Here is a 57671-nt window from a genome sequence, read left to right on the forward strand (position 1 = left end):
CAATGAATTGAGGCCGCACTTGAGTTTAGGAATGAAAACACCAAACCAAGTGCATAAAAAAGACCAGGAGCAAAAGCTACTGGCCTTCAATTAAAACCGTCAACGTATTTTAGGACGGGACATTTTTATCTATTTTTACAACAAATAACATTTAATTTACCTAATGGCGAATTACTACACTCCCCCTCTTCTTTTTATTACGAGCTTTCTCACTTCACCCTAGACATAAAAGCTATTAAACGGCAGACTTCTCATATAATTATAATAACTTGTGAGTATTATCTTGATTAACGAAATCGTCGCTTTTATTAATAACATCCTCTGGGGTAATGGGCAGATCCTAATTTATATGTTGTTAGCGGCTGGGGTTTGGTTCTCAGTACGGTTGGGATTTATTCAAATCCGTCACTTTGGTCACATGTTTGCCGTCATGAAAGGCAGTAATAAAAGTGATAAGGCAGGTATCAGCTCCTTTCAAGCTTTGTGTACAAGTTTATCCGCTCGAGTAGGCACAGGAAATTTGGCGGGTGTAGCTGTCGCTATTTCCTTAGGGGGCTCTGGCGCAATATTTTGGATGTGGGTAATAGCCATACTTGGAATGGCCACTGGATTTGCAGAGAGTGTTTTAGGCCAGCTATATAAAGTAAAAGATACAAATGGCGAATTTCGAGGCGGGCCTGCATATTATATTCAGCAAGGTCTAAATAAGCGCTGGCTCGCGGTCATATTTTCATTGTTTTTATTCTTAGGTTACGGCTTTATTTTCAGTGCTGTGCAAGCTAATACCATTACAGATGCACTAAACCATGCATACGATATCCCTACCCTTTATTCAGGCCTAGTAATTATCATCATGGCTGGATTAATAGTTATTGGTGGTTTGCGCGCCATTGCAAGGTTTGCAGAGTGGGTGGTGCCATTTATGGCAGTTTCCTATGTGTTAGTTACCTTAATTATCACTATTTTGAATCTAGATTTAGTCCCCGCTATGTTATGGGACATTATATCTTCTGCATTTGGGCTACAGGAAGCCGGTGCTGGCGCCTTAGGGGCAGCATTTAAACATGGTGTACAAAGAGGGTTATATTCTAACGAAGCGGGCTCAGGCAGCGTACCCCATGCAGCAGCGAGTGCTAGCCCCAATCCTGATCACCCTGTATCACAAGGCTATGTACAAATGCTTGGTGTGTTTATTGATACTATGATCCTATGTACATGCTCTGCCATTGTTATCTTATTAGCAGGCGGTTCCTCTGGTGAAGGCATGGAAGGTATACGTTTGACTCAAAATGCCATGAGCACGCATTTAGGGGCCGGTGGGGGTGATTTTGTTGCGGCAGCTATAAGTTTATTTGCTTTTACATCTGTGGTGGCTAATTACGCCTATGGTGAGAGTAACTTACATATGTTTAAGCTTGATAATAAAATAGGACGTAGCGCCTACACAATTGGGTATTTGCTGATGATACTTTGGGGCTCGATGGCAGCATTGCCTGAGGTATGGGCGGCAGCCGATATGGCGCTGGGCTTAATGACGGTTATCAATATTACCGCAATTGTCTGGATGACACCTACCATAGTATCTATCAGTAAAGACTACTTTAAAAAGCGCGAGTCAGGAGAAGAAATTACCTATAAATCCGGTGATTGCGAAATCCAAGGTAAGTCTGAAAAAGGAATTTGGGACTAAAACAAGACTAAGTGTCGCTCTAGTCAAAACTAGGGCGACTATCTTCTAGTAGTTTATCTAACACTTTTTGCGCTTGATGTGGGTCGGCTACATCCTCAACCTCTAACATTTCACATTCGTCATTAATCATTTGTTTAACAGTCACCGGATAAAACCGGCAGTCTTCTGGTCTGTCATAGTAAATATCGCAGGTGTACATGACTTTCTGGGGTTGCTTCGGATTTTGAGTTTTGCGAAGAAATGGACACAAGCTTAGTTGTTTGCCTGTGTCTGGTGAAAACCAAATAAGCCCATTTTTTACATACTCGGCAATTTCTGGCTGAAACAAATTCCACATTTCTAAGTCGTCATCAGACGCAGACAGATCACCATCACTATATTTAATACAACACTTACCGCAGGAGTTACACTCTTGCACAGACCACTCCTATAAAGACCCTATATTGTTACAAACTATTGTTATTTTCTGCGGTTTTGCTTTTTCATTCGAGCAGACTGAGCAGCTCTGTCATTTTCTCGTTTTTCTTTACGATCTTTCTTATCAGGTGTGAGTGAGCCCGTTTTAAAACGCTCCTTGCGTTTTTCTTTGTCAGCTATTTTTTTAGCTTCTACTTCAGCCATTTGTTGCACTTCTTCGGTGATCATTTGTGGCGTTTCGAGGCTTATTCTGCCTATTTGTCCCGATCTCAATTCATTGATAAGTACTTCACAGATTTTATGGAAATTCACCCTAGCACCTTTTCGCAAGGCCCCTCTACTCGCAGCAGCCATCTCAAGAAATTCTATTTCCGTGTCTGGAATTTCTTCTAGTTTATAGCGCTCTTTAAGAAGCTCAGGGTAAGCTTTTATCAGATAATCAGCTGCAAAAAAGCCTACATCATCATATTCCATAGCTGTGTCTTTAATGGCACCAGTAGACGCTAAGCGGTAACCACTATTTGGATTTTCTAATTTAGGCCACAAAATTCCTGGGGTATCAAACAAAGTAATACCGTTTCCTAGGTTAATCCTTTGCTGGTTTTTAGTAACGGCCGCTTCATTGCCAGTTTTAGCAATGACTCTATCAGCTAAAATATTGATTAAAGTTGATTTACCAACATTTGGAATGCCCACTATCATAGTATTAATGGTTTTTATGCTGGCATCTTTTTCTGGCAACATTTTACGGCATAGCTCAATAATCTGTTTCATTTTCGCTGGCTCATCTGTCGTAGATGCAAAGGTTTTTACTGCCCTTTCTTTTTCTAGATGAACTTGCCAATCTGCTGTTACAGCTGGATCTGCCAAATCCGTTTTGCTGAGCACTTTAATACAGGGCTTATCCCCTCTTAACTCAGCAATCATTGGATTTTCGCTAGAATAAGGAATGCGTGCATCTAGCACCTCAATCAATACGTCTACTTGAGGTAAAACTTCTTTTATTTCTTTTTGGGCTTTATGCATATGCCCCGGATACCAATGAACTGCCATCAAATGTGCCTTTATAAAAATTTTTCTATTTAATTTGCGTAAAACATAATTAATTGAATTACGCCTAATACCACCAATAGGGGCAAGATCCAGCGGCCCCATTTTCCCATTGTTTCGTTACTCATGGTAAATCCAGAGCGCTCAATCAACGGAATAATTACCAATAAGGCAATAAATAAACACCCTAAAATGATTAAAACCGTCATAGCTCTCCCGCACAGTTATAAGTAGTGTCGATAGTCATAGAGTTTGCCTAATTTAGTCCCACTGCATACTTCATCGCTTGTTTTTTTAGTGGGCCCGAAGAGTTGGCTAGCTTTAAGCCTAAATTACGTAAAAATTTTAATGGTAAATGACTATTACTAAAGGTTGCATACAAAGCATCCATTGCACTCATCATCATGAGATTATCTTTGCGCCGCAATGTTTCATAGTCTTTAAGCCAAGTTGACGTATTCAAAAACAATTCATCTGATGTCATCTGAGTTAATTGTTTTTGTATTATCTCTAACAATACAGCGACATCTTTAAACCCTAAATTCACTCCCTGTCCAGCCAAAGGGTTTATTGTATGAGCCGCATCACCAATTAATACAGTATTACCTTTGTAGTAGTGATTAGCATGCATACGAGTTAGGCTAAAATTGGCCACTCCTAATATCTCAAAATCAACTAGGTCACTAGGAAAGTGTTCTTGTATTTGTTGCTTCAACTTAGCTTTCGATAAGCTCTTTAGAAAGGCAATTTGGTCTACACTTTGATACCAAACCAAGGACCCGTAGCCGTCAAATAAAGGTAGGTAAGCCATCGGACCATGGGGTGTAAACTGTTGCCATGTAATATCTTGTTGTGGCTCATTGGTCTTTATTTTTATGCCTAATGCTTGTTGAGTGTATTGCCAGCCTTGTACACCAATATTGGCTGCATCTCTGACTTTTGATTGCGCCCCATCTGCACCCACCAGCAATTTTGCCTCTAAACATTGTCCACCTGAAAGCTGAACTTTTGATATTGCACTAGACTGCTCAACACTTGCTTCTTGATTCGTAAATAGCTCAATATTGCTAAAATTACACATGGTTTGGTGCAAACCTAGTTGTACAATACGGTTCTCAATAATATGTCCTAAATAAGGCTGTCCTAAATCGGCGCTATTAAAATCAGTACGACATCTAGGACTATCCCAAACAGATAACCTAGCATAAGGGCACAAGCGCATGGCTTCGATATTAGTCCAAGCCCCTAAATCACTCATGAGTTTCCCAGAGGTGAGACTAATTGCTGAAACTCGCATATCAGGCTGTTGTGATGGGTTAAAAGCTTGAGGCATATTGGGTTCGATTACAGCAACCTTCAGACCTAACTGGCCCAAACCAATAGCGAGAGCAGAACCCACCATTCCGCCGCCTACAACACATATATCAAACAAAGCTTTATCCTTATTTATCATCAAAGTAATTTTAACAAACTTCGACCCTAGTTAATATTGATAGTGCTTAAACAAGATTAATTTAATGGTTATTGATGTAGCTTAGTTTTTGCGTGGTTCCCACTTGTAGATAGAAAAATTACATTCTAACCTTGCCTATACAAATCATTTTGTATGGACGCCTTAAATGAAAAAACTTGCGATACTAACCTCTGGCGGTGACGCACCGGGTATGAATGCCTGTATCCGTTCAATAGTATTAACTGCTGAACATTACCAGCTACAGATACTAGGGTATAAGCATGGATATAATGGCCTTGTTGAACAAGACTACAGACTTTTGGATGCAGAAGATGTGGTTAATATTATCCAAAGAGGTGGAACAATCCTTAAAAGTGGCCGTTGCTTGGAGTTTCACACAGAAACAACCGCTAGAGTTGCCGCAAACAACCTAAACGAACTTCAAATAGATGCCTTATTAGTTATAGGTGGCAATGGCTCATTCAAAGGTGCCCACCACTTATCTAAATTTTACAAAGGTCAAATACTAGGATTACCAGGCACTATAGATAACGACATCGGAGGTACAGATGCCACTATTGGCTATTACACAGCCATAGAAACAGCATTAGAGTCTATCGATAAAGTTCGTGATACTGCTGACGCATTTGAAAGAATATTTTTAGTAGAGGTCATGGGGCGACACGCTGGGTTTATTGCATTAAATGCAGCAATTGCCTCTGCAGCTGACAGAGTCTTACTACCAGAACTATGCGACAACATTCAAGACGAGATAGACAAAACCATCGCGCACTTACACCAGGTGTATAAGAAACGCGGGGTCTCTAGTTATATTATCGTCGCCTCAGAAAACTTAATAGCAGGGGGCGCTGTAACCTTAGCGAAGATGATCACAGAGCAAACTCAAATAGAATGCCGCCCAGTAATATTAGGGCATGTACAAAGAGGGGGCTCTCCTGTTAGCCAAGATAGAGTGCTTGCGACCAAGCTTGGCGCTTATGCAGTTGAGCAAGCTCTAAATGGAGAGACTGGCATTATGATTGGTGAGCAAAATAACCAAGCTATTAAGCATAAGCTTGCTGTTAGTTGGCAAGAGAAAAAGCCTGTTGATGATTATTTACTTAAAATCCAGCAACAACTGTTTAAATAATTAAAACTTGATCATCTCTTTGACTGAATCTCTGTGACTACGGCTCACCTTTAATTCATCACCAGAATTTAGAATAAGATGGTATTCACCGCTTATATGGCTCACGAGCTTTTCGACAAAGGTTATATTCACAATCGCTGAGCGGTGCACTCTAACGAATTTTTTCGGATCTAACTCATTTTGCAACTCTTTCATTGTCCGTCGCATAATATGAGTTTTATCACCTGTGTGTACACACATGTAATCACCCGCTGCATCTATCCATTGTATCTCTGAAATAGGTACCCTAGTTACCTCTGATCCATCTTTAATGGCTAATACCTCAGGGTAAGGAGTAGTAGCTATGCTTTCGCCATTTGCTAATCGCTTTAAAATAACTTCACAATCATCACCAGTGAAGTCAGCAACCAATTGAGCTAATTTTTGGTTATTGCCTCCCAACTGCTGTTGCTCTAGCGTCATAACTACTTTATCTATTGTCTCTTCAAGGCGTTTTTCATCTACTGGCTTTAACATATAATCCAGCGCATGTACCTCAAAAGCTTTGATTGCATATGAATCAAAAGCAGTGACAAACACTATTAGTGGAATGGTTTCCATCAATTCTTGTAACTTGTGGATCACTTGAAAGCCGTTTAAGCCTGGCATTTGAATGTCTAAAAATACAAGGTCTGGTAGCATCTGAGGGATCAAATCAACAGCCTCAAGGCCATTTTTACATTCGCCTAGCACATTAATATTTTCAAACTCACCAAGACGCATTGATAACCCTTTTCGAGCTAAAGGCTCGTCATCAATTATCATTGTATTAATTTTCATCTAAAGGACCATCCGACTTTTCATTTAACTCATAGGGGATACGAATATTAACTTTAACACCGGTGGGATAGTTATGTGAAATGGCAAAAGCATAATTGTCGGCGTATAACGCCTGCAGACGCTCCTGAATATTTTGTAAACCTACTCCACCACCCTCACTCGGGGGTAAATTCCCATCTTTAATTTCTGCACCAGGACCATTATCACTCACATTTAACATAAGATCTCGCCCAAAACTCTTAGCTGAAATACAAATCTGTCCTCCATCTGAAGCTTTAGATATGGCGTACTTGATTGAGTTTTCGATCAAGGGTTGCAAAATAAGACTTGGCACTAAGGCATCTTTAGTTTTTTCGTCAATATCCCAGACAACACTTAGCCTATCTTCAAACCGTACTTTCTCAATCTCTAGGTAGAGCTCTAAAACTTTCACCTCTTGAATCAGTGGAACTTTGCGTATCGGATCTTTATCCAAAGAGTACCTAAGGAAGTCACTTAATCGACTTACCATAGCATCCGCTGTTTTATTATCTTTCATTAAAATTAATGTGGAAATCGCATTTAATGTATTAAATAAAAAGTGTGGATTAAGTTGATACCTAAGCATTTTTATTTGTGCTTGGTGCGCCATAGTGGAGGCTCTTAAAACGTTTTGCTTTTCTTTTAAAAGCATTTGATAGTTTTTAATGCCAAAGTAGCCGCCAGTCCAACAACTCACCATAATCAATGAATTAATGGTATTGGTAAAATACATATACCACTCTTCAGGCCGATAGCCTTTTTTATAAATTTCCCAATAATTCAAGTTTTTAACCAATGCCCATATTAGCGCTGTCAGGTATAAACATACTCCCACCATGGCGACCATTTTAAGCGGGCTAAGGGTTAAGGCCTTTCGATAAATATATCTAAGCGGTATGGTTAACAACCAGCCAGCATAGGCGTTTAGCATGATAATCAGCAACCATATACTGCGCATATCGTGTAGAAATGACCCGATATAATAAATGATTGCAAAGCCCACCCAGCCACTTGTATGCAATGTCCAAAAAAGTCTTTCTCGACTGTCTACTAGCTTTTCCCAATTTGGCACAATCTTTTCCGAAAAATGAAATCACGAACAGTATACAAAAAGAAAGACCAAGTGTTTAAAGCTTGGTCTTAGTATTAGGATGTTTTATCGCAATGGGTATTAATAATTAATATTAAGACGTTTTAACCAGTGACCCCACCACCATGCTGGGCCCACCAATAAAAATTGTAAGTCTTTTATAAAACTCGGCTTTTTACCTTCAATATGGTGCCCAATAAACTGTAAAATCCACATTACAATGAAAAGCACTAAACTAAATTGCCAGACTACAATATCGGCCAACTCTAATAATTGGATCCCTAAAAATGACACTATGGACAATAAGGTCATCGCGGCCCCAATAGGCCCAGACAACTTAAAATAATAATACAAGGTAGGTAACAGTATAATGTGGGCCCAAGTTACACCAAAATAATCTAAAAGTTTGGGTGTAGATAATGACCACAATAACGCTATGGTTACAAAATAAATTGCCGGTACTGCTATTGCGTGTATGCCAATATTAATTCTATTAGTATGACTTTCACCATACTCGTTTAACAAGGATTCAATTTTACGCATGTAAATTCTCGAGAGTTTAACGTAACAACAATTTAACAACTTAGTTAAATACCATCAATTGAAAACTGTAAGGTTTAGCTTTTTATTACTGCGTTATTCCAGTGCTAGCATTAATCCTTTCAATAATTGCTCAACCACCTGCTCTTCTGTTTCAAATTTTATCCCACAATAAAAATTAACCTCGTCGTACTTGAAGTTCATTATCACTCCAACTAAGTCCACTTTTTTATTATCAGCATTGGTAAACTCTAAATTGATGCGCTCTCTTAATCTAAGTTTATTTGAAACAAATTTTTTGTCGACTTTGATACGACACCCATGAACAGAGATATCTATAACAATGACTTCACATATATTTTCTTTGGTCTCAACATCAGTAACTTTGGTTACAATACGGGTTTGAGCTCTTTTTTCAGAACGCAAATCATGACTTTGGATTGCAAGAGGGAAACTAGTAAATATCAAATGACTAGGCTTGGTTAATACCAGTACAACATTTACCTTAAAAGCAATAATTTCTCCCGTTTCGTCTTCAAGTATATAGCGCATAATTAAAGACTTATCTTTAAAAATGGCGTCACCTAAACTCCCCCATTTGGATTCGTCAGGATACCTTACGATTAGTGAACGAGTACCGTCTATACCAACAAATTCTGTTTTTACTCGTTTTGTCGTGCTTGCTGTTGTAACTTGTAAGTCAACCGGTTGGCCAGGGCGCATAGAACGGATCTTTCTTAGGTCTTCATTTGTAATTCCTATTTTTTCCGTCAATATAGCCATTTAATGCTAACTCCTTAAACCATGTGTTTTCGTTCATTTATAAGCATACACCTGTACTTACTAATAAATAAAGTAAATAAAAGCAATAACTTACTCGAGAGACTTCATGCAAACGTCACAATTTTTAATTCACTATCAAGTAAACCTCACTTCAACTACCGGGCACCTATTCAATGTTAGTTTGACGATAGACAAGCCTAACCCTCAAGGGCAAACATTGTCTCTCCCTGCTTGGATCCCAGGTAGTTATATGGTTCGTGATTTTGCAAAGAACATAATATGGCTTAAGGCGCTCGACGATAGCAGAAAAGAACTCACAGTTAAGAAACTTGATAAACAAAGCTGGCTGGTATCACCTAGTGATGGACCTATACACATAGAATATCAAATATACGCCTTTGACCTGTCAGTAAGAGGCGCTTACATAAATGATGAAATAGCATTTCTTAATGGAACTAACGCATTTTTAGCCGTAGCAGGGCAAACACAGCAGCCTATAAAAATAACATTAAAGAAACCAAGCGATACAAAACTAGCCCACTGGAAAGTTGCTACCACACTAACTACATCCCCTAACAATATTCATGAGTTTGGTGAATACTCAGCAAATAATTATGATGAACTTATCGACCATCCAGTATTAATGGGTGAATTTGATACCATTTCCTTTAAAGCTCAAGATGTCGAATTTGAGTTGGTTCTTGCTGGAGGGCACCAAGCTGACACAAAAAGAATAGCTAGCGATCTCACTAAAATATGTGACCATCAACTCAGCTTTTTTGATGGCCCTGCTCCCGTATCACGTTATCTTTTCATTACTCTTTTAACTGATAATGCCTTTGGTGGATTAGAGCATATTAGCTCAACTGCGCTCATGTATAGTAGAAAGGATCTTCCCAGTTTATCAGATAAACACTCCATGACAGATGGCTACCAAGTTTTCTTGAGTCTATGTAGCCATGAGCTTTTCCATACATGGCATATAAAACGAACTAAGCCAATTGAACTATTTAATGCTTCTTTGGACGCAGAAAAATACACAGAGCAACTATGGATTTATGAGGGATTTACTAGTTATTACGACGATTTAAGCCTATTAAAAACCGGCCTTATTACCCAAGAGGCCTACTTAAAAGTTATCGCTCAAAATCTAACAAGATTGCTAAGAAACAAAGGGCGATTTAAACAAAGTATCACTGACTCAAGCTTTGATGCTTGGATAAAATTTTATAAGCAAGATGAAGGCTCGATAAACCATATCGTAAGTTACTATAACAAAGGGGCTATAGTGGCCTTATGTTTAGATTTACTTATTAGAAGGGAAAGCAAATATACCTTGAGCCTAGATAATGTTTTACAAGAATTATGGACTCAATATGGTCAAGTAAACATACCAACAGCCCCTCAATGCGTGCATCAGATCATCGAACACAAATTAGGCCTAAACTTATCTGAGTTTCTTAATTTAGCTTTGTACTCAACACAAGAGTTGCCGACAATCGAATTGTTAAGCCAATTCGGCGTAACAGCTGATCAGTTTTCCAGAAGCAGTCTGCAAGATAAAGGAGGCGAGCGAAATACGACACCTTTTGCCATTGACTTTGGAGCAATGGCAAAACCTCTAGATATTGGTATTCAGTTAACTCAGGTCACAGAGCATAGCGCCGCATATCAAGCTGGCTTGCAGGTTGGAGACGTATTAATTGCCATAGGAAGGTGGCAGATATCAATGGATAACCTAAAAGCCCAATTGAATAATTTAGCGCTTGGTCAATCGGTTACACTAACTATTTTACGAGACAAAAAGCTCAAAGAGCTGGAGTTTATCGCCCAAGTCGCTGCAATTGATACCATTGCCTTGAGTATTGCAGATCAATCCTTGTGCGACCTTTGGTTAGCAAATAACTAAGCTGCTCTATCAGCTCCATGATTACCCTAGTAAAGGATAATGCCTGCAATCAGGTGTTACCCTTTAGAGGGTTTAGCAAAACTCTAAAAATATATTGGCAGTCAACCGGCCTGTTCTTGGGTTAGGATCAATATCAGTATTTGGATTGATTAGGATAGAATGTAGTAAATTTCCAGGATAAAGCACTAATCTATTCTTTTTGTACTCAACCTTATCGTAACACTCAAAATGTTCATTCGATTTAACGAAGTACTCCTGTGGTGGCTCGCCATTATCTCGCACAAACTGTTTAGCGGACTGATAATAATCTTGCTCCCTTTCAGCAGTGATCCTTTCAAACCCAGTGGGTTTATGGCGAAAAAAAGCCGTTGCCCCATAAGGGCCATCATTAAGATAATGAAGCGCTGCAAAATAGAATGGCCGGACAGTATCAAAGTGTGGCATACGCTGCAGTAAACTCAGCTCATGGGGCTGTGTTGATATTAATGAGTAAACATAAAGGCAAGGCTTCATTCTATATGAAGGTGTAACTTTGTATGTCTGTCTTAGTAAACTTTGTAAAGGAGTTAACACATCAACCACATAGGCTTTAGGGAGTTTTACGCGAACACCTGGATACATTGACTGTCCTTGTACCACTTTCGTAAAATCACTGGACTCTAAAGCATTTGATTTAACTCCGGCTAAATCTAGAGCAAAATCATCAATAATAATGATAGGAGTTTGCTCCTCCCCAATATGCTTAATTATTGGGGTAGCATCAGGGTTAACGTGAATTATGGACTCAGGCGCAGGCACAAGATCTAACCTTTAAGTTAAACAACATTCGATTTGCAATGGTGATTGATAAAATCATTATGCATAGGTAATGCAGACACCCTAGCTCTCACTGACTTTCTTATCCCTTCAAGAAAATTCTCTAGCTCTCGGTCATCCATCATATCCACTATGGAATGGTATTGCTCAGCTTGTAACCCCTGCCCTAACATCACTTGTAGCCAAGAACTTTCACCAAATAACTCATCTAACTCTTTGAACACTTTTCCAGTTTGCTTAAATAAATCAATTCGATGTTGCAGTGACTCTGGGATGGGCATAGTGCGACAATAATTCCAAAAATCTGAATCTCGCCTCTCTGTTACATGATAATGTAAAATAATAAAATCTCGGATCCCTGCGGTTTCAAACTCAGTTAGCTTATTAAAATGATCAATATCTGGTTGACGGATCCCTTCCTTAGGAAAGTTCTGTAATAACCTTATAATCCCTCTTTGTATCAAATGAATACTGGTCGACTCTAATGGCTCAATAAAGCCACTTGATAAACCTATGGCAACACAGTTTTTATTCCAATGTTTACGGCGAGTTCCCGTTCTAAACTTAATGACTCTAGGGTCTGTCAGTACTTTACCTTCAACATTATCTAGCAGTAACTGTTTACCTTCTTCGTCAGACATGTAGCGGCTACAAAATACGTGGCCATTTCCTGTACGGCTTTGCAAAGGAATACGCCATTGCCAGCCAGCGCTTCGAGCAATTGAACGGGTGTAAGGAATAGCTGGCTGTACATTCTCAGTTTGTACTGCCACTGCCCGATCACAGGGTAGCCAATGAGACCAATCTTCAAAGCCAGTATGTAAAGCCTCTTCGATTAACAGCCCTTTAAAGCCACTACAATCTATAAATAAATCACCTTCAACTACAGTTTTATCAGCCATGTTTAACGAGGTAATAAAGCCACTATCGGGATCAACATTTACCTTTTCAATCTTACCTTCTTTGCGTGTAACACCATGTTGCTCTGCTATTTTTCTTAAAAACTTTGCATATAACCCTGCATCTAGATGATATGCATGGTTAAATTCTTGGTTAGCAAGTATTGCGAATTTATTTTCTCTGGCGGCTAAATGTTCAGCGCAATAGTCACCTATTTCTTCACTACTGATCCCATTTTGTAGACCCTTTAACCAGAAGTGTTGAAATCCCCCTGCCCAGCAATCTTTTCCAAGATAGCCAAATGAGTGCATATATTTATGATCAACTTGTCGCCAGTTTTCAAAGGAAATACCAAGTTTAAACGTTGCATTAGTAGCAGCCATTAACTCTGCCGGTTTGATACCCAATAAGCGATGAAAAATATGTAATGTAGGAATAGTCGCCTCCCCTACACCAACAGTGCCGATTTCATCAGATTCAATTAAAGTGATATCAATAGTTTTTCCTATTAACTTCCCCATTGCTGCGGCTGTCATCCAACCTGCGGTTCCTCCCCCAGCAATGACAACACGTTTTACTTTGGATAGTTGATTATTCATTTTAAATCCTGGCTTTGTTAGTTTCTAAGCTTATTGATTACACTTTTTCTTATATTAATAGCTGCACTTTCTGTTATCGGGCGATGCAACATTCCTTGGGCTTTTTCAGGAATATGGTCGTGACTGTGATGTTCATTTTCGAAAACGTAATAATCAAATTGATTTTTCCACGCTTCACGTTGCGCTTTAGGAAGGTCTCTAATACTCATTATGGCAAGCTGCAAAGCATCTATTGGCCTTCCACCGATCAGCGGCTCTGGACGCCACCAATGGGTCATTAACACATTAAACGACTGAAATGCCTCAACATGATGCCACCACATGCCTGGTAAAATTAGCGCATCTCCAGGGGATAGATCGGCAACTAGCGCTTCATCTAATGCATCCTTAAATTTAGGGAAAGCTTCAAAATCAGGATTGGAAAAATCTACCATGCTGATTTCCTGACCGCCGGGAGACAGTTCTAATGGGCCCACATATAAATTCTGTAGCTGCTCAGGGGGAAACAATGTAAATCGTCGCTTACCATATAAACAACATGCTAAATTAGCAGGAAAGTCATAATGAGCAGCGATGCGGGATTGATTACCCATCCATATATTCGCCACAGCATTTTGTTTACTTAAATCAACAAAATGTGAATCTCTAAAACCTGGCAATAACTTTTCAACATTGGTTGAACCTATGTAGATAGTAGGTGGCTTTGGGTCTTCGCAATGCTGGAGGATTCGCTCAAAAACCTTACTTATATGGACATTACCCGCTTTAAAATTAAAGCCCTGAACAGATTCATCATAAAAAATCCTGCCTTCAATTTCAGGATTACCAAGACCTGCAGAAACAGGCATTCCGCTGTAGAATCCGCTTAAGAACTCCATAGCCTTACTAACATTGTCTGCTTCAATTTGCGGTAACGGCCAGTGCTTTCCAAAGTTTTTTAGCACAATTGGTTGACCCGAATTCAATAACTCTTCAGTCACCGAATCAGGCGTAACACCCTCAATTACATTAACCGTCTTCATTCTTATCTCAACTTTACTAAGGCGAAACCTAACCTAGTTGCTCATTACGTTTATTTTTCATATCAATAAGGTTACGTATGTTCGACTGAGACGCCATCATCATGTATGCAGCTTCTAAGTATCCATCTTGATGTAACTCTGCAAGGGCATCTTTACCTAAACCTTTCAAGTTATCTTCTTGAATAGTATAAAACCCTATCATATTGTGGTGTGAACCATCATTAAGCTCGATATCTAGCGTAAATGATTCAATTAAATCAAACTTCAATAGGCTTTCTACAAAGCCCTGATTAGCTTCCATTCCATGATGAATGGTTTCTAACACATCAGCCATTTCAACTAAAAATGGGCTACTGGCACCAAACTCAACAAATAAATCTTGGCCTTCACTTTTGCTTATCCTAGGGCTATCAAGATCTATATGAATGACCCGACGCTCTGTGGTTTTTCCATCTTCTATTTGGTCTTGTTTACCTATAAAAAAAGGTTGGCGCTTAATCATTAAGGGAATATAACCAGCATTCCATTTATCACCATCTAAAAATAAATTCTCATTGTCTTGAAATCCCATCATGACAACGGGATAAAAACCGCCAGTATTTGGGTCTTTTTGGAAAAAAATAGGATAATGAGCCTGGATGCTTCTAAATTCTAAAAGAAAGGTTGGTGTATACCAAACGTTGTCCCCATACTGCTCTGCGAAAGAGGTAATAACCTTTAAATCTTTATGTTCGATGTTATTTAGTAATACGGTATTAGTCATAGGGCTTATTTATCTCCAACTGACTGATTAATTATTATTTATATACGGGGTAACCCATACTGGTTAATTTTATTTAGTAATTCTCGATTACTCGGTAAAGCTTTATGCAATCTAGATAAATGTTGTTGATTCTCATCAAATAAACGGCGGCTTTGTGGAATATCTAAAGGCTTTAAAGCATCAACTGTCACTGTAGGTTGAAAGCCCATTCCATATAAAACATATTGAAAGCTAGCATAAGGAAATAACTCTTCTACATGTTGATTGTCATGCTTTGAAGGGCTTTGAAATTGCCAAATGTCTAGCAACTCTTGCAATGAGTCAGGAATAGAGTCTGGATTACGGATATCCCGCCAATAATCTGAGTCGTCTCTATGGCTAAGTACGTAGTGTAACTTCAAAAAGTCGACTATTCGCTGCCAGCGATAACTAAAAGTATTATTAAACCTTTTAGCTAACAAGGCCATGTGCTCTCTATTTTGTGGCAACTGCTCAGCCAACATGCGTGCAGATAACTCAATTAAAACAAGGGCCGATGCCTCTAAAGGCTCAATAAACCCGGCTGAAATCCCAATTGCCACAACATTTTTATGCCAAAACTCTTTTCTATGTCCTGGAGTAAATGAAATTTTTCTAGGTGTAAGTTCGCTAGTAATATTTTTTGGCACACCAGTTTTGCTCAAATACTCTAACAGTGTCTGTTCTGCTACTGAGTCTTCACAGTATGCACTCGAATAAACATAACCCGTTCCTCGTCTAGTAGGAAGACCAATATCCCAAGTCCAACCAGACTTTTGTGCTGTAGAAATAGTACATGATGCAATAGGGCTTGATTCATTCTCATAGGGAACTTGAACAGCCATTGCCGAATCATTCATTAATATGTGCTTTTTAGATTCAAAAGGCACTCCATAGTGCTGACCTAACAACAAAGATGAAAACCCAGTGCAATCAACAAATAAATCCCCTTGGATATCTTGCTGATGATCTAGCTTCAAAGAATACACATAACCATGCTTATCATTATGTATGTCAGTCACTTTACCTTGGACATACTCCACACCTAACTGATTTATACAGTGTAGCTTTAAAAACTCGCCAAACTTACCAGCGTCTAGGTGGTATCCATAATTTAAGTTAAAGGCGTACTCTGGGGTAGATATTTGTTTAGGTGCTAAATTTTTATCAGATAAAATGCCCTGAGAACACACTGCATTAGCAAAGCTAACCTGTTCTCTAACAGGTAACCAATAAGGCGCAATATTAAACTCGGGCAAGCCTACAGGAGAGGTAAAAGGATGATAATAAGCGTCATTTACTCCTGTTTTCCAATTAACAAACTTAGAGCCTTGCTTAAAACTTACATCACATTGCTTGATAAATTCTGTTTCAGATATTCCCATATCCTTTAAAGTACTGCGCATTGAAGGCCAAGTACCCTCGCCTACTCCAACAGTCGCAATATCAGGGGCTTCAACCACACTAACTTGAATGGAAGATGACCCTTTACAGTTGTGTTTAGCTGCTAATAATCCAGCTGTAATCCATCCAGCAGAACCACCACCTACAATCACAATTTTAGTCATTTGTTGCTGCATCAGTTTTCTCACTCATAATACCGAGACAATATACCAAACAATTCGAATACCAATGCTTTAAAAAACAAAAAAGGAGCCAGGGTAGCGGCTCCTTTTGCAGTGCTAATAGACTCTAGAAGCGATATCTAGCGCCCAAGTTGTAGCGTGCGCCACTTTGAGTCAAGTTCAACACTTGCTCAGTAGCTCGGCCGCTAACACGAGTGTATTCATCAGTAATATTCAATGCTTCAATAAATACTGATAAACCTTCAACAGATGGGATTTCATAACTTGCGTTTAGATCCCACTGTGAGTATTCCTCTGTGTATTGCGGTGCGTTCTGACCTGTATCTTGGCCACGAGAGTTCAAGAACTCATCTCGCCAGTTATAAGCCAAACGCAGTGACAAACCGTCTTTCTCGTAAACACCGATTAAGTTAGCAGTATCACTCAAGCCTAAAATAGCCGGCTGGTCTTCAAGAATAAAGTTGTCATACTCAAGATCAGAATCTACATAGGTATAGTTTGCCATTACACCAAATCCAGACTCACCAAAGAAATGTTGAACAGCCAATTCTAAACCATCAACCGTTCTGCTTTCATTTGAGTTAGTTGGTGTACTAATAGCGAATGCAAAGGTGTTATCAGTCGCAGGGTCACCTGTAATAGTTTGTGCATCCACGTCTACAAATGGGCTATCTGCAAAGTTAGCGAATATATACTCTCTGATTTCCGCACCAGTAGCACCAGAATCTAAAGCAGCAATGGCGGCGTCATACTTTTCACCGTCAGCAGGGTTGGCAATGCCAAATACTTCAGAATCAACAATTACGCTTGATATAAAGTTAACCACGTCTTTAGTAAAGTAACCCACTGACACATAACTTACATCGTCGTAATACCACTCGAATGATAAATCAAAATTAGTTGATTCAAGAGGTAATAGAGACGGGTTACCAGCACTTCCGTTACCACCAGCTCTGTTAGCTATGCTAGCCACCGATGTACCACCTAACAAATTAGAGTAATCAGAACGGCTAATGGTTTCACTATAAGCTGCGCGCACAACTATGTCATCGGTCAAGTCTAGTGAAACATTTAAGCTAGGCAATAAATAATCATAATCACCTTTTTGATCTAAGAAAGTACGACCATTTTCACTAAGTATAATTTCAGTATCTGCAACCCAAGCAGCACTATCATATGCCACTACAGCCGATGTTGATGTAACGTCAGTTTTTTCGTAACGTAAACCACCGTCTAACTTCAGGTACATGTCACCGATATCGGTTTCCCAATTTACTTTCACGTATAAAGACGTGCTTTTTTCTACTGTAGTTCTGTCTTCTTGTGCATCAAACTGAGTAGATGGGCAGAATGAGTTGCCACAATCACCAATGATTGATGAAGTATTATCATAAAGTTCAGAAGCTCTTTGTCTAATGGCTTCGAAGTCCCAGAAAAAGATGGTATCTAAGATAGTAAAATCAGTAAGTGTTGGGTCGTTTAATTGATTAGCAATACTGAAATCACCGCCACCAACATCAAATTTGTCGTGAATAGTATCTCTAACAAACCACTCTTCTTCAAAATCACCTTCTTCGCCTACACCACCCCAATCGTTTCGTTGTACGTTAACGTTTTGGACTCGGTTACTGACTTCATTTACAGCCACACCAAAGTCAATACTGGTGCTGTCATTTAAGTTGTACTCAAAATCCAACTGGGTTTGTTCGATTTCTTGAGTGTTACGGCCATTACCAAATACACTACCGGTAACACGCATATCTGACCATTCGATGTCATTGCCACCACCTACCGATAAAATAGGCAAGTCGCCTGTAAAATCCGTTGCAGCACTAGTACGCACAAAACCTGCCATTGATAGGTTTGAACTGGTTCCCCAAGGGCCATCAGCTCCCCAATCAGAATCTGAGTTATGGTAATCAAGCTTAACTTTTAAATCATCTGTCGCTTCCCACTCAATGTTTAAACCAATTGAGTTGGTAGTTGATTTACTGCTTGACTGACCAGCAGCCATAGATAAATCAGCTGGCGTACTAAATGTTTCTGAATATAATAGCGGTGATGCAATTGGGCCGTCTGTCCAGACGTTTTCAGATGGACCAAAGTTGTACCAAGCTGAAACATCTTGATGTTGCACTGCAATCGCATTTTCAAAATAAGTGTAATCTAGCGTAGCCGTTAGAGTATCAACTGGGCGATATTGCAGCACTAATTGAGCATTTTTACGGGTTCTTTGCTGTTCTTCAAAACGATAAATTGTCGTTTGTGGAACTGAATAGATATCATCAGCACCTGGGCGGTTAATTTGTGAGTCGTCATTTGGAACACCGCCCCAGTCAGCTATACCGTCAGACCAATCGTTATCGATTTCACCGTCAAAACTTCTCCAACCAGTACCTACTTGAGCTTGTTGGTTACCACTTTCACGCTTTTGGATACTACCGGTTATAGATACCCCGAACTTACCATCGTCAAAATTAGTTGAGTAAATACCTGCAATCTCAGGGGTAATACTACCTTTGTCTGTTGAAGTATCATTCACTAATTTTCCAGACAATACAGCAACGGTACCCGCATTGTTTAATGGTCTATTAGTCAGAATATTAACAGTGGCACCAATACCGCCTGTGGCGATAGCAGCATTACCTGTTTTGTGTACTTCAACGCCAGAAACACCTTCAGATGCAATATTAGCAAAATCAAATGAACGACTGCCTGTTGAACTTGGCATTTGACGGCCATTAAATAACACTAGGTTTTGTTGAGGTCCCCAACCACGAACAGTGATCTCGCTCCCTTCACCGTTACTTCTGTCTATTGCAACACCAGTTATACGTTGCATAGATTCAGCTAAGTTAGTATCTGGGAATTTCCCCATATCTTCAGCAGATATAACATCTACTATGCCGTCGCTACTGCGTTTTACATCCATGGAGCGGATTAAGCTACCACGCACCCCTTTTACGCTAATGACTTCTACGTCATCACCGCTAGCTTCTTGCGCCATAGCAACAGGAGCAACCGAGCTAACACCCATAGCGATAGATAAGCTAGCCGCTAAACGTGTTTTAGTAAATGAAATACCATGTTTGTGCATTGTCTTTCCTCTCATTGATTCTTACTAACATTCAATGATTTGTTAATGTGTGTGTTTGTTCCACCATGTAATTATTCAGCGGTTTCAAAAGTAACCTACGTCAAGCAAGTTAAACTTCTAAGCAAATGAAAACGCTTTCATTAAATTAAAGAACACTTGCTTGCAGGTCAATAAATATTTACATTTTTTTTACAACCAACAAAATTGTCAATGATTTAACTCAATAAATTTTACATTTAAAAAATACAATCATCAATAACAAGAACGTGAGATCAAAGAAACCCAAAGTATAAACCCAAAGAAAAAATAAAAATTAACCTTATAAAACAACACACTACATAAAAACCCTTGTTAAAATAAATTATAAAATTTCCATCGAAAATGTTAACAAAGTATGGAAAATACATAGATATTGTAGATTTAACTAACGTCATGTTCATAGCTTTCCGTCAATAATAACTCGCCAAAACGGACCAAAAAATCGTTAAAATGAACTTATAAAAATGATTAAAAAATAACATATTTTTACAATATGCACTTTTTTTTCACAACACCCCATTGAAAACGTTTTCATTAGAATCTAAACTAGCTCGGGTAGATAACCGTTATAACTTTTTTGAGTCAAACCTTGGTATATTCTGCTAAAAATAGAATTCAACGTATGCGACAGCATATACACATGAAGATGTTTCGGAGTTTTTAGAATGACAAAATTGCCACTGTATGAAAAAGTTGGCTATGCAATGGGAGACGCAGCCGCTAATTTGGTTTGGCGTGGAGCTCTTGCGTATTTAGCAGTGTTTTATACCGATACTTTTGGCTTAGCAGCCTCTGCTGCAGCTATTTTATTTTTAGTTGTAAGACTATCAGACGGTGTCACAGATATCATCATGGGTATGATAGCTGACCGTACCAACACTTCTTGGGGTAAGTTCAGACCTTGGATATTCTGGTCCACTCCTTTCCTATGTTTGTTCATGGTACTTTGCTTTACTTCCCCGGATTTAAGTGAAACCGGCAAGCTTGTTTATGCCTATGTGACCTACATAGGGCTCACCCTCGCATATACAGTCAACAATGTCCCATACTCAGCATTAATGGGAGTAATGACAGAAGATGACAACGAGCGTACCAGCCTAAGTGGTTTTAGGTTTGCTGGAGCCTTTTTAGGTGGCTTGTTTGTCATGGGCTTCCTGCCTACATTGGTTAATAAGTTTGGAGCAGGAAACGATGCTTTAGGCTATCAATACACTATGTACTTCTTTGCCGGCCTTTTAATGGCACTAATGGTAATTTCAGTTGTTAGCACGAAAGAGCGCGTTAAGCCGGTGCTTAAAGAGCAAAAGAGCTTAGGCAATGAGTTAAAAGATCTCAGTATGCAGTTGCCCTTTATTCTATTTCCACTTGGTTTTATGACGGCATTTTTCCACTACCGCAATTGGATTACTGGTGTTCTTTTTGTTGTAGTCATGTGCTCAATGACTTGGTTCGTGAAACGTTTACTCAAACAAAACCAAAACAGTAACGCAGCAACTAAATCTGGCGTTCAGCAAGATATGCTTGACCTTGTAACCAATAAACCTTGGTTGATTTTGCTTGGAATTGGCTTTTTAACCATGATGTTTAATGGAATTAAATATGGTGTTATTGCCTACTATTTTAAATACTACGTGGGTGATGAAATTATGGCAGGACAATATTTTATCGCGCTGCTCGTAGTTTCCATATTAGGTGCACTATGCACCAGTTTCATTGCTGAAAAAATAGGACGCAAAACCCTATTAATCATCGCTCTAGTCATGAGTAGCTTATTAACATGTGGCTTTTTCTGGTTACCTGGTACCGATGTAACTCAAATATTTATATTGGGCTGTGCTGCCGAGTTTTTCGCAGCCATGATGCCTACTTTATTTTTCTCTATGCTCGGAGATTCAGCCGATTACAACGAATGGCGCAATGGCCGCCGCGCCACTGGATTAATTTATTCAGCAGGAACATTTGTACAAAAAACAGGTAGCGGTTTTGCTGGTGCGTTAATGCTAATAGTACTAGCAAGTTATGGTTACGATGGTATGGACCCAACCACAATCGATGGTTCATTACCTGCTATGGCATTACTTATGAGCTTTATACCTGCAGGCTTTGGTTTTGCAGCGGCTGCACTCATGATTTTTTATCCAATAACAGAACAAAAGCAACGTCAAATGACAGAAGAATTAATTGACCGTAGAAAAACAGCTGCGGCAATCACCGAATAACTTTTACTCAATATTAGTAAGAATTGAGTACCTTAAATTTTAAACCATTTAATATGAAGGGATTGAAAACATGCAAAACCTAGCCACTGAAACAAACCAAAAGTTCGGTTATTTCGATGACGAAAACTATGAATATGTAATTACAACACCATACACACCAACACCTTGGATAAACTACTTAGGCAATGATGGTTTTTATGGGTTGATTTCAAATACTGCCGGTGGCTACTGTTTTTATCGTGATCCTAAGTTTCGTCGCTTAACGCGCTACCGTTACAACAATGTGCCTGTAGATAACGGCGGTCGTTATTTCTATTTAAAATGTGACGAGCAATACTGGTCAGCAACTGGTCTTCCTGTTGACACTCAACTAGATGAATACTCATGTAGACACGGAATGGGCTACAGTCGCTTTAATGCGAGTAAAAACGGTATTGCTTCTGAAGTTACCAGCTTCATTCCTTTAGATACTAAAGCCGAAGTACATAGCCTAAAACTCTCAAACAACACCTCAGAAACGAAAACAGTAGACGTATTTTCTTTTATCGAATGGTGTTTATGGAACGCAGAAGATGATGGCGCTAACTTCCAAAGAAATTTATCAACGGGTGAAGTAGAAGTCGAAGGAAGTACTATATTTCACAAAACTGAATACCGTGAAAGACGTAACCATTATTCGTTTTATTCGGTGAACCGTGAGCTAACCGGTTTTGAAACAGACCGTGCTACTTTCCTTGGGCCATATAGAGGGTTTGATCGTCCAGCCGCGGTTGAATCTGGCGTTACGAAAAATTCAGTTGCTCGTGGTTGGTCTCCTATTGCTTCTCATCACTTAAAAGTGGAGCTAGCTCCAGGTGAAAGCCAATCTTTAGTTTTTGTTTTAGGATATTGCGAAGTAGAGCCTGAGAATAAATGGTCTGGCTTAAACATAATTAATAAAGCGCCTGCTGCTACCCTTAGTGGTAGATTTGATACCGATGATAAAGTCGCTGCAGAGCTTAAAAAGCTTAATGATTACTGGTTTAATTTATTGGGTAAATTTACAGTAGAATCACCAGATGACAAATTTAACCGTGCGGTTAACATTTGGAATCAGTACCAAAATATGGTGACCTTTAATTTATCACGTAGTGCTTCATTCTATGAATCTGGTATAGGCCGAGGCATGGGGTTCAGAGACTCAAACCAAGATACTATTGGGTTTGCCCATATGGTGCCAGAAAAAGTCAAAGAGCGTATTTTGGATCTTTCTGCTACTCAAAAAACAGACGGCTCTGCGTACCATCAATATCAGCCATTAACCAAAAAAGGTAACGCCAACATAGGCGGCAATTTTAATGATGACCCTATGTGGATGGTGCTATCAACTGCAAACTACATTAAAGAAACTGGTGACTTCAGTATTCTTGATGAAGTGGTTCCTTTTGATAGTGATTTAGACAACACAGCAACCCACTTTGAACATTTAACTAGGGCATTTAATCACGTAATCAATAACCTAGGTCCCCATGGGTTACCCTTAATAGGCAGAGCTGATTGGAATGACTGTTTAAACCTTAACTGTTTCTCAGAAGATCCCAATGAGTCATATCAAACTACCCAAAGGGGTGCTTCTGACATTGCAGAATCAGTGATGATTGCTGGGCAATTCGTATTATACGGCCAAGAGTTTGTAGATTTGTGTAAAAAGATTGGGAAGGATGACCTAGCTGCAACTTGCTTAAAGCACGTTGAGCAAATGCGAGAGACTGTAAAACAGCATGCATGGGACGGAGCTTGGTTCCTTCGAGCTTATAATGCTAAAGGTGAAAAGATAGGAAGTAACGAAAACACTGAAGGTAAGATTTTCATCGAGTCTCAAGGTTTTTGTGCCATGGCAGGAATTGGCTTAGATGATGGTAAAGCCCTGCAAGCCATGAACTCTGTTGAAGAGCACTTATCTACAGACTTTGGAATAATGCTGAATCAACCAGCCTATACCAGTTATGACAAGTACATAGGTGAAATAACGTCCTACCCTCCTGGCTATAAAGAAAATGCTGGTATCTTTTGTCACAACAACCCATGGATAACCATATCTGAAGCAATGCTTGGGCGAGCTGAAAAAGCATATGAGTATTACAGTAAAATTACGCCTGCATTTTTACAAGATGTTCAAGATCTGCATAAAACCGAACCTTATGTATACAGCCAAATGATAGCTGGTGCAGACGCAGAACACCCTGGAGAAGCGAAAAACTCTTGGTTAACCGGAACAGCGGCGTGGAACTACTATGCAGCGACTCAATACATATTGGGAATTAAGCCAACTTATGATGGATTAAGTATTGACCCATGTATTTTACCGACTTGGGATAACGTAAAGATTAACCGAGAATTCCGTGGCGCTCGTTACGAGATTACATTACGTAATCCCGAAGGAATAAGTAAGGGTGCTATATCTTTGACAATTGACGGACAGGAAATAGAAGGCAATGTAATTGATCCCATTGCGTACTCTGGAAGCCACAAGATTGTCGCAACCTTAAGCAAGTAAATAATTAGGCCAACTATGAAAAAGCTTATCAAGACTTCGACCTTGCTCCTTTTATTTTTTAATTTAAGTATTTGTGCAGCAAGCAATAGTTCAGCTTTGACTAAAGATTGGTGGAATGTGCCCTACCCGGGCACATTTGACGCCAGCCAATTAGCCAATGAACAGGAGTTTATTCGAGTAAAAGGAAATAAACTCGTAGATGAGAAAGGAAAGACATTTGTATTTCGCGGCGTAAATATCGCAGATCCAGATAAACTACGCACTGAAAAGCAATGGTCTCTATCTTTATTTAAAGAGTTGAAAAATTGGGGGGCTAACGTTGTACGCTTACCCATTCACCCAATATCTTGGCAAAAAAATGGTAAAGAAGAATACTTCAAAATCATTGACCAAGCTGTAATTTGGGCTAACTCTTTGGACATGTACCTTATTGTTGATTGGCATTCAATTGGCTATCTGCCAGATGAATTGTTTCAACATCCAATGTATGACACAACCAAAAAAGAAACATTTACTTTCTGGAAGGATGTATCTTTTCGATATGCAGGAATACCCACCATAGCCGTCTACGAGTTATTCAATGAGCCTACCGACCAAGGCGGTAGATCAGGAAACGCAAACTGGCACGACTGGAAAGCCTTAAATGAGCAACTAATTGACATCATTTATGCCCATGACAAAAATGTAATCCCTTTAGTAGCAGGCTTTAATTGGGCATATGATTTACGTCCAATAAAACAATTTCCAATTGCACGCCAAGGGGTTGCTTATGCCGTTCATCCTTACCCTCAAAAAGCCAAGCCTAAAGTTAAATCCAAACAAAATTTCTTTGATTTATGGGAATCAGTTTGGGGCTTTGCGGCGAAAGACTACCCTATCATAGCCACTGAGTTGGGGTGGGTAAATGCTGATGGTGTAGGGGCACATATTCCGGTAATTAACGACGGAAGCTATGGGCCGCAAATAATGGAGTTCCTTCAACAAAGAGATATTTCTTGGGTGGTTTGGGCGTTCGATCCCCAGTGGTCACCAACCATGATAAAAGATTGGAATTTTACGCCAACCCAACAAGGTAAGTTTTTTAAGAAACAGTTGCAAAAGCAACAGTAAACATTTTTAAGCCCAGGCATAGTGGGTACTAGAGTAACTTGTAGGGGGTTACTCTAGTTTTTTAATCTCAAACTAACAAACTCAACAGCAAAGCTTTATTTTGGCGCCGGACCAGTACTTCCTCTGGCTTTCAACTCAAACGGTAAAAAACGCCTTCCAGGCTCTACATACTCACCTTTAAGTTGCTTTAACAATAACTCAATACACAAACCACCTATCTCTTCTAAAGGTTGATGCACAGTAGACAGAGGAGGAGAAACTAGTTGGGCATAGTTAATATCATCAAACCCCATAACTGAAATATCTTCAGGTACTGCAAACCCTTGCTTTTGTAAAAACTTCATGACACCGATTGCCATATCATCACTAAAGCAAAAAATTGCCGTGGGACGCTGCCTTAGTAACAGTAATTTACCTGCGCATTTCATACCAGACTCAACATCGTATCCCCCCTCAATACACAGACTATCATCATAGGGGATCTGAGCTTCCTCTAAGGCTTTTTTATAACCTTGTAACCTCTCATTAGAGCTGGCAATGTCATCAGGACCTGTTACGGCAGCAATATGTTTGTGCCCCAAATCAATCAAATGATTAACTGCAGCTTTAGCCGCAGCAACGTTATCCACTGCCACCTGCACAACTTCATCAGAGTCAATCTTTTCATTGCCATTTACCATAGGCGGTAATTGCTGCATCAAGGGTGAATGAGTATCGGTTTTAAAAGGAATACGAGAACAAAAAAGTAACACCCCATCGGCCTGCCCATGATTAACTAAGTCAGCATAATGCTGTTCACGGACTTCTAGCCCTTGGGTATCTCCCAACAACACCGAATAACCGGCCGTATGAGACTTCTGCTCAATTGCTCGAATTATTCCTGCGTTAACAGGGTTAGTGATATCAGGGATAATAACCACTATATTGCCACTTTTACGGGTTCGTAAACTTGCCCCTATACGGTTTGGTCTGTAACCCGATTCATCAATGACTTTCTGTACTTTTTCTAACGTTTTTTTCGAAACCATTTCTGGCGCACTAAACACTCTAGAAACAGTCGCTGGCGATACCTTAGCCAAGGCTGCAATATCTTTTATACCCAAAGCTGCCACGCTTTATCCTTCTATTAGCAACGTTTTGTTAACATTAACATGTAAAACGTTTTCATTTAACCACTTGCTTGTAAGTATACCCTCATTAAACCCAGTAGGCTTTACATCAAAAGGCTAAAAACAAACATAGAGTAATTAAAATATTTTTTAAGCTTCAATCGGTGTCTTCGGCACGCTCAACTAGTTTATCATCCAACTTTTTATTGCTTTGTACTCCCAACTGACGAAATTGTTCCACTTGACGAACTATATTTCCTTTACCTGTGGAGAGTTTATTCATAGCACTATCAAAATATTTCTGGCTTGCTTCAATCCCTTTGCCTATCTTGTCCATATCATTTACGAAACCATGAAACTTGTCATATAACTTACTGGCATTTGTCGCAATTTTTTGCGCGTTTTGATTTTGATATTCATACTGCCATATATTGTTAACCGTTCTTAAAGCCACCAGCAAATTCGTTGGACTCACTAACATAATATTGTTATCGAAGGCTAGTTTTAGCAAATCTGGCGCTTGGTCTGCTGCCAGTAAAAATGCCGACTCAATGGGAATAAACATTAATACATAATCCAAGCTTCTTATCCCAGTTAAATCCTGATAATCCTTTTTTCCTAGTTCTCTAATATGAGAGCGAATTGAAAGAACATGCTCTTTCAAATGTCCAGCCCGCAAAACGTCATCTTCTTGTTCATTGAAATAGCGCTCATAGGCTGCTAATGACACCTTAGAGTCAACCACTACATCTTTATTACCTGGCAGATGCACAACCACATCGGGTTGATAGGCTTTGCCTGTTACATTTTTCAATGGCACTTGAGTGTCAAACTCATGCCCTTCTCGTAAGCCTGACTCTTTAAGCACTCGCTCTAGAATCACTTCTCCCCAGCTTCCCTGAGTTTTATTATCGCCTTTTAGTGCTTTAGTTAAGGCAGCCGCATCTTGGGTGATTTGCTGATTTAACTCCTTTAATCCTAAAATTTCTGTTTTCAGTGACGCTCGCTCTTGGCCCTCTTTTACGTATTGATCCGTAACTTGCTTTTTAAAGCCTTCAATTTGCTCTTTTAAGGGCGATAAAATGGTATCCAACCCGGCTTTACTGGACTCAGCAAAACTATCTTGTTTCTGTTGAAAAATCTTATTGGCAGTATTTTCAAATTGGGTTTGTAGTCTTTTTTCTGCGGCTTCTAACAATTGTAGCTTTTCTGCCATGGCTAATTGTTCTTGCTCAAACCTCGCACTTTGAGATTCAAGCTGAGTTCTTAGGTTTGCAGCTAACTCTTGAGCCCTTAAGTATTGCTCTTGCCAATGTTTTTTCTCTGTATCTAATTCTGGTATTCGAGCTACCTGTTGACTTAACTGCCCTAACTTATTTTGTGTTGCAAACTGTTTTTCTACACCTTGTTTATACTCGGCGCTCATTTCTTTAATTAATATATCTTGTTTCGCAAGTTGGTCGCGGAGTTGCTTTTCTTGCTCTTGAAAGTTTGCATTAGCCCGAGCCAAAAGGCTTTGAAGCTTTCTATGGGCTCGCATTGCCATTAAGCCTAAACCTAGTACCACACCTAAAATAAACAGACCTGCAAACATCACCAAGGTAACAGGGTCATTGAATTGACTCATAACGCTTTAAAAACCTCATAACCTAAAAAACAAAAACGGCGGTAAAACCGCCGTTAATTACAAAAGCTTAATGTCAGTATATTTGGATTATTTTTCCATTTCTGCAATTTTAACTTTCCAAATAGCCGGTCCCGTTTCGTGGGCATTGGCGCCACTACTATCAACCGCAACTGTCACTGGCATATCCACTACATCAAACTCGTAAATGGCTTCCATTCCTAAGTCTTCAAACGCCACCACACGGGCTTTCTTAATAGCTTTTGAAACCAGATATGCAGCACCACCAACGGCCATTAGATACACAGACTTATGTTTTGCAATACTTTGTACTGTAGCTGGGCCACGCTCAGCTTTACCTATCATGCCACTTATGCCTGTTTTCTCTAACATCATGTCAGTAAACTTATCCATACGGGTGGCTGTTGTAGGGCCAGCAGGGCCTACTGCTTCGTCGCCTACTGCGTCAACTGGCCCCACGTAATAGATAAATTTATTATCAAAATCAACACCTTCTGGTAAGCCTTCGCCATTAGCCAGCATGGTTTGAATACGCTTGTGAGCCGCATCACGGCCAGTTAACATCTTACCGGTTAATAAGACAGTCTCTCCCACTTTCCATTCTTGAATGTCGTCTTTGGTCACTGTATCTAAGTTGACACGGCGTGTCCCCTCAGCAACTTCCCAAGTAACCTCCGGCCAATCTTCAAGTTTTGGTGGCGTAAAATCAGCAGGACCAGAGCCATCTAAGTGAAAATGAGCATGGCGCGTTGCTGCACAGTTAGGGATCATGGCAACGGGTTTAGAGGCGGCATGAGTAGGCAGTGATTTAATCTTAATATCAACGACTGTTGTTAAACCACCTAAGCCTTGGGCACCAATCCCTAAGTCATTTACTTTTTTGAAGATATCTAAACGTAGCTTTTCTTCAGTGGTTTCAGCACCTCTATCCATTAACTCTTGAATATCTACCGGATCCATTAAGCTTTCTTTAGCAAGTACAGCGGCTTTTTCAGCTGTACCGCCAATACCTATACCTAACATTCCAGGTGGACACCACCCTGCCCCCATAGTTGGCAAAGTTTTCACTACCCAATCTGCAATATCATCACTAGGGTTTAACATAACCATTTTAGATTTGTTTTCTGAACCACCACCTTTAGCAGCGATCATGACTTCGATATGATCGCCAGCAACAGTATCAATATGTACGACAGCAGGCGTGTTATCTTTGGTATTCTTACGAGCCCCTGCAGGATCAGCAACAATGGAGGCACGAAGAGGATTATCAGGGTTGAGGTAAGCTCTTCTTGTTCCTTCGTCCACCATTTCTTGAATGGTTAAATCAGTTTTATCCCACTGCACACCCATTCCAACTTTAACAAAACATGTAACAATACCTGTGTCTTGGCACAAAGGACGTTTACCTTCTGCAGACATTCGAGAATTGATAAGGATTTGCGCCATGGCATCTTTCGCTGCTTGGCTTTGTTCTTTGTTATAAGCTTTTTCGACTGCTTGAATGTAGTCGAGAGGGTGATAATAGGAAATAAACTGTAAAGACTCTTCAATACTATCAATAAAATCTTGCTGACGAATAACGGTCATGGATGCCTCTTAGATATTCTTAGGTTACATTTTATCTAGTTATGATAACCTGCAAAGCAAAATTGCTCCATGATAAATCTGCAGCATTTTATTAAACATTTATCCGAGTACCTAAATATTTCATAATGATGTTAAATAATCCTTTAGTCACTATTGTCCCAATTACTCTTCAAGCCAAGACTTGTATCACGCAAATTTTTCAACACTACTCCCATAAAAGCTGGGCTATGTTACTCGACTCATCAAGTAGTGAACATGAAAACGGTCAGTACGATATTATGGTAGCTAATCCGTTAGCCACAATTACCACTAAGGGTAATTATTCAGAGGTGACCCATTACAATAACTCCAAAGAGTGTAGTAATGACAACCCATTGGCACTATTACAAAAGCTAAGCAATCAGTATTTATCAGAGGTAGAACTAGCTTCTTCTGTAGATTTACCATTTATTATTGGAGCTTTAGGGTATTTTGGTTACGACCTTGGCCGTCGCTTTGAGACTTTACCAAATAAAAATGCTGACGAATATCACACACCAGATATGGCCATAGGTATTTATAGCTGGAGTATTATTAAAGATAATCTCAGTGACTGTTTTTACTTGTGTTACCTTGACGATTACCCCCACCCTAGTCAGTCAGAAATTGAAAGCCTGGCAAGTTCTAACTACGAATCGCAAAAATTCACATTAAAGTCCAAATGGCAAGCTAATATGTCAAAGGCTGCCTATAAACAGAAAATAGCGGCAATAAAGTCTTATTTAAAGGCTGGGGATTGCTATCAAACAAACTTAGCCCAAAGGTTTACTGCCAGCTATGAAGGTGATGAATGGCATGCTTATCTAAACCTAAGAAGAGAAAACAAAGCTCCATTTTCAGCTTTTATACGCTTATCACACTCTAGTATTCTGAGTATTTCTCCAGAGCGTTTTCTATTAGTAAAAAATAAAAATGTAGAAACCAAACCTATCAAAGGAACACGGCCAAGACAATTAGAGGCCATTGCAGACAAAGCACAAATTCAATCGTTACTTAGTTCATCAAAAGATAAAGCCGAAAACCTAATGATTGTCGATTTATTACGAAACGACCTTAGTAAACATTGTGAAGCTGGCACTGTTGCTGTTCCCGAGCTATTCAAAATAGAAACATTCACCTCTGTTCATCACCTAGTAAGTAAGGTAACTGCGAAACTAAAATCAGATAAAACGGCCATTGATTTGCTACAAGGAGCCTTTCCTGGTGGGTCTATTACTGGCGCGCCTAAGATAAGAGCCATGGAAATAATTGAAGAACTAGAGCCGAATAATCGTAATATCTATTGCGGCAGTATTGGCTACTTAGGTATAAAAGGTGATATGGATACCAGCATTTGTATCCGTAGCTTACTATGTGAACAGGCTACAATAGAAAACAAGATCCATTGTTGGGCCGGAGGCGGTATTGTAGTTGACTCATTAGCTGATGACGAATATCAGGAAAGCTTAGATAAAGTGTCTAAGATATTGCCCATACTCGATGCTGATTTGCCTAAAAAACACCCAAAGAACATATGAATAAATCTGAGTTTTTAATTAAGTATCATCATATTCGACAAGTAATAAGTGAACCCGACTTTCCTCTTAAAAGCCTAGGAAAACCTGCAGCTGTTCTTATCCCTATAGTACAATATCCAGATGAGCTAAGAGTCGTTTTCACGGTAAGAGCTAAACACCTCAAGCATCATGGGGGACAAGTGAGTTTCCCTGGCGGTAAACAAGAAACATCAGACCTATCTTTAATCCACACGGCATTACGCGAAACCCATGAAGAAATTGGGATTTCTCCACAAGACGTAGATGTTATAGGGAAACTACCTTTATATAGAACGGTAAGTGGCTTTGAGGTTACGCCTTTTATTGGCTTTGTATCTCCTCCCGTAACCTTAAAATTAGACAAAAATGAAGTGTTTGAATCTTTTGAAGTACCTTTGACATTTTTGCTTAACCCAAATAACCATTACACCCATTGGATGAAACGTAAAAATCATCAAACCCCTGTTTATTTCATACAGTGGCAAAATCATTATATTTGGGGCGCAACTGCAGCCTTTGTAAGAAACCTATCTCACCATTTTAATTAGCCAAATAAACGTTATTTTTATGGGCTTCACAGAAAACCCAATCTAAGTGCAGTAATCCTTACACCTTGGCTTACACTAATACTTCCTTTGCTATTGTTCAATGCTCAGTTTAGACGCACAATAAAAACTACATTTGCTCAAGTACAAGAATAAAAAATGATAAGTGTATTCGATATGTTTAGTGTTGGCATTGGACCATCAAGCTCTCATACAGTAGGACCAATGCGCGCTGCAAAGGCATTTTGTGAGCAACTTACAGCAACTCACCTTATTGCGCAGGTAGATAAAGTCACAGTAGAGTTATTTGGGTCTTTAGGACAAACAGGTAAAGGACATGGAACAGGTAAAGCCATTATTTTAGGGTTGCTTGGTCATGAGCCTGAAACCATTAATAGTAAACAAATTAATGGCATACTTAATCAGATCCACAACGAACAAAGCTTAAACCTAAATAATCAAAAGGTAATTCAGTTTCCCAATCAAGGTAGTATCACCTTTCATAGACGTAAAAGCCTGCCTCAACATGCTAACGCACTAACAATTCATGGTTTTAGCCAAGAGCAGCACCTTATATCCCAAACTTACTTTTCAATAGGTGGCGGATTTATTATAAAAGAGGAAGATTTTGAGAAACAAAAATCAGCGGCTTTATTAGATAATCAACCCACTCCTGTTTTTAACTTCTCCAGTGCTAAACAACTTCTGGAAATATGCAAAGAGCATGGCCTGAGCATTAGCGCTGTTATGCTAAAAAATGAACAAGTTATTGAGCCTCAAGAAAAGGTGATTAAAAATCTGTGGCATATTTGGCAAGTAATGAGTGAAAGTGTAAAAACGGGTATAGAATCTGAAGGTATTCTTCCGGGAGGGTTAAAGGTAACTCGCCGAGCACCAGCACTTCATAGAAGATTACAAACTGAACAAACAAATGATCCAATGGTAGCAATGGACTGGGTCAACCTATTTGCACTAGCGGTAAACGAAGAAAATGCCGCCGGTGGCCGCGTAGTAACCGCCCCCACAAATGGAGCCGCAGGGATCATTCCTGCAGTTTTAAGTTATTTTGACAAATTCGTAAAACCTTTAGACCCCAATACAGCTAGTCGCTTTTTGTTAACAGCTGCCGCCATTGGTATTTTATACAAAAAAAATGCCTCGATTTCTGGAGCAGAAGTAGGATGCCAAGGAGAAGTAGGCGTAGCCTGTTCAATGGCAGCAGGAGCACTCACAGAGATAATGGGAGGAACAGTAGAGTCCGTTGAAAATGCCGCGGAAATTGGTATGGAGCATAACCTAGGCCTGACGTGTGATCCTGTTGGAGGCTTAGTACAAGTTCCTTGTATTGAACGTAATGCGATGGGAGCAATAAAAGCCATTAACGCTTCAAGACTCGCCCTAAGAGGTACTGGCCAACAGAAAGTATCATTAGATAAGGTCATTAAAACAATGTGGGACACAGGCAACGACATGAAGTCTAAATACAAAGAAACCGCTAGAGGAGGTTTAGCGGTCAATATTATTGAATGTTAACTATGGCTAGCCGCCCAATTAGTCACTAACTATAAGGTAACTAATTGGGGTTTCTCACAATATATTTTACTTAACGGGTAAGGTTAACCCTTTAAACATTTTTTCAACTTCATCGTTGTTTTTCAACATCATGGCCTTTTCTACTACAGACTTAGTCAAATGAGGCGCAAAACGTTCAATAAATTCATACATGTAACTGCGTAAAAACGATCCTTTACGGAAGCCAATCTTAGTGGTGCTATATTCAAATAAATGACTCGCATCAATTTTGACTAAATCAGAATCTAGCTTGTCATCTATGGCCATTGAGGCAATCACCCCTACTCCAACACCTAAACGTACATAAGTTTTAATGACATCAGCATCTGTGGCGGTAAATACAATTTTCGGTTCAATGCCTGCGGCACTAAACGCTTGATCAAGGGATGACCTACCTGTAAAGCCAAATACGTAAGTAACCAGGTTATATTCAGCCAAATCTTCAATGGTAATACTGGCTTTTTTAGATAAAGGATGATCTCGATTGACAATAATACTGCGATTCCAATGATAACAAGGCAACATCACCAAATCGTTATATAAATGCAGAGCCTCTGTAGCAATGGCAAAATCAGCTTCGCCTTTTGCAGCTAAGTCACTTATTTGTGACGGGGTACCTTGGTGCATGTGTAAAGACACCTTGGAATATTTGCTCATAAAGCCTTTAATTACATCAGGTAAGGCATAACGGGCTTGCGTGTGGGTTGTCGCAATATTTAACTTTCCTTGATCAGGCAAGGTATGCTCTCGTGACACAGCTTTGATGCTCTCAACCTTAGCTAAAATTTCACGAGATATGTTAATCACATCTTGGCCCGCTTCAGTTACGTGAGTCAGATGTTTACCACTTCGTCCAAAAATTTGTACTCCCAACTCATCTTCCAACATACGTACTTGTTTGCTGATACCTGGCTGTGATGTATACAAACTTTCTGCAGTGGCTGATACGTTTAAATTATTGTTAAGAACCTCAACAATATACCTGAGTTGTTGTAATTTCATTATTTGACCTTGCTAGTTAACAGACAATCACCCTATATATTCAAATGTTATATAACTTTAACAAAATGAATTCCATAAAATTTTAAAAAAAAGTTCTAGTTATATAAAAAACCACTTGCCAAAGTGGCAACGAATCAAGGATAAAAGTCCCATAAAAATTTGTTAAGATGCTAAAAAATATAAATAAAATATCAAAATATAGGGTGTTCGTAATGAAATCATTTACTCAATGGAGTGCCGAATGCTTAAAGATGATGAAATGATTGATTTTTCAACTGTGCTAGGCTCAGCTGTTCATGACATGAAAAACTCGTTGTGTTTACTCAATAAAAGCATCGAAGATATTAATCATGCCATTAATCAACCAGATTCAAAAACCAGCGAATTTCTTGCTTCGGCTCACTATGAAGCAGCAAGACTAAACACTGGCCTAGTTCAATTGCTGTCTCTTTACAGGGCTAGATTGAATAATCTGCCAGTTAATATTGAGGAGCACTATATTGCAGATTTGATTGATGATTTGGTTGCCTCAAACAAAAATTACCTAAACCATAAAAATATGAGTTTAGAAGTTAACAAATCTGCCGATTTATTATGGTACTTAGACTCTGATTTAATTTGTATACTATTAAATGATGTTCTTATTAATGCACTTCGTTATGGCGAAAATAAAATAATACTGAGTGTCTATGAAGAAAACCAAAATCTCGTTTTTAAAATAGAAGACGATGGCCCTGGTTACCCCAAGAGTATGTTAAATGCTGATTTAATTGACATGCAAGCATTTGACATTAGACAAGGACGCACTGGATTAGGTTTGTTTTTTGCTCACTTAATAGCTAAAGCTCATAGCAAAAGCAATCAAGCAGGATTTATATCATTAACAAATGGTGGTGCCTTAGGGGGAAGTGTATTTGTTTTATCAATACCTTAATTTTTGTGTTTATTTTAATGTTGGAATAAAAATACTTTTATGATGTTTACGATAATTATAGTGTTAATCGTTTCTTTGGTGCTGATCGGCGTCATCGTTAATGCTATGCAACAACATAAAAATAGGATAGAAACTGAACGCAGAGCTGAAGCTTCCAAACAAAAAGCCATTATTGAAAATACTGAAGTCGCTTTAAAGGCAGCCGAAGGGATACCCTTCACTCAAAGGCTCTTGTTTATAATGAAGCGCAGGATACTCATTGCGACTAAAGCTTTACAAAACACCACTGATGACCCAAACAGGTATAATCAGCAAATTAAGGGAGTTGAGGAAGAGCTAAAAGCAATTGATATTGCTCAACCGCCACCACCAGAAGAAAAATTTAAGCTACCTCAAGCAGATAAGCAGGTTATCCAACTCATTAAAGGAATTAAAACTCTTAGAGCGCTGTTAAGGGCAGAATTTAAAAAAGGCCGTCTTGAAAGTCGAGTGTTTTTATCAGAAGACAAGCTGCTGGAAAGACTACAATTAAGAGCAAATGTGGACACTCTGATCCGAAGAGGTGACATTGCATTAAAAAAAGAACAGATAGGCTCTGCTCGTCAATGTTTAGAAAAAGCCATTGGTGCCCTGTCGTCACAACCGGTTCAAGATGAATATATCATGGCTCGCAAACGCCAACTTCAAGACAAATTATCTGATATTGAAAACAACCTGAAACAGGCTAATAGTGAAGATGTTGCACAAAGACAGGAGTCCGAGCGTAATGAATTAGATGAACTATTTGCAGAAAAGAAAAAGTGGTAGTAGGTGAAACTAGCTATTGAGAAGTAAATAGTCCTTTGCATCTAACTCCTCACTAACTTGCTCAACTACCCAGCTCCAAAACCCCTGGGCAACAGATGATAAATTACTTTTTTTAAGTCTAATGATCCCAACCTGTTTCTTCAAACCACTATCTTTTATGGGTAAACACACTAGCTTCTTAGCTAACATTTGTTCTCGACATAAAGCAGGTACAACTGATACTCCTAGCTCATAATTGACAAATTGCCCCAATGTTGCCAACTGACTAGCTTCCGCCACTATATTTAAAGAGTAATTTTTATTCTCCATGAGCTCATCAATCCATCGCCTAATTGCGGAGCCCCTGTTCATCGCTACAAATGGAAATTTAGCTAACTGGGGCCAAGAAACACCCTCAAACTTTGTTAACGGATGAGAAGAGTGAGCCACTGCCATGAAGCTATCTTCAAAAAGAGCATGGAACTCCAAACCTTCCATTTTCTCCGACTCAAAAGAAAATCCAAGTTCAGCGTGTCCACCTTGAACATTTTGTATCACATGCTCCATTACCACATCATTAACAGCTAACTTAATACTCGGATAAAGAGCCGTAAACCTTTGTAATATACTAGGAAGCAAACCGGCTGCAAATGACGGCATAGCAGCTATAGATAGTCGCCCTTGTCCTAATGAAAATAAATCGTTTAAATCAGAAAATGCTTGCTGCCAATCTAGAATCAACCTTTTAGCTATAGGCAAAAACAGTTTTCCTTCGGGGGTTAATTCTACTTTACGGGTCGTCCTGAAGAACAGTTCTCCACCTACTTGCCCTTCCATTTTTTTCATAGCTGACGACAAGGCTGGCTGAGATAAATGAATCTTCTCCGCCGCTTCAGCAAATGTATGAGAGTTAGCAATACACACAAAAATATTTAGTTGTTTAAACGAAACATTAGGCCCCATAACCTCACCACAATTAATAAATTAAACTTATTAATATGCATATTAATTCAACTTTACTCTTAATTACCACCCCTTAGACTGTGAGAACTAAATAACTGAGGAAACGCTAGATGCCAGGTTTCAATAAAGTAGTTGATAGCTATGAAGCAGCAATGGCTGGGTTATCTGACAACATGACAATTATTGCTGGTGGTTTTGGACTATGTGGGATCCCTGAAGGTTTGATTTCCCAAATACATAAAATGGCTACAAAAAACCTTACTATTGTGTCCAACAATTGTGGCATAGACGGGTTTGGTTTGGGTTTGTTGTTACAACAAAAACAGATAAAAAAAATGATAGCGTCATATGTAGGTGAAAACGCTTTGTTTGAACAGCAACTTCTGAACAAAGAGTTAGAAGTTGAGTTAACTCCTCAAGGCACATTAGCAGAAAAAATAAGAGCCGGCGGTGCTGGGATCCCCGCTTTTTATACCGCAACAGGGTACGGAACACCTGTCGCTGATAATAAAGAAACTCGTCAATTTTCTGGTCGTAACTACATATTGGAAGAGTCCATTACTGGTGACTTTGCAATAGTAAAAGCATGGAAAGCAGACAGATATGGAAATTGTATATATCGTCATACTGCACAAAACTTTAATCCAATGGCAGCAACAGCAGGGAAAATAACAGTAGTAGAAGCCGAAGAAATTGTTGAGCCGGGAGCATTAAACCCAAGTGAAATACACACACCGGGCATTTATGTTAACCGAGTAATAGCTGGAACTTTTGAAAAACGTATTGAACACATAGTAACAACACCATCAATTAGCCATTAACAGGAGCTTGCCATGTCATTAACTAGAGAGCAAATTGCCAAAAGAGTAGCCCAAGAATTCAATGATGGTGACTATATCAATCTAGGCATAGGCATCCCCACTTTAGCCGCAAACTATGTAAATCCAAAAATTGACGTTATGTTACAGTCTGAAAATGGTTTATTGGGAATGGGCCCCTACCCCACAGAAAACCAAGTAGATGCTGATCTAATCAATGCAGGCAAAGAAACAGTGACAACAGTTACTGGAGCATCAATTTTTAGCTCTGCAGAGAGTTTTGCCATGATAAGAGGTGGTCACGTAGACTTAACCGTACTTGGTGCTTTTGAAGTGGATACATCTGGAAGTATTGCTTCATGGATGATCCCCGGAAAACTTATTAAAGGAATGGGAGGAGCGATGGATTTAGTTGCTGGCGCTCGTAAAATAATTGTCACCATGACCCATGCAGATAAAAAAGGTAATTCAAAGTTATTAAGCGCATGTACCTTACCGTTAACTGGCGTTAACTGCATTAATCGGGTAATCACAGACCTTGCCGTCTTGGAAATAAAAGACGGTGCATTTCATCTGACAGAAAGAGCACCTGGGGTCTCGGTAGAGGAAATACAATCAAAAACTTCAGGCAAGCTTGTAATAGGAAAAGATACACCAGAGATGACTTTTTAAACTCTATAAGTGATTAACAGAATTGTTAATCATTGCCTGATTATCATCCTTTGATGGTATAAACCGCTGCAACTTGTATAATTGAAAAACTTTCCGTTTTCAGAGCGTGTGTTTTGCAATTTAGTGACTTAGGTATTCATCACAATCTATTAAAAGCCCTTGATATTAAAGGGCTTACTTCTCCTACCCAAATACAGCAACAGGCCATACCATATGGTATGTTAGGCAAAGACCTTATTGCATCATCTAAAACTGGCTCAGGTAAAACCCTGGCCTTTTTGTTACCAGCTGTGCATAGAGTATTAACTAAGCAACCCCTTAGCAAAAGAGATCCTAGAGTATTGGTGTTAGCTCCTACGCGAGAGCTAGCCAAGCAAGTATTCTTACAACTCAAGTGGTTGATTGCTAAACAACCGTTAAAAGCTGCCTTAGTATTAGGTGGTGAAAACTTCAATGATCAAGTGAAAGCACTTAAACATAACCCACAGTTTGTCGTCGGCACAGCGGGACGCATAGCTGACCACCTGACTGGTAAGTCTTTATTTCTAAATGGTTTAGAGCTATTAATTCTAGATGAAGCTGACCGGATGTTAGATTTAGGTTTTGCTCCGCAGCTTAAGCAAATCAATCAAATGGCTGACCACAGAAAACGCCAGTCAATGATGTTTTCGGCTACATTAGACACAGCAGCAATGCATGAGCTTACCCATACTCTACTTAAAGCTCCGCAGCGCATCAGTGTTGGTTCATCTAGTGAAGAACATAAAGATATCCAGCAAGCATTTTATTTGGCTGATAACGTAACCCATAAAGAGTCGTTATTACTCAATGTCATCAATCAGGAAGAACATAGGCAAATCATAATATTTACGGCCACACGAGCCGATACCGAACGTTTATCTGTGATGCTAAATGAAAAACACTTCCATGCTATTGCACTAAGCGGTGACTTAACGCAGGGGCAACGTAACAATATCATGAGTGAATTTGGCCGAGGTCAACAGCATATTTTGGTAACCACGGATATAGCCTCTCGTGGTTTAGATTTATTAAATGTGTCATTGGTAATTAATTTTGACCTACCAAAATTAGCAGATGAGTATGTCCATAGAGTGGGTAGAACTGGCAGAGCTGGTAATAAAGGGCAAGCTGTTTCTTTTGTTGGACCTAAAGATTGGTTTAGCTTTGTCGCCATTAAAAGCTTTTTAAAACAAAACATTGATTTAGCAATGATAGAAGGCTTAGAAGCCAAGTTTAAAGGTTTGAAAACGCCTAAAAAGACCAAGACAAAACCTAACAAAAGTGAAACTAAAAACGTCTCGCAAGCCGAAAAAAGCCAGTCAAACACCAGTCGAGTAAATACAATGCAAGGAAAAGAGGTGGGAGATTTACCAATGAAGAGAAAGCCACGGCGCTCTCCTACAGAAACCAATGACGATTAAATTTGGCAATTTTTTTACCTTAAAAAGCATTTAAATAGTGTTACCCTTTGTACAAGGACGTATGAAAGAAGTCGCATAGTTTACTTTTTGGAGACGAACACATATGAATTTTTCTGAAAATTCAGAGCAAGCTGCAGAATATTTACGTCAAGCAGTTACCACTATGGTTAAATACAATATAGTGCCAAATCCTTTAAACTATACCTTATGGTACAGCTACTACTCTAAAACATTTCCTTTACTCAACAAAGAGTTAGATAAAACCATAAAGCTGTATGGAACCTGTCCCCCCTCTTCTAGCCAAGCGTTATTTAAAGAGCACATTGAAAAACTAGATGGTGAAAATAAAGAACAATTCGCTGCATTTCAAAAAGCACTTTCAAATGTTATGGGTAAGCTTTCGGATTCTTTAGATCACACGAGTCAACAAACAAGCTCTTATTCAAAAGCGTTAAAAGGAAATTTAGTCGAGTTAGATGAACAAGGGATGTCTGACACTGCAGGTCCGCTTTTAACTAAACTAAGCAATAATGCCAATGCAATTTGCGATGTAAATGAAGAGTTTCAGGGGCAACTAAAAGCAGCACAATCTGAGATTAACTCCCTAAAGCAACAACTTGAAAGTAGCAGAAAAGAAGCAAACACAGACCCGCTAACTGGCTTGTATAATAGAAGAATGCTAGAAGCCATTTACAATCAATTTGTAAATGAAAATACAGACAATGAATTATCCTTAGTTATTATGGATATCGATAAATTTAAACTGTTTAACGATACCCATGGTCATTTATTGGGCGACCAAATACTCAAGTTTGTTGGTCAGTTACTTCAAAAAGAATGTAAAGACGTCATAACCCCAATTAGATTTGGTGGTGAAGAATTTGCTTTACTATGCCCTAACTATGACATTAAACAAACACAGAAATTTGCAGAAGCACTAAGAATAAAACTTTCATCGGTGCCATTTCACAACAAGCGGACAGGAGAAACAATTCCTCCTGTAACTGCATCATTTGGTGTGGCAAGAAAACAAAAGCAAGACTTGCTAGTTCAGGTTATAGAAAGAGCCGACAAAGCACTTTATGCGGCAAAAAATTCTGGAAGGAACCAAGTGAAAGTGTCAGCCGATATTTAGCCTAACTAACTCCAGGTTTCAAAATACTCAGAGCTAGATTTAGTTGGCTTAGGCATAGGTTCAGTTACAGATGTCCCTAAATACAAAAAGCCAACTATTTCATCTTTATCATGCAAACCTAAAGCTTGTTTTACATTAGGGTCTTGGGCATAACTTCCCGTTCTCCAAATACCTTGGTAGCCCTGCTCTATAGCGGCTAGATGCATGGCATGTACCGCACACGAAGCCGATGCAACCTGCTCAACCCATGGTACTTTAGCATGCTCTGTATATTTAGCTATGGCAACAATAACCATAGGTGCACGCAAAGGTAATTCAATAGCACGGGCTATGTCGGCATCTGACTTATTGGATTTTATCGCTGCATCTTTGTAAATTTCACCTAAACGATTTAAGCCCTGCTCTTGACACACAATAAACTTCCAAGGAGTTAAGGATGCATGATCTGGGGCTCTTAGAGCAGCTTGCTTTATATTTTCTAGTGCAATCCCTTCTGGGGCTGGAGCCTGTAATCGTGGCTGTGAGCGTCTATTCAACAATAAATCTAGTGCTTTCATAGTAATCCGTAATTATTCTAATTTGGTGCCTTATTCTAATATCTCAGCAATGCTAGTGATACCAATTCAATAATTTATTTTTCTGGTCTAATGCTTTTAGGAGCTCTTATTTTATGGCGCATTTATTGCTGATAATCCATTTATAGTGTTAGGCAGAATATGTGAATCAAATGCAATATATATATTTAATAGCAGGTATAGGTGCACTGCTCTTTGGATGCAGCTCAGTTAATGATGATGAGACCCAAGGCTCAAAACAGAAAATAAGTCAGGTATATCAATCTAATACCCTGCATGGTCATGTCGAAAAGCTTGTTAGGCAATTACTCAGCACCTCCCAATCATTTGATCCATCATCTAATATTGCTGTAGGCACGATTTTACCTACAACACATCAAAGCGGCCAACAATTGCCTAGCCACACTAGCTTAGGGTTACAGATACAGGAAAGTGTCACTACCTTTGTTACACAGGCCGGACTCACAGTTGTCGAATATAAAACAATGCCATCAATTAAAATTAAAGAGCAAGCCGATGAAATGCTCAGTAGAAACATCGAAGAGCTATCTAGCAGCATAGCTGCAGATTATTTTCTAACAGGTACATATACTCTTCAAGAAACGAGTACTTTAATAAATATTCGACTAATAAAAATACCTGAAAACACTATTCTAGCAGCAGCCACTGACTATGTACCCAACGACGCAATGTGGAGCTCAACTAAAGTAACATTGAAGAATAACCAAATTTATCGCAACGGATATTAGGAAACACTTTATGAGATTTACTATCATAGTTTTATTTACTAGTTTGATTTTAAGCGGTTGCTCAGTCTTTAATAATGGCCAAGATGACAATAAAAATAAATATGCTGAAGACATGGAAAAAAATGGACCAAGTACGGTACCACTTCAATCTAGCATAGCGTTTCAAGAGCACTTCAAAGATAAGCTCACAAGTGATCAAGCCCCAATAGAGGGTGAGGTAAACTCAAACCACGTACAAACACATACTACTAATGCCTCGTTACACAATATAAATAACTACATTAAAGCCTTAACAAAAGAGTTAATGTCAAACCTTGAAAATGTTAGCTCAACAACCCCTGTAGCCATTGTTAGTTTTGTGATGTTAGACAGTGATTATAACCAATCAAATGTTCTTGGAAATCAAATAGCAGAGAGTCTTATCCATGAAATCCATACTCATGGTATTCCCGTCATAGACTTTAAAACCACAGGTTATGTCAGAGTAACAGAACAAGGGGATTTTGCTTTTAGTAAAGATTACGAAGACTTTGGCACCAAGCTACCGGCAGACTATGTGGTTGGAGGAACACTAGCCAAGCATAAAGAGGGATATTTGGTTAACGCCAGAATAGTCAATTTCGAATCAAAATCCGTTGTGGCTACCGCACAGAACTTTATACCTAATGATGTTGCCAACGCCCTAGAAGCTGATATGTACAAAGATGAAACAAAGTTAGAGATTTCAAATATACCAAAAAGTAACATGGTGCCCTTAACCAGTAACTAAATAGTTAGACTCTACAGGGCCAGCTAAGAAAGTGGCCCACTGTGAAAACGAAATAAGTGATCACTTGATTCGATAAGTAATCTTTCTTGCTCGCCAATGTAGGTCACTATCTCTGTAATATCTGTGTTTGAAATAGTCTGTGCTAGAGACAAATAATCTTCAAAATGCCTTGCCTCAGAGCGAAGTAAAGAAATATAAAATTTACTTAATTCGTCATCTAAATAAGGAGCTAATTTAGCGAAACGTTCACAAGAGCGAGCTTCTATATAAGCACCGCAAATTAAAGTGTCGGTTAACTTAACAGGATCATGAGTACGGACATGCTTCATTAATCCCCGAGCATAGCGAGCTGCAGTAAGGTTTTCATATTCCACTCCCCTACTTTGCATAATATCTAATACCTGTTGAAAATGATGTAACTCTTCTTTTATCAGCAAAACCATTTTACTAATCAACTCATCGCCATGCTCAAAGTTAGATTTGCTAATCAACTTTTTAGATAAATTAACATGCTGACTAAAATCACCTGTGCCTATTTTACGGTAAACAAAGTCCTCAAAGGGTTTAAGCCAAGCCAATAATGCCTCACCACTTTCTTTATCAACTGCGTACCGTCTCAACAATAACATGGCCGTTTGCGCTGCCTTTAATTCGCAGTTGGCATGATCAACTAATAAAACCGGCAGATTTTCTGGTTTTATAGCTTCATCAATCCATGCTTGGGGCGTTTCACATTGTAAAAAAGTATTTATTGGTGCTAATAACTCAAGGGTACTCAATTAAACTCTCACTTAAAAATCAGCAGTCTGGAAGGTTGCGTTTAAATTATGCCTATGTTGATGCAACACATAGGCACGCTAATTTTGCGTGGTCACAATTATGCGTATTTCTGTAAAGCAAACAAGTCTAATTGCTTGGCTTTAATAATTAACATCATCACTCTATCCCTGCGATTTCTGCCAGTATACCGCCCAGTATCTTACATTTTGATAGCTGCTTTAAAGCCTAATTAAAAAGAGACGTACAATTTAACTTAGTGCAATTGCAATTAATTAGACGATCGGTCTATAATTAATTTAATGAAAGAAATAATACATCAACAAAACAAGCCTCGCAGAGGTCGTCCGCCAAAGTCATACCGAGAAGGTACAGACACTCGAGCGCTTTTAATTCGCAGCGGTGTAGAGGTTCTAACTGAAAGCGGCTTTGCTACAGCAGGGATTGACGGAATACTTAAAAAAGTAGGAGTGCCAAAAGGCTCTTTTTATCATTACTTTAAAAGTAAAGAAGATTTCGGTCATGCAGTAATTGAAAACTATGCGAATTATTTTGCTGCCAAGCTCGACAAATACTTATTGGACGACTCGGTTCACCCCGTGCAACGTATTATTAATTTCAGCAATGATGCTAAACAAGGCATAGTTAAATTTGAATTTAAACGTGGTTGTTTAGTGGGTAATTTAGGGCAAGAAATCGCTATTTTACCCGAAAGCTACCGGCAAATACTGCAAGATATTTTTAAAGATTGGCAAGCAAAATTAGCAAGCTGCTTAGTCGTTGCCAAACAAAATTCAGAAATAAAAGCAGATGCCAATTGTGCCTTGCTAGCTGAATACTTTTGGATTGGTTGGGAAGGTGCGGTAATGCGAGCAAGACTTCTAGAATCAGTACAACCATTAGATTTATATATAGATACTTTTATCAGCAGTATTCTGATTAACTAAAATATTACCATTTAGGTAACCATGTTGATTTGGAACAGCTGCTTATTTTTAAACTTTAATAGACGATCGGTCTAAATTTTGGAGTGAGTTATGTTTAAAGGCATTTTAATTGAGAAAAACAATGAGCTATACACAGCGTCAGTTCGCTCAATAGATGATTCACAACTACCAAAAGGAGATGTCACTATCGATGTTAGTTATAGCACCCTTAATTATAAAGATGGTTTAGCCATCACTGGAAAAGCGCCTATAGTGAAAAGCTTCCCTATGGTCCCGGGAATAGACTTAGTGGGAACTGTCACTAAAAGTGACAATAGTAGATTTGTAGCAGGTGATAAGGTCTTACTAAACGGCTTTGGTGTAGGTGAAACCCATTGGGGGGGGCTTGCACAAAAAGCACGTGTAAACAGTGACTGGTTAATAAAGCTTCCATCTAAACTAACACCAAAGCAAGCAATGGCAATTGGAACCGCAGGTTATACCGCTATCCTGTCTGTTATTGCCCTTGAACGTCACGGAATTACCCCAGACAGAGGAGATATACTCGTAACAGCAGCCAATGGGGGCGTTGGCAGTTTTGCTGTTACTTTATTATCTAAACTAGGATACCGAGTTATTGCATCAACCGGCAGACCAGAAGAAAAGGACTATTTGTATGGATTAGGTGCAGCAGAAATTATTGACCGAAATACCCTAAACACTCAAGGGCGCCCATTGGCAAAAGAGCGTTGGATTGCTGCCATAGACTCAGTGGGCAGCCATACCTTAGCCAATATTTGTGCCAGTCTCAAATACGGCGGCATTGCCACTGCCTGTGGTTTAGCACAAGGAATGGATTTTCCTGCAAGTGTTGCCCCTTTTATCTTACGTGGCATTAGCCTAGTAGGTATAGATAGTGTTTATAGGTCGCTAGCAGACCGAGAGGAAGCTTGGAATAGATTAGCCAATATATTAACCGATACTGACTTAGACTCTATAGGGACAGAAATAGGCTTAAATCAGGTGCTAAAGACAGCAGACTTGTTAATGACTGGTAAAGTACAAGGCCGTGTCATAGTTAACCTTCAAAATTAGTAATAATTAAACAGGCTTTGAGGTAAATAGGGTTACATGACTACTTTGAAGCTTGTTAATCCCCCCCAATTAAAACTAGCAATGTAGCTATTAAACTCTCTTATATAAGTTATTAAATGCATGTTTACCCATTTATTAGCTTTATTTTAATGGGTTATTAAAACCCTTAATTGTGTCTTATTGTTTTAGCTTAACTTCTTGCAATCTATCTAGTTTATTGATTATATGGTTTATAAATTGCCCCTCAGAATTCAAAGTAAAAAGCATATGCCTGATTCCCACCCAAGCCAAGGTTCATTAACTATTGTAGGTACGGGTATTAGTGTTTCTGGTCAAATGACACTAATTACAGAAAGCACACTCAAAAATGCAGACATTGTTTTAGCAGTAGTAACCCAATCAGCGCTAGTTAATTTAAAAAGTATTAATAGCAATACTGTTTCATTAAGGGATCTTTATGATCCTAATTTGTCTAGATTATTAACATATAGAAAAATGCAGCAACGCATAGTCACTGAAGTTGAGGCTGGTAAAAAAGTAGTCGCAGCATTTTATGGACACCCTGGCGTCTTTGTTACGCCCTCCCATGATGCTATCGAAGAGCTTACCCAAAAAGGCTACAAGGTAAAAATGCTACCTGGGGTTTCAGCAGAAGACTGTTTAATAGCCGACTTAAGCTTAGATCCTGCTCGTTACGGTTGTCAGTCTTACGAAGCTACCCAATTTTTGTTTCGTCGTTATTCAATTGACCCCCATATGCTTCAAATTATTTGGCAAATCGGAAGTATTGCCGATTTTAATCATACTAAAAATAAAACGGACCACCCGGGTCTATTGATTCTAATGAATGAGCTACTTAAGTTTTACTCCAGTGATCATGAAGTCATAATTTATGAAGCGGCGACCATACCCTTATTGGAACCAAAAATAGAAAAAATTCCCCTAAATAAACTAAAGGATATAATCCCTAAAGCAATTAGTACTTTAGTGATACCCGCCATTGGATTACCAGATTATAATATCGAAAACATGGCTAAGTTTGGTCTAAATCCAGATAGTTTTAAGCAAATATTACTCGCAGACAATAGCTCTACAGAAAAGAGCCTTCCATTATGAAATATATTAATCACAGGAGCACAATATGACAGATCCTTTAATTGCGTTTTTAATTGAGTTAGACAAAAACGAAGCCTTAAAACAAGAGTATATAGCGAACCCTAAAGCAGTTGCAGAAGCCCATGGCTTGCCAGCAGAAGACGTTGATATATGCGTAAATAATGATCTGGAATCAATGAAATTAAGAGCTGAAGCAGAAGGAGCAGAGACTATAAACATTACTCACGCTAATTAATACTGTATTTAGTCCCCACTACTTATGAGTAAACTTAGACTTTTACTAATTTCATTATTATTAACATCAAAGTTAAGCTGCACGGCAGCCTATGCAAATGACGAAAAAATTAGTGTTTTGTTAGACAAAGTAGAAGCTAATCTAATAATCAACACTAAGCTGTCTGAAAAATTATTAATTCAGGCTTTTGAATTAACCGAAGAGTCTGGGGAGTTCGAGCATAGTTCCCGCTTAATGAACTTGCAGGCCCATATTAGTATTTTAAAACACGATCTAAATGAAGCATATGCTAAAGCTAAAGAAGCGGAGCAAGCTGCCCTTAAAGCTAATAATAAATTACAACTTGCTGAAGCCATTCGCAAACAAGGAATAGTCAATTTTTTATTAGACTTTAATGCCGATGCCATAGAGTTGTTAACTAAAAGTCTAGCTATACACGAAGAGTTAAATAGTAAGTATGTGCTCAATAATTTACAGGCTATTGGTAATGTTTATAAAGGAAGGGATGCTTGGGCTAAAAGCTTAGTTAGTTTAGGTGAAGAGCTAGTTGAAAAGGCTGCAGTTTTAGGAAACCTTTATTATGAAGAGGAAGGGTATAGCTTCATTATTTCCGGATTAATCAACCAAGGTAATTATGAACAAGCCAATTTACAAGTCTCCCAAGTGCTCAGTCGAGCGGTCAATCCAGACAAAGATAGCTTCACAATTTATTACTACGCAGCCCTGGCTGAGTTTAAGTTAAAAAATTATACAGAAGCCTTGTCATATTTAGACAGAAAATTGGAGTCGGGCAAGAACGCTTTATATCCTCTTCGCGAATTATCCCATAAATTATTAAAAGCAGAGATTCTGCTTGAAGATAATCAATACAACAACGCTCTCCCGTTACTTGAACAAGCTTTGCTCCAAGCAAATGAGTTACAGTTTAGTGAATACCAAGAAAAAGCATTAAAGCAACTATCTGTTTACTACGAAAAGACAGATAACTTCCCCCTAGCGCTAAGCTATTTTAGACAATACGAAGCCCTAAAAGAAACAGGTTACAATACCAAACAGGCAGAAAGACTAGCATTTAGCAGAGCTCGTCTGGAGTTGTCTCAAAAAAATCAAAAAATCACAGAGCTTGAATTATCGCAACAGCTAAATCAGCAACAAAATACTTACCAGCTTTATTTCATATTATTAAGCTGCTCTATCATCACCTTACTGCTCTTTATGTATTGGCGATCCAGCCATCAAAAACGAATATTAAGACAGTATTCCAAAGAGTTAAAGCAAGCATCTGAAGCTAAATCTGACTTTTTAGCACGCATGAGCCACGAAATTCGAACCCCTATAAATGCCATCATAGGCTTAACTAAACTTAACCAAAAATCATCGTTAAATGATAGTCAAAAGGAAGTCAATCTAGAGCAAATAGAGGAGTCATCGATAACGTTACTTGGCGTTATAAACGACATTTTAGACTTTTCTAAAATTGAAGCTGGGCACCTGCAGATTGAAGAAGCAGAGTTTGAATTAGACAAAGTAGTCAATCAATCAATGCGATTACTTACCCTAAAGGCTCAAAAGAAAGACCTGGAGCTTATAGAATATATCGCCAGAGATGTGCCCTTATTATTGGTAGGCGATGCTCTGCGTATACAACAAGTGTTAAACAACTTACTTTGTAATGCTGTTAAATTTACTCGAAATGGCGTGGTATCTGTTTCAGTAAACAAAAAATACTCTGAATCAGGTGTACTTATTGAGTTTGCAGTAAAAGACACTGGTATTGGAATTCAGCAAAGTCATTTAGAAACATTATTTGATCCATTCACTCAAGCCGATGAATCAACCACTCGGCGTTTTGGTGGTACTGGTCTGGGTTTATCTATTTGTAAGCAGTTAGTAGAACTAATGGGTGGAAAAATTTGGGCTGAGAGCTTAATAGGCCAAGGTTCAACATTTTACTTTACTGTAAAAACTACTGAAGCAAGCGTTAGTGATAGAGATGATAGTCTATCAAAAGAACAAGTTAACGCTTTAAAAGTTCTGCTAGTAGACGATGTAGAACTCTCTAGAGAAGCAGCATCTAATGCCCTATTCAGATTAAATATAACACCTGAAATAGCTGAAAACGGTACCCAAGCGATAAGTAAAGTACGTCAATCAATTGAGAGCGACTCTCCATACCAACTAATAATATTAGACTGGAAAATGCCAGATATTGACGGCATTGAAGTCGCATCAATCATAACCCAGTCATTTCCCTTGTGCCCACCCATCATAATGCTTTCAGCCTATGATATGGATACTTTGCAAGAACTAGGTAAACCGCTTGGTATAGATGTTTTTCTACAAAAGCCTATTGATAATAACAGCTTATTAAACGCTATTTTAAAAGCTACAAATCTAACTAAAGATAAAACCTCAAAAATTGTGGCACCCAAAAGTGACGGCAATGCCCCTAAAGCACCAAATTTATCGCAAATAAAAATATTATTGGTTGAAGATAACGAGCTTAATCGTAAAGTAGCAAAAGGCTTTCTAGCAGATACAAATGCGGATATTGAAGTGGCTGAAAATGGGCAAATAGCCCTACAAATGCTAACTGAAGCGCCAACACGATATGAATTAATCCTAATGGATATTCAAATGCCTGTCATGGATGGTTTAACTGTGACCCGTAAAATTAGAAACGAATTATTGTTAACTACGCCCATTATTGCCATGACAGCTCATGCGATGACAGGTGATATTAATAAAAGCTTAGCGGCCGGAATGAACGCTCATATAACTAAACCCATTGATCCAGACTATCTATATAAAGTTTTAAATGAAGTATTATTAACTCCAAATGGGCATAATAAATTAAATGCCATTGAGAATATTGCTTTGCCTTCTGAAAAGGCTCAGTTAACACAAATAGATTATGTGAAAGCTATGCAAAATCTCAGATTAGACGAGCATTCCTACTGGGAATTAGTAAATGATTTCATAAAGTTAGAGGGTAACATTCAACATCTAGCAACAGCCATAAAAGAAAATAACACTCACCACATAAGTAAAATCATACATTTGTATAGCCCATCTTTGTCATATATTGGCGCTAATGAACTTGCTGATTTAGCGAGCCAGATTTTAACTTCATTGAATCAAACAAATGCATCACTAAACGATAATACAATGGCTCTGATCACCGAATTTCAGTTAGGTGTCATTGAAATTACAAATATTTTAAAGGTAAAAGTACAAGAATAACGCAACTACAAAATAGCTAAAAACGCTACTTTGGGACCTTTGTAATAACGTTTTATTTTGCCACTGTATCAAGAATAAATTAATCTCTTACTTATCTTTAGGCTCTATAGTTTTGTAGAATGTAGCGACTTTTTATCTAGCTCAATACAAAATCATACTAGATTCACACTACACTCTTTTTAAAAGGTAAAATTTTGGCAAAAGTAGACATTAAACAGGCTTGGGTTAAAGAAACTAAATTTGGAGATTGGTTTCTTAATACCGATACTTGGTTAGTACATGTATTACAAAGAGCACTAAACGACTTACAAACACTTATCCCTAAAGACAAACCCAATAAATTTAATACTATTTTAGATATAGGCACTGGGTTTGGTCACTCCCTTATCGAATTAGACACGCGTTTTTCACCTTCAACTATTATAAGTTTAGACGTTGATCCAGAGCTTATAGTTAAAGCCTCAAACAATGCTAAACAGTGCCAAGCTAACATTGAGTTTCTAGTTAACAATGCAGCAAACATTAGTCTAGAAGACAGTTCAGTTGACATGGTATTTTGCCACCAGACTTTTCATCATATAGTTGATCAAGAATCAGCCATCAAAGAAATCCATCGCGTGTTAAAGCCTGATGGTTGCCTTTTGTTTGCTGAGTCATGCCGTCGTTATATTCATTCATTTATAATTAGACTCTTGTTTAGACACCCCATGCATGTTCAAAAAACCGATCTAGAGTATCTAGAGCTTCTGAGCAAAGCCGGTTTTTCAATTGATGAACAACAAGTGTCTCGGCCATTTTTATGGTGGTCTCGAGCTGATTTGGGATTATGGGAAACTTTAACAGGGAAGACTGAAGATCCTCATACTCGGGAAGAAACACTTATAAACGCGGTGTTATATAAATCTGATAACGACTTAGTTATCTAATGTCACTCCCCCCAAATTAACTTAGGGGGCAAATATAAAACGCTCAACATGAGCTGAAATACCATTATTACAAAAGATACGAACAAAATAATAAAAAAGGTTGACGGTTAAAGTTTAGTCAAACACAATAAATGTTAATTAAATGTATATTTATTGTTTAATTAAATCATGTTCGATAACTTAAAAGAGGTAATGGTATGATTTTGAATCATCTATGGGGCTTATATGCCCACCCTAATGAAGAATGGCATTCAATTGATGATCGCCACGAGAGTTATTTTTACAGCTTAAGTCACATTGCAATTATTTCACTTATACCTGCCATAATGAGCTACTACTCCTCTGCTCATTTAGGGTGGAGTATTGGTGTTGGCGATATTATTACGCTCACACAAAAAAGCGCTATGCTAATGAGCATTGGTATGTACTTTGGATTAATGATTGGGGTAATAGCATTAGCTATATTAATTCATGAATTAGCCAAAACATTTGATGCAGACCCATCCTATACTCAATCTCTTGAACTTGCGGCCTATACTGCAACACCATTATTTATGGTTGGTTTCGCAGCATTCTATCCAGTACTTTGGTTTGTAATGGTGATTGGACTATGTGGATTAGCCTACTCAATTTACCTACTTTACACAGGTACCCCCATATTAATGCACATCCCAGAAGAAAAAGGCTTTATCTACGCAAGCTCTGTGGTCACCTGTGGCTTAGTTTTATTAGCCATTTTAATGGCTAGCTCTGTTATTTTATGGAGTCTAGGCATGGGCCCAGTATACTCTGGGTAGATTTAAGGGTTAATTATTATCAAAAACTAAAAAGCCACTTAAAAAGTGGCTTTTTTTACATTAGAACTCAGAGACAAATTTAACTAATTTTGACTCATATTATGCATTTCTAAATTACTTAATTCGGTTTGAATGCCTTTATTCTTAGCGCCTTCATTTCGCATATCATCAATACGCTGTAAATAATGATGATCAACATCACCAGTAATATAGTTACCATCAAAAACAGAGGTCTCAAAACGTTTAATATTAGGATTCAATTCACTAACAGCTTCAACCAAATCTTGAATATCTTGGAAAATTAGACCGTCGGCTCTAATTAACTCACTGATTTGATCTATCTCACGGCCATAAGAAATCAACTCGTTTACAGATGGCATATCTATACCATACACATTTGGAAAACGAATTTCTGGTGCCGCAGAAGCAAAGTATACTTTCTTAGCGCCAGACTCTCTTGCCATTTCTATAATTTGCTCAGATGTAGTGCCGCGTACGATTGAATCATCCACTAATAAAACGCTTTTACCTTTAAACTCCGAGGAAATAGCGTTTAACTTGCGGCGAACAGACTTACGACGCATTGTTTGTCCAGGCATAATAAAGGTACGACCAATATAGCGATTTTTAACAAAGCCTTGTCTGTAGGGTTTGTCTAACTCAATGGCTATCTGTAAAGCGACGTCGGTTGAAGTCTCAGGAATAGGAATAACAACATCTATGTCTTTGTCGCCCCACTCTCTGGCTATCTTTTGACCTAACTTACGTCCCATATTAACCCGAGATGCGTAAACTGAGATCCCATCAATAAAAGAGTCAGGTCGAGCAAAATATACAAACTCAAAAATGCATGGCGCATTAATTGGATTATGGGCACATTGCTGGGTATGCAACTCACCTGCCTCTGTTATATAAATGGCTTCGCCTGGTTCAACATCACGTATAAACGTAAAGCCAACTGCATCAAGCGCCACACTTTCAGACGCCACCATGTACTCATCGCCAAACTCGGTTTTACGCTTCCCTAGCGCTAGAGGGCGAATACCAAATGGGTCTCTAAAAGCCAACATACCATTGCCTATAATCGCGGCAACGACAGCATAAGCTCCTCTTATTTTTTTATGCACTGTAGATACAGCAGAAAACACCTCGTCAGGGGTTAAATGTAATCCAGCACAGTTTTGTAGCTCATGGGCAATTATATTTAATAAAAGTTCAGAGTCAGACGTCGTATTAATGTGCCGTCTAGCAATTCTCGATACTTCATCTTTAAGTTCATGGGCATTTGTTAGATTGCCATTATGCGCAAAGGCAATACCAAAAGGAGAGTTGACATAGAAAGGTTGCGCCTCAGCTGAACTAGAAGTCCCAGCTGTGGGGTAACGAGCATGCCCTATTCCAAACTGGCCTGTTAACCTTTTCATATGACGAGTATGAAATACGTCTCTAACTAGGCCGTTATCCTTACGTAAATGGAATACTCCATTATCGACAGTCACAATTCCCGCTGCATCTTGCCCTCTATGTTGAAGAACAGTTAATCCATCATACAAGGCCTGATTTACAGGGCTTTTACCCACGATCCCGACAATACCACACATGCGATTTACCTTTTTATATGGGCTTTATAAAACTCGAGTTGTTTTGTAAATACTCAAAAAACCACTCAATAATTAAACTAAATTCTGGAATAAGTAATGATGTTACCCACCAATCTGAATCGGACAGCGGAGTAAACGTATCTAAGAAAAACAAAAGGGCACTGACAATCAATACTCCCCTGAGCGCACCAAACACTAAACCAAGTGCCCTGTCAGTTCCACCTAAGCCAGTAAACTGAACAAGTTGGGAAATCAGGTAGTTAACTAAGCCCCCTACTATTAAAGTAGAAACAAATAGGATGGCAATCGCAATACCATTGCGGATCATGTCATCTTCAAATCGCGTCAAATATGTCGCGAGATCAGCATAAAATTTACTAGCGATAAAAAATGCGCTAAACCAGATGGCGAGGGAGATTGCTTCTTTTACAAAGCCTCTGATTAAGCTAATAACAGCGGAGAGTATTATCACACCAATAATGGTGTAGTCTATCCAATTCATAAGATTCTTTATAATTGCTATGTAGGCATGAGATACAGACTATTTAGTCTAGTGTTTAGCGCGTATCTCAAAGAATTAAAATCGGGCGCATTCTATCAAAAGGCTAAATGAAAATCCTATTAATTTTACGGTTAGATTACTGTACGGTAAAAGGGGTTACTCGTCCTTGTAATTTAGTAAGCTCTTTTAAGTGAGACAAAGCCTCTTCTAAATTACTTTTTCGTAAATCAGGACCAACAAAGACCTTAGTCAATACACCAGAGTTTGTCTTTACAGGCCGACTAAATGCTCTGTAACCAGCCTCTTCTAGGATATTTAATAATTCAGTAACATTTTTCTTATGGCGAAAACTTCCTAATTGAACCACCCAACCTGCACTAACCTCAGTACTTTTATCAGGCTCTTCAATTACCGTGTCTTTTTCTAAGCTACTTTTCTGAGCGGTTTTTAATACCTCAACCTCAGATGACTTAACATTCTCAGCTATAACCTCTTTCTCTTGGGTTTCACTCAAAGAGGCACTTTCATTTAAGTTAGCTACTTGATCTTGGTTGCCTCTATCATCCGCGTCATCAAGTGCTTTCTCTGACACAACTTCAATTTTCCGAGTTGCAACCTCTTTAATTTTATCCGTATCAGTATTACCTGGATGCTCTACTTCATAAGCTAATGGCTTAGAGGGTAAATCAATAAATGTATTTTCTGTTGCTTGCTTCTTACCATCTAGTAAATCTGGTAAAAATATTACAGCTATAGCCACCACTATTATGGTGCCTACCAAACGATTTTGTAATGCCGATGTCAATTGATTACGCCTCTTTACTAAGGGATAGCCCCTTTAAATTCAATATTTCGGCTACAGTGAAAAATGACCCAAACACTACAACCAAGTCTTGATCATGTGCTTTTTCCAACGCATTTTCATAAGCTTCTACAACAGTTGGGAAGTTTATCACCTTTTTGTCTGTTGTTAAGTTTGATGCAATAAAATTCCCTTTTGCGCCTCTGGGTACATCCAAGTCGGCGCAAAACCATTCGGTAACCACCTCAACCATAGGCTGTAAACTTGCTCGTATATCTTTATCAGCCAACATAGCAACCACTGCTAAAACCCGATTATATTGAGTGCTTTTTAAATCTTTCACCAATAACTCTGTCGCTTGAGGATTATGAGCTACATCTAACATAACTGTAGGGCTTTTTTGAATAACTTGCCTTCTACCAGGCAATTTGGTGTTAGTTATAATGTCTGCAAGCTCTGCAGTACTGAAATGAGTTTCTAATATGGCTAATACTTTTAATCCCGTCGAAACATTCTGTAATGGGATTGATGGCAAAGGCAAAGCTTCAATGTTTTGCTCCCTATCCTTCCAATGAAATCCCTCTCCATCAAGTTGATAAGAAAAGTCTTTTCCTTGCCAAAAAGCTTTTACATTAAATCTATCAGCTTCAGAAATCAGGGTGCTTGGAGGATCTGGCTCACCAATTACAACAGGAATATGGCTACGAAAAATGCCGGCTTTTTCTACAGCAATTTTTTCTCGAGTATCCCCTAGCCAATCTTGGTGATCTAAGCCAATGCTAGTAATAACCGCTATATCTGGGTCTACTATATTAACAGCGTCTAACCTACCACCTAATCCAACCTCTAACAAAATATAATCTGCATCAGATTGTGCCATTAAACATAACGCTGCAAGAGCGCCAAATTCAAAATAAGTTAGAGAAACACCTTGCCTTGCATTTTCAACATCTATGAAACTTTGACAATGGACAGACTCAGGTAACATTTGGTTTTGGATACGAACCCGCTCACGATAATCTATTAAATGAGGGGAGCTAAAAACAGCAACAGAGTGACCTTTGGATATCAGGGCCTGCTCTATAAACGCACAAGTAGTACCTTTACCATTTGTTCCAGCTACCGTAATAACTTTCTTAGTATCGAAATTGAGATTTAAAGTGTTAAAGACTTTTGTAATACGACTCAACCCTAGCTCAATGTTACTAGGGTGAATCGACTCTAAATACTTTAACCAAGTCCCCAAATCCCATGATTGCTTTTCTGTCATTGAGGAAACTAGATTATCAGACATGTATTAATGATGTTGGTGGTGAAGTTTAGACAATAAACTATAGATAGTGTCACGCATTTCGCGGCGATCAACAATAATATCAATAGCTCCTTTTTCTAACAAAAACTCGCTACGTTGGAAGCCTTCAGGAAGGGTTTCTCTAACAGTTTGCTCAATAACTCTCGGGCCTGCAAAACCAATCAATGCTTTTGGCTCTGCAACATTAACATCACCTAACATTGCTAAACTGGCTGAAACTCCACCCATAGTAGGATCTGTTAATACAGAAATATAAGGCAGACCTTTCTCACTCATTTTGGCAAGCGCCGCACTAGTTTTGGCCATTTGCATTAGTGATAACAGAGCTTCTTGCATTCTCGCACCACCACTAGTAGAAAAACAGATAAGCGGCATATTATGCTCTAAACACGCTTCAACAGCTTTAACAAACCTTGCACCAACCACAGAGGCCATTGAGCCTCCCATAAATGCAAATTCAAAAACGGCTACAGCAACAGGCATACCTTTCAATTTACCTTGCATAACAACTAAGGCATCTTTTTCATTTGTCTTCTTCTGAGCGCTACTAATTCTATCTTTGTATTTTTTTGAATCTTTAAACTTCAGAATATCTTGAGGCTCTAATTCTGAGCCTAATTCAAATCGTTCGCCTTGATCAAGAAAGCTATTTAGTCTTGCTCTGGCTGTAATCCTCATATGATGATCACATTTTGGGCAAACACCTAACTGTTTTTCTAATTCACTTTTATATAAAACTGCGTCACATTCCCCACATTTAGTCCAAATTCCTTCTGGTACATTACTCTTTGTGGAGGACTTAGTCCGCGGCAGTATTTTTTCTATCCAACTCATT

Annotated in this window: 50 protein-coding genes; 24 read left to right on the plus strand and 26 right to left on the minus strand. The window is 38.7% G+C overall.

What is annotated here, in order from left to right; genetic code table 11:
* Nucleotides 1-283: 283 nt before the first annotated feature.
* Nucleotides 284-1690, plus strand: coding sequence for an alanine/glycine:cation symporter family protein (locus ACMUMK_RS16450; RefSeq protein ID WP_414702242.1), 1407 nt, complete (start codon nucleotides 284-286; stop codon nucleotides 1688-1690).
* Between the two features lie 19 nt (nucleotides 1691-1709).
* Here the strand turns inward: ACMUMK_RS16450 and ACMUMK_RS16455 are convergent, their stop codons facing one another.
* From ACMUMK_RS16455 to ACMUMK_RS16470, 4 genes are read right to left on the minus strand one after another with little or no spacing between them, the layout of a single operon-like run.
* Nucleotides 1710-2108: a YkgJ family cysteine cluster protein gene (locus ACMUMK_RS16455; RefSeq protein ID WP_414702243.1), complete on the minus strand. Its 399-nt coding sequence runs from the start codon at nucleotides 2106-2108 to the stop codon at nucleotides 1710-1712.
* A gap of 41 nt (nucleotides 2109-2149) precedes the next feature.
* Nucleotides 2150-3160 carry a ribosome biogenesis GTPase YlqF gene (gene ylqF, locus ACMUMK_RS16460; protein ID WP_414702244.1) on the minus strand — a complete coding sequence of 337 codons (1011 nt, stop codon included), beginning with the start codon at nucleotides 3158-3160 and terminating at the stop codon, nucleotides 2150-2152.
* 29 nt (nucleotides 3161-3189) lie between these two features.
* Complete coding sequence (locus tag ACMUMK_RS16465; RefSeq protein ID WP_414702245.1) at nucleotides 3190-3366, minus strand: hypothetical protein; 177 nt, start codon at nucleotides 3364-3366, stop codon at nucleotides 3190-3192.
* 47 nt (nucleotides 3367-3413) lie between these two features.
* On the minus strand, nucleotides 3414-4589 hold the full coding sequence (locus ACMUMK_RS16470) for an FAD-dependent monooxygenase (RefSeq protein WP_414702246.1): 1176 nt from the start codon (nucleotides 4587-4589) through the stop codon (nucleotides 3414-3416).
* A 187-nt stretch (nucleotides 4590-4776) separates the two neighbouring features.
* On the opposite strand from ACMUMK_RS16470, the gene ACMUMK_RS16475 reads away from it, so the two are divergent.
* On the plus strand, nucleotides 4777-5760 hold the full coding sequence (locus ACMUMK_RS16475) for a 6-phosphofructokinase (RefSeq protein ID WP_414702247.1): 984 nt from the start codon (nucleotides 4777-4779) through the stop codon (nucleotides 5758-5760).
* Here ACMUMK_RS16475 and ACMUMK_RS16480 read toward each other — a convergent pair whose 3' ends face one another.
* From ACMUMK_RS16480 to ACMUMK_RS16495, 4 genes are all read right to left on the minus strand, one after another.
* A complete protein-coding gene (locus ACMUMK_RS16480) occupies nucleotides 5761-6579 on the minus strand; it encodes a LytR/AlgR family response regulator transcription factor (protein WP_414702248.1) in 819 nt (272 codons plus the stop codon).
* Nucleotides 6569-7672 (minus strand): sensor histidine kinase, encoded by a 1104-nt coding sequence (locus tag ACMUMK_RS16485; RefSeq protein WP_414702249.1) that lies wholly within the window; start codon nucleotides 7670-7672, stop codon nucleotides 6569-6571. The genes ACMUMK_RS16480 and ACMUMK_RS16485 overlap by 11 nt, the downstream gene beginning before the upstream one ends.
* A 99-nt stretch (nucleotides 7673-7771) precedes the next feature.
* Entirely contained in the window at nucleotides 7772-8233 is a 462-nt protein-coding gene (locus ACMUMK_RS16490; RefSeq protein ID WP_414702250.1) for a DUF962 domain-containing protein, read from the minus strand.
* Nucleotides 8234-8326: 93 nt separating this feature from the next.
* Nucleotides 8327-9013 (minus strand): flagellar brake domain-containing protein, encoded by a 687-nt coding sequence (locus ACMUMK_RS16495; protein ID WP_414702251.1) that lies wholly within the window; start codon nucleotides 9011-9013, stop codon nucleotides 8327-8329.
* A 106-nt stretch (nucleotides 9014-9119) separates the two neighbouring features.
* Between ACMUMK_RS16495 and ACMUMK_RS16500 the strand changes: the two genes are divergently transcribed.
* A complete protein-coding gene (locus ACMUMK_RS16500; RefSeq protein ID WP_414702252.1) occupies nucleotides 9120-10922 on the plus strand; it encodes a M61 family metallopeptidase in 1803 nt (600 codons plus the stop codon).
* Nucleotides 10923-10994: 72 nt separating this feature from the next.
* On the opposite strand, the gene ACMUMK_RS16505 is transcribed toward ACMUMK_RS16500, so the two are convergent.
* The 6 genes from ACMUMK_RS16505 to ACMUMK_RS16530 all read right to left on the minus strand — a co-directional run bounded on the left by ACMUMK_RS16505 (nucleotide 10995) and on the right by ACMUMK_RS16530 (nucleotide 19723).
* Nucleotides 10995-11720 carry a DUF6445 family protein gene (locus ACMUMK_RS16505; protein WP_414702253.1) on the minus strand — a complete coding sequence of 242 codons (726 nt, stop codon included), beginning with the start codon at nucleotides 11718-11720 and terminating at the stop codon, nucleotides 10995-10997.
* Nucleotides 11721-11737: 17 nt separating this feature from the next.
* Nucleotides 11738-13237, minus strand: coding sequence for a tryptophan halogenase family protein (locus ACMUMK_RS16510; protein WP_414702254.1), 1500 nt, complete (start codon nucleotides 13235-13237; stop codon nucleotides 11738-11740).
* A 17-nt stretch (nucleotides 13238-13254) separates the two neighbouring features.
* Nucleotides 13255-14259: a cupin-like domain-containing protein gene (locus tag ACMUMK_RS16515; protein ID WP_414702255.1), complete on the minus strand. Its 1005-nt coding sequence runs from the start codon at nucleotides 14257-14259 to the stop codon at nucleotides 13255-13257.
* Nucleotides 14260-14287: 28 nt separating this feature from the next.
* Nucleotides 14288-15022 carry a SapC family protein gene (locus ACMUMK_RS16520; protein ID WP_414702256.1) on the minus strand — a complete coding sequence of 245 codons (735 nt, stop codon included), beginning with the start codon at nucleotides 15020-15022 and terminating at the stop codon, nucleotides 14288-14290.
* 38 nt (nucleotides 15023-15060) lie between these two features.
* The gene (locus tag ACMUMK_RS16525; RefSeq protein ID WP_414702381.1) at nucleotides 15061-16620 is read right to left on the minus strand and encodes a tryptophan halogenase family protein; all 1560 of its coding nucleotides are present in this window, start codon (nucleotides 16618-16620) and stop codon (nucleotides 15061-15063) included.
* 112 nt (nucleotides 16621-16732) lie between these two features.
* Nucleotides 16733-19723: a TonB-dependent receptor gene (locus ACMUMK_RS16530; protein WP_414702257.1), complete on the minus strand. Its 2991-nt coding sequence runs from the start codon at nucleotides 19721-19723 to the stop codon at nucleotides 16733-16735.
* 704 nt (nucleotides 19724-20427) lie between these two features.
* Here ACMUMK_RS16530 and ACMUMK_RS16535 point away from each other — a divergent pair.
* The 3 genes from ACMUMK_RS16535 (at nucleotide 20428) to ACMUMK_RS16545 (ending at nucleotide 25627) form a co-directional block, all read left to right on the plus strand.
* Nucleotides 20428-21981, plus strand: coding sequence for an MFS transporter (locus tag ACMUMK_RS16535; protein WP_414702258.1), 1554 nt, complete (start codon nucleotides 20428-20430; stop codon nucleotides 21979-21981).
* Between the two features lie 70 nt (nucleotides 21982-22051).
* Entirely contained in the window at nucleotides 22052-24517 is a 2466-nt protein-coding gene (locus ACMUMK_RS16540) for a GH36-type glycosyl hydrolase domain-containing protein (RefSeq protein WP_414702259.1), read from the plus strand.
* Between the two features lie 15 nt (nucleotides 24518-24532).
* A complete protein-coding gene (locus ACMUMK_RS16545) occupies nucleotides 24533-25627 on the plus strand; it encodes a glycoside hydrolase family 5 protein (protein ID WP_414702260.1) in 1095 nt (364 codons plus the stop codon).
* A 95-nt stretch (nucleotides 25628-25722) separates the two neighbouring features.
* Here ACMUMK_RS16545 and ACMUMK_RS16550 read toward each other — a convergent pair whose 3' ends face one another.
* The 3 genes from ACMUMK_RS16550 to ACMUMK_RS16560 form a co-directional block, all read right to left on the minus strand.
* Entirely contained in the window at nucleotides 25723-26739 is a 1017-nt protein-coding gene (locus ACMUMK_RS16550; protein WP_414702261.1) for a LacI family DNA-binding transcriptional regulator, read from the minus strand.
* 154 nt (nucleotides 26740-26893) lie between these two features.
* A complete protein-coding gene (gene rmuC, locus ACMUMK_RS16555) occupies nucleotides 26894-28363 on the minus strand; it encodes a DNA recombination protein RmuC (RefSeq protein WP_414702262.1) in 1470 nt (489 codons plus the stop codon).
* An 87-nt stretch (nucleotides 28364-28450) separates the two neighbouring features.
* Nucleotides 28451-29968 (minus strand): fumarate hydratase, encoded by a 1518-nt coding sequence (locus ACMUMK_RS16560; RefSeq protein ID WP_414702263.1) that lies wholly within the window; start codon nucleotides 29966-29968, stop codon nucleotides 28451-28453.
* A gap of 125 nt (nucleotides 29969-30093) precedes the next feature.
* Between ACMUMK_RS16560 and pabB the strand changes: the two genes are divergently transcribed.
* The 3 genes from pabB to ACMUMK_RS16575 all read left to right on the plus strand — a co-directional run bounded on the left by pabB (nucleotide 30094) and on the right by ACMUMK_RS16575 (nucleotide 33620).
* Nucleotides 30094-31524 (plus strand): aminodeoxychorismate synthase component I, encoded by a 1431-nt coding sequence (gene pabB, locus ACMUMK_RS16565; RefSeq protein WP_414702264.1) that lies wholly within the window; start codon nucleotides 30094-30096, stop codon nucleotides 31522-31524.
* Nucleotides 31521-32090 carry a CoA pyrophosphatase gene (locus tag ACMUMK_RS16570; protein ID WP_414702265.1) on the plus strand — a complete coding sequence of 190 codons (570 nt, stop codon included), beginning with the start codon at nucleotides 31521-31523 and terminating at the stop codon, nucleotides 32088-32090. The genes pabB and ACMUMK_RS16570 overlap by 4 nt, the downstream gene beginning before the upstream one ends.
* A gap of 156 nt (nucleotides 32091-32246) precedes the next feature.
* Nucleotides 32247-33620: an L-serine ammonia-lyase gene (locus ACMUMK_RS16575; protein WP_414702266.1), complete on the plus strand. Its 1374-nt coding sequence runs from the start codon at nucleotides 32247-32249 to the stop codon at nucleotides 33618-33620.
* 66 nt (nucleotides 33621-33686) lie between these two features.
* Here ACMUMK_RS16575 and cysB read toward each other — a convergent pair whose 3' ends face one another.
* The gene (cysB, locus tag ACMUMK_RS16580; RefSeq protein WP_414702267.1) at nucleotides 33687-34661 is read right to left on the minus strand and encodes an HTH-type transcriptional regulator CysB; all 975 of its coding nucleotides are present in this window, start codon (nucleotides 34659-34661) and stop codon (nucleotides 33687-33689) included.
* 241 nt (nucleotides 34662-34902) lie between these two features.
* Between cysB and ACMUMK_RS16585 the strand changes: the two genes are divergently transcribed.
* Entirely contained in the window at nucleotides 34903-35595 is a 693-nt protein-coding gene (locus ACMUMK_RS16585) for a sensor histidine kinase (RefSeq protein ID WP_414702268.1), read from the plus strand.
* Between the two features lie 39 nt (nucleotides 35596-35634).
* On the plus strand, nucleotides 35635-36402 hold the full coding sequence (locus ACMUMK_RS16590) for a hypothetical protein (protein ID WP_414702269.1): 768 nt from the start codon (nucleotides 35635-35637) through the stop codon (nucleotides 36400-36402).
* A gap of 9 nt (nucleotides 36403-36411) precedes the next feature.
* Here the strand turns inward: ACMUMK_RS16590 and ACMUMK_RS16595 are convergent, their stop codons facing one another.
* Nucleotides 36412-37344 (minus strand): LysR family transcriptional regulator, encoded by a 933-nt coding sequence (locus ACMUMK_RS16595; RefSeq protein WP_414702270.1) that lies wholly within the window; start codon nucleotides 37342-37344, stop codon nucleotides 36412-36414.
* A gap of 110 nt (nucleotides 37345-37454) precedes the next feature.
* Between ACMUMK_RS16595 and ACMUMK_RS16600 the strand changes: the two genes are divergently transcribed.
* The 4 genes from ACMUMK_RS16600 (at nucleotide 37455) to ACMUMK_RS16615 (ending at nucleotide 41411) form a co-directional block, all read left to right on the plus strand.
* Nucleotides 37455-38165 carry a CoA transferase subunit A gene (locus tag ACMUMK_RS16600; protein WP_414702271.1) on the plus strand — a complete coding sequence of 237 codons (711 nt, stop codon included), beginning with the start codon at nucleotides 37455-37457 and terminating at the stop codon, nucleotides 38163-38165.
* Between the two features lie 12 nt (nucleotides 38166-38177).
* Entirely contained in the window at nucleotides 38178-38834 is a 657-nt protein-coding gene (locus ACMUMK_RS16605) for a CoA transferase subunit B (protein ID WP_414702272.1), read from the plus strand.
* Nucleotides 38835-38947: 113 nt separating this feature from the next.
* Nucleotides 38948-40276, plus strand: a complete 1329-nt coding sequence (locus ACMUMK_RS16610; protein ID WP_414702273.1) for a DEAD/DEAH box helicase — start codon at nucleotides 38948-38950, stop codon at nucleotides 40274-40276.
* Between the two features lie 103 nt (nucleotides 40277-40379).
* Nucleotides 40380-41411, plus strand: a complete 1032-nt coding sequence (locus tag ACMUMK_RS16615; RefSeq protein ID WP_414702274.1) for a diguanylate cyclase — start codon at nucleotides 40380-40382, stop codon at nucleotides 41409-41411.
* A gap of 5 nt (nucleotides 41412-41416) precedes the next feature.
* On the opposite strand, the gene ACMUMK_RS16620 is transcribed toward ACMUMK_RS16615, so the two are convergent.
* Entirely contained in the window at nucleotides 41417-41968 is a 552-nt protein-coding gene (locus ACMUMK_RS16620; RefSeq protein ID WP_414702275.1) for an NAD(P)H nitroreductase, read from the minus strand.
* A 170-nt stretch (nucleotides 41969-42138) separates the two neighbouring features.
* Between ACMUMK_RS16620 and ACMUMK_RS16625 the strand changes: the two genes are divergently transcribed.
* Together ACMUMK_RS16625 and ACMUMK_RS16630 are read left to right on the plus strand one after the other, a co-directional pair.
* Nucleotides 42139-42735 (plus strand): FlgO family outer membrane protein, encoded by a 597-nt coding sequence (locus ACMUMK_RS16625; protein ID WP_414702276.1) that lies wholly within the window; start codon nucleotides 42139-42141, stop codon nucleotides 42733-42735.
* Nucleotides 42736-42745: 10 nt separating this feature from the next.
* Nucleotides 42746-43504, plus strand: coding sequence for a FlgO family outer membrane protein (locus ACMUMK_RS16630; protein ID WP_414702277.1), 759 nt, complete (start codon nucleotides 42746-42748; stop codon nucleotides 43502-43504).
* A gap of 23 nt (nucleotides 43505-43527) precedes the next feature.
* Here the strand turns inward: ACMUMK_RS16630 and miaE are convergent, their stop codons facing one another.
* On the minus strand, nucleotides 43528-44283 hold the full coding sequence (miaE, locus tag ACMUMK_RS16635; RefSeq protein ID WP_414702278.1) for a tRNA isopentenyl-2-thiomethyl-A-37 hydroxylase MiaE: 756 nt from the start codon (nucleotides 44281-44283) through the stop codon (nucleotides 43528-43530).
* 300 nt (nucleotides 44284-44583) lie between these two features.
* Between miaE and ACMUMK_RS16640 the strand changes: the two genes are divergently transcribed.
* The 7 genes from ACMUMK_RS16640 to ACMUMK_RS16670 all read left to right on the plus strand — a co-directional run bounded on the left by ACMUMK_RS16640 (nucleotide 44584) and on the right by ACMUMK_RS16670 (nucleotide 52619).
* On the plus strand, nucleotides 44584-45228 hold the full coding sequence (locus ACMUMK_RS16640) for a TetR/AcrR family transcriptional regulator (RefSeq protein ID WP_414702279.1): 645 nt from the start codon (nucleotides 44584-44586) through the stop codon (nucleotides 45226-45228).
* Between the two features lie 90 nt (nucleotides 45229-45318).
* Nucleotides 45319-46302, plus strand: a complete 984-nt coding sequence (locus ACMUMK_RS16645; RefSeq protein ID WP_414702280.1) for an MDR family oxidoreductase — start codon at nucleotides 45319-45321, stop codon at nucleotides 46300-46302.
* Nucleotides 46303-46569: 267 nt separating this feature from the next.
* On the plus strand, nucleotides 46570-47418 hold the full coding sequence (locus ACMUMK_RS16650) for an SAM-dependent methyltransferase (protein ID WP_414702281.1): 849 nt from the start codon (nucleotides 46570-46572) through the stop codon (nucleotides 47416-47418).
* A 25-nt stretch (nucleotides 47419-47443) separates the two neighbouring features.
* Nucleotides 47444-47653 (plus strand): hypothetical protein, encoded by a 210-nt coding sequence (locus ACMUMK_RS16655; RefSeq protein ID WP_414702282.1) that lies wholly within the window; start codon nucleotides 47444-47446, stop codon nucleotides 47651-47653.
* A gap of 24 nt (nucleotides 47654-47677) precedes the next feature.
* Nucleotides 47678-50896: a response regulator gene (locus ACMUMK_RS16660; protein WP_414702283.1), complete on the plus strand. Its 3219-nt coding sequence runs from the start codon at nucleotides 47678-47680 to the stop codon at nucleotides 50894-50896.
* A gap of 194 nt (nucleotides 50897-51090) precedes the next feature.
* A complete protein-coding gene (locus tag ACMUMK_RS16665; protein ID WP_414702284.1) occupies nucleotides 51091-51822 on the plus strand; it encodes a class I SAM-dependent methyltransferase in 732 nt (243 codons plus the stop codon).
* Nucleotides 51823-52019: 197 nt separating this feature from the next.
* Nucleotides 52020-52619 carry a Yip1 family protein gene (locus ACMUMK_RS16670; protein ID WP_414702285.1) on the plus strand — a complete coding sequence of 200 codons (600 nt, stop codon included), beginning with the start codon at nucleotides 52020-52022 and terminating at the stop codon, nucleotides 52617-52619.
* An 83-nt stretch (nucleotides 52620-52702) separates the two neighbouring features.
* Here the strand turns inward: ACMUMK_RS16670 and purF are convergent, their stop codons facing one another.
* The 5 genes from purF to accD all read right to left on the minus strand — a co-directional run bounded on the left by purF (nucleotide 52703) and on the right by accD (nucleotide 57670).
* Nucleotides 52703-54220 carry an amidophosphoribosyltransferase gene (gene purF / locus ACMUMK_RS16675; protein WP_414702286.1) on the minus strand — a complete coding sequence of 506 codons (1518 nt, stop codon included), beginning with the start codon at nucleotides 54218-54220 and terminating at the stop codon, nucleotides 52703-52705.
* Nucleotides 54221-54233: 13 nt separating this feature from the next.
* Nucleotides 54234-54722 carry a CvpA family protein gene (locus tag ACMUMK_RS16680; protein ID WP_414702287.1) on the minus strand — a complete coding sequence of 163 codons (489 nt, stop codon included), beginning with the start codon at nucleotides 54720-54722 and terminating at the stop codon, nucleotides 54234-54236.
* Nucleotides 54723-54858: 136 nt separating this feature from the next.
* On the minus strand, nucleotides 54859-55527 hold the full coding sequence (locus tag ACMUMK_RS16685; RefSeq protein WP_414702288.1) for an SPOR domain-containing protein: 669 nt from the start codon (nucleotides 55525-55527) through the stop codon (nucleotides 54859-54861).
* 4 nt (nucleotides 55528-55531) lie between these two features.
* Nucleotides 55532-56818, minus strand: coding sequence for a bifunctional tetrahydrofolate synthase/dihydrofolate synthase (folC, locus tag ACMUMK_RS16690; protein WP_414702289.1), 1287 nt, complete (start codon nucleotides 56816-56818; stop codon nucleotides 55532-55534).
* Between the two features lie 3 nt (nucleotides 56819-56821).
* Complete coding sequence (accD, locus tag ACMUMK_RS16695; RefSeq protein WP_414702290.1) at nucleotides 56822-57670, minus strand: acetyl-CoA carboxylase, carboxyltransferase subunit beta; 849 nt, start codon at nucleotides 57668-57670, stop codon at nucleotides 56822-56824.
* Nucleotide 57671 lies beyond the last annotated feature (1 nt).

This window comes from Paraglaciecola sp. 2405UD69-4 (assembly GCF_047525415.1).
Lineage (GTDB): Bacteria > Pseudomonadota > Gammaproteobacteria > Enterobacterales > Alteromonadaceae > Paraglaciecola.

Excerpts from the sequence above, each read along its gene's own strand:
- accD (WP_414702290.1), bottom strand. The coding sequence starts at position 57,670 with ATGAGTTGGATAGAAAAAATACTGCCGCGGACTAAGTCCTCCACAAAG.
- ACMUMK_RS16515 (WP_414702255.1), bottom strand. The coding sequence starts at position 14,259 with ATGAAGACGGTTAATGTAATTGAGGGTGTTACGCCTGATTCGGTGACT.
- ACMUMK_RS16535 (WP_414702258.1), top strand. The coding sequence starts at position 20,428 with ATGACAAAATTGCCACTGTATGAAAAAGTTGGCTATGCAATGGGAGAC.
- ACMUMK_RS16650 (WP_414702281.1), top strand. The coding sequence starts at position 46,570 with ATGCCTGATTCCCACCCAAGCCAAGGTTCATTAACTATTGTAGGTACG.
- ACMUMK_RS16640 (WP_414702279.1), top strand. The coding sequence starts at position 44,584 with ATGAAAGAAATAATACATCAACAAAACAAGCCTCGCAGAGGTCGTCCG.
- ACMUMK_RS16590 (WP_414702269.1), top strand. The coding sequence starts at position 35,635 with ATGATGTTTACGATAATTATAGTGTTAATCGTTTCTTTGGTGCTGATC.
- ACMUMK_RS16570 (WP_414702265.1), top strand. The coding sequence starts at position 31,521 with ATGAATAAATCTGAGTTTTTAATTAAGTATCATCATATTCGACAAGTA.
- ACMUMK_RS16680 (WP_414702287.1), bottom strand. The coding sequence starts at position 54,722 with ATGAATTGGATAGACTACACCATTATTGGTGTGATAATACTCTCCGCT.
- ACMUMK_RS16500 (WP_414702252.1), top strand. The coding sequence starts at position 9,120 with ATGCAAACGTCACAATTTTTAATTCACTATCAAGTAAACCTCACTTCA.
- ACMUMK_RS16655 (WP_414702282.1), top strand. The coding sequence starts at position 47,444 with ATGACAGATCCTTTAATTGCGTTTTTAATTGAGTTAGACAAAAACGAA.
- ACMUMK_RS16630 (WP_414702277.1), top strand. The coding sequence starts at position 42,746 with ATGAGATTTACTATCATAGTTTTATTTACTAGTTTGATTTTAAGCGGT.
- ACMUMK_RS16595 (WP_414702270.1), bottom strand. The coding sequence starts at position 37,344 with ATGGGGCCTAATGTTTCGTTTAAACAACTAAATATTTTTGTGTGTATT.
- pabB (WP_414702264.1), top strand. The coding sequence starts at position 30,094 with ATGATGTTAAATAATCCTTTAGTCACTATTGTCCCAATTACTCTTCAA.
- ACMUMK_RS16480 (WP_414702248.1), bottom strand. The coding sequence starts at position 6,579 with ATGAAAATTAATACAATGATAATTGATGACGAGCCTTTAGCTCGAAAA.
- ACMUMK_RS16540 (WP_414702259.1), top strand. The coding sequence starts at position 22,052 with ATGCAAAACCTAGCCACTGAAACAAACCAAAAGTTCGGTTATTTCGAT.
- rmuC (WP_414702262.1), bottom strand. The coding sequence starts at position 28,363 with ATGAGTCAATTCAATGACCCTGTTACCTTGGTGATGTTTGCAGGTCTG.
- ACMUMK_RS16490 (WP_414702250.1), bottom strand. The coding sequence starts at position 8,233 with ATGCGTAAAATTGAATCCTTGTTAAACGAGTATGGTGAAAGTCATACT.
- ACMUMK_RS16530 (WP_414702257.1), bottom strand. The coding sequence starts at position 19,723 with ATGCACAAACATGGTATTTCATTTACTAAAACACGTTTAGCGGCTAGC.
- ACMUMK_RS16575 (WP_414702266.1), top strand. The coding sequence starts at position 32,247 with ATGATAAGTGTATTCGATATGTTTAGTGTTGGCATTGGACCATCAAGC.
- ACMUMK_RS16620 (WP_414702275.1), bottom strand. The coding sequence starts at position 41,968 with ATGAAAGCACTAGATTTATTGTTGAATAGACGCTCACAGCCACGATTA.
- ACMUMK_RS16520 (WP_414702256.1), bottom strand. The coding sequence starts at position 15,022 with ATGACTAATACCGTATTACTAAATAACATCGAACATAAAGATTTAAAG.
- ACMUMK_RS16465 (WP_414702245.1), bottom strand. The coding sequence starts at position 3,366 with ATGACGGTTTTAATCATTTTAGGGTGTTTATTTATTGCCTTATTGGTA.
- ACMUMK_RS16560 (WP_414702263.1), bottom strand. The coding sequence starts at position 29,968 with ATGACCGTTATTCGTCAGCAAGATTTTATTGATAGTATTGAAGAGTCT.
- ACMUMK_RS16660 (WP_414702283.1), top strand. The coding sequence starts at position 47,678 with ATGAGTAAACTTAGACTTTTACTAATTTCATTATTATTAACATCAAAG.
- ACMUMK_RS16510 (WP_414702254.1), bottom strand. The coding sequence starts at position 13,237 with ATGAATAATCAACTATCCAAAGTAAAACGTGTTGTCATTGCTGGGGGA.
- ACMUMK_RS16495 (WP_414702251.1), bottom strand. The coding sequence starts at position 9,013 with ATGGCTATATTGACGGAAAAAATAGGAATTACAAATGAAGACCTAAGA.
- ACMUMK_RS16605 (WP_414702272.1), top strand. The coding sequence starts at position 38,178 with ATGTCATTAACTAGAGAGCAAATTGCCAAAAGAGTAGCCCAAGAATTC.
- ACMUMK_RS16670 (WP_414702285.1), top strand. The coding sequence starts at position 52,020 with ATGATTTTGAATCATCTATGGGGCTTATATGCCCACCCTAATGAAGAA.
- ACMUMK_RS16525 (WP_414702381.1), bottom strand. The coding sequence starts at position 16,620 with ATGCAGCAACAAATGACTAAAATTGTGATTGTAGGTGGTGGTTCTGCT.
- ylqF (WP_414702244.1), bottom strand. The coding sequence starts at position 3,160 with ATGGCAGTTCATTGGTATCCGGGGCATATGCATAAAGCCCAAAAAGAA.
- cysB (WP_414702267.1), bottom strand. The coding sequence starts at position 34,661 with ATGAAATTACAACAACTCAGGTATATTGTTGAGGTTCTTAACAATAAT.
- purF (WP_414702286.1), bottom strand. The coding sequence starts at position 54,220 with ATGTGTGGTATTGTCGGGATCGTGGGTAAAAGCCCTGTAAATCAGGCC.
- ACMUMK_RS16545 (WP_414702260.1), top strand. The coding sequence starts at position 24,533 with ATGAAAAAGCTTATCAAGACTTCGACCTTGCTCCTTTTATTTTTTAAT.
- folC (WP_414702289.1), bottom strand. The coding sequence starts at position 56,818 with ATGTCTGATAATCTAGTTTCCTCAATGACAGAAAAGCAATCATGGGAT.
- ACMUMK_RS16585 (WP_414702268.1), top strand. The coding sequence starts at position 34,903 with ATGCTTAAAGATGATGAAATGATTGATTTTTCAACTGTGCTAGGCTCA.
- ACMUMK_RS16645 (WP_414702280.1), top strand. The coding sequence starts at position 45,319 with ATGTTTAAAGGCATTTTAATTGAGAAAAACAATGAGCTATACACAGCG.
- ACMUMK_RS16625 (WP_414702276.1), top strand. The coding sequence starts at position 42,139 with ATGCAATATATATATTTAATAGCAGGTATAGGTGCACTGCTCTTTGGA.
- ACMUMK_RS16615 (WP_414702274.1), top strand. The coding sequence starts at position 40,380 with ATGAATTTTTCTGAAAATTCAGAGCAAGCTGCAGAATATTTACGTCAA.
- ACMUMK_RS16600 (WP_414702271.1), top strand. The coding sequence starts at position 37,455 with ATGCCAGGTTTCAATAAAGTAGTTGATAGCTATGAAGCAGCAATGGCT.
- ACMUMK_RS16475 (WP_414702247.1), top strand. The coding sequence starts at position 4,777 with ATGAAAAAACTTGCGATACTAACCTCTGGCGGTGACGCACCGGGTATG.